This is a genomic window from Aquimarina callyspongiae (assembly GCF_034322225.1).
In the GTDB taxonomy this organism is placed as follows: Bacteria; Bacteroidota; Bacteroidia; order Flavobacteriales; family Flavobacteriaceae; genus Aquimarina.
In genome coordinates this window covers 57672-115342 of the sequence record NZ_JAXLPA010000006.1, presented here as the reverse complement: position 1 = coordinate 115342, position 57671 = coordinate 57672, and the positions used below count along the sequence as shown (strand labels likewise).

Genomic DNA, 57671 nt, shown 5'->3' with positions numbered 1-57671 from the left:
CCCATTGTCCAAGGTGGTACACCTTCTCCCAAAATTTGTCGATCCGGACTCTCAATCGGTAAACCATCAGCTCCATAAACAATCTGACCTGCTGCATTTCTCGTATAAGCAGTTCCATAGATTACTCCAAATGGTTCTCCAACGATTTGACTAACATTAGCATCAAATGTTCTTACATTACCAACGGTAAGAATATTATTATTATCATCTGTTGCTACAATTTCACTTTCATTAAATGTTAGATTGTAATTTACATTCCAACGGAAATTTTTAGTCTGTACCGGAGTACCTCTAAATAATAACTCTACTCCTCTATTTTCTAGGATTCCAATATTAGATAATACATTAGAAAATCCTGATGTATTGGAAATATCAACTGGAAGTATATCTTTTTCAGTTTTGTTATCATAGTATGCAAAATCTACTCCTAATCTTCCGTTTAAGAAACTTAAATCCAATCCTACCTCTATTTCTTCTTTGCTAAAAGGTGTTAAACTATTGTTTGGAAGTGTTCCCGTAGCTATTTCTCCTAAAGGCTCACCTTGATGACCTTGTCCAAAAATTCTGAAAGGTAAACTTAATTGGTATGGTGTTTCTGCCCCTCCAGCAACTTCAGAATATCCTAATCGAACTCTACCAAATGTAAGCCAATCTGGCATTTCAAAAGCATTTGAAAATACAAAACTACCACTGATTGAAGGATAAAAATCATTATTAGGCGCCGTCTTTCCGGCAGCAGACAATGTCGAAAACCAATCATTTCGCCCTGTAACTGTTAGATATGCAAAATCTTTATATCCTAATTCTACTGATCCATAAACACCCGCAAAAGCCAGTTCTGTTAAGGTTCTTTCATTACTTGTGTTTTCTACATTTCCTAAAATCTCAAGAAAAGGAACTACAAAGCGCTCTCCTCTTAATTTAAGAAAGTCCCTTCTTTGTGTATTCTTATTAACACCAAAGAAGCCTTTTACTACAAGATCATCTGTTATATTTTTATTAATCCCAAGGATTAAATCTGCATCTACTTGTGTAATCGTATTTTCTCTTTCTTCAATACTTCCTAATGGCGTAAAAGCAGTACCATATCCCTCGATTTGGGTAGTTCTCGTAGTAGCATGATCTATACCTGCTCTTGCCGTGATATCTAACCAATCAAGAATTTGATATTTTAATGTGGCAGAACTTAGTATTCTATTTCTTCTGTCAAATGTTCTAAAGCGCTCTGCAGCCCAATAAGGGTTCTGAACAAAAGGGTTAGAAGAAATTTGTAGTTCAACACCATCTTCATTAAAGCCAGGTGCCAAGTTCTCTATATTTACGTTTGCTGGTAAAAGACCTGCAGAAAAGTTTGCATTTCCTGGAGCATCTGATACTCTTGGTCTGTTTGTTACTTTCTCAATAATATATCTTGCACTCAAATCTAAGGAAAGTTTTTCTGCAGCTACGGATCCCAAATTAAGTGAAAAAGATTTTCTATCCAGTTCAGAATTAGGCAGTACATCTTTATTATCAAAATTGGTGGCTGCAAAACGATAATTAAAATTATCACTGTTTTTTGAAATCGCTATGGTATTAATTAATGTAGTACCTGTATCATAAAACTTATCGAGATTATTTCCAGTATCTACATAAGGTCTGGACACTCCATCAAATTGAACTGATGTTGGTATACTTCCTAGTCTTGGTCCCCAAGAAGAAAAAGCAGTCTGAAGCCCTTCTTGTGCGGTGGTAGGAGCTACTCCTTGAGAACCTTGACCATAAGTATTCTGAAAATCTCTTATGTTATTAAGGATTTTATCAAAAGTTATTTGACTACTGTATTCTACGCCAAATCCTTTTTGTTTTCCTCCATTTTTTGTAGTAATTAATATAACCCCGTTAGAAGCTCTTGATCCGTACAATGCTCCCGCTGCTCCACCTTTAAGAACACTTACGGATTCTACATCATCAGGGTTAATGCTTGAAATACCATCTCCAAAATCAGAACCTCCCCATTCGCTTGCAGCTCCTAATTGTGTATTATCTATGGTTACACCATCTACTACGTATAGTGGCTGATTACCTCCTGATAAACTTGATGCTCCCCGAATAATAACTCTACTAGAACCTGCTGCCCCTGTAGAAGGAGGAGTAATATTAACTCCTGCAACTTTACCTTGCAATGCATTAAGAGCACTGGATGTTTTCACTTCGGATATGGATTCTCCTTGTAATTGAGTAACTGCATATCCTAGTGCTTTTCTATCTCGTTCAATCCCTAATGCTGTTACAATAACCTCATCCAATTGTTGTGCGGATTCAGATAAAGATACATTAATAGTGGTTTGACCGTTCACTGCAATTTCTTTGGTTTCAAACCCTAAAGATGAGAAAACCAAAATAGCATCTTGAGTAGGTAATTTGATAGAATAGTTACCATCAAAATCTGATAATACTCCAACAGATGTACCTTTTACAACGACATTCACTCCAGGGAGAACATTGCCTCCCTTAGTATCGGTTACTGTTCCCGATACTGTTGAATCTTGCGCCTTAATTGATTGAAAACCAATAAAAAACACTAGAATTAGTAACTTCTTATACATATTTGATTGTTTAATTAACGTTAAGTTGATTTATATGATATATGTTTTCCCAGGTTTAATAAAAAACCTCAGCATAAATGTTATAATATCATTAACTTTTCGGAAAGTTTTTCGACCAATGACAATGCTGAAAAGTCGAAGGGAACGATTAATTGAGCGTTTGATCGCTGAAATTTAGAATCTTCTAAGATATATAATAACAAACAGAACCAGTTCGTATCTTAAATATGTAGCAATAATTATTTAGTATAGAAATTGATCTCACCAGAATTTAGAAGATCTTCATTAGTTATGAAGTAACTATTGTATGGTTGGGTTCCTAATTTGATTATTTCTATATATTTTTCTGGATCCAATTCATTTATGTTAATCACTAATGTATTCTTGTTATAGTAATCTGTATCTAAATGAATGGTTATCTTTTCAAATTTTGGTTTACAGAAAGTATAAACAGGGGCAGCTGGTGTAACTGGATATATACCTATCATCGAAAATATTGCCCAGGCAGACATGGTTCCAGTATCATCGTTACCCGGCAAACCATCTGGTGCATTTTTATAATATGTTTGCAGTAAATCATTTACTGTCTTTTGAGTTCTCCATTCTTCTCCTTCTACATAATTAAATAAAAAAGGGTATGCGATATCTGGCTCATTGGCCATATCATACTGTTTATTATCAAAAACTTTTTGTAATTGATCTAAAAATGGTTTATCTCCGCCCATAAGTTCTTTTAAACCTTCGATATCATGTGGAACCATAAAAGTATATTGCCAGGCATTACCTTCAATAAATCCTAAGTTTTTTACAAAATTGGCACCTGTATCAGGGTTGTATGGAGATAACCAACTACCATCATCATTTTTGGGTCGCAATAGATTAAATTCATTATCAAAAAGTTTTCTATAAGATATTGAACGTTCAGAAAAACGCTGATAATCTTCTTCTTTTTTGAGTTCTTTTGCTAATTGTGCGATTGCAAAATCTGTTATATTATATTCTTGAGTAGTAGAAACAGAACCACTGTTTGTTGTTTTTGTGGTTAGGTATCCTTTTTGGAGATAGTCTTTAATTCCTGGGCGTAAAGGATTTTCTTCTAGCTGATCTGCACTTTTAAGCATTGCTTGATATGCTTTGTCAACGTCAAAGTCTTTGATTCCTTTTAGGTATGAATCTGCAATAATAATCCCGGCAGGATCTCCAACCATAGTTGTGGTTTCGGTTGCATTTAATTCCCATTTAGGAAGCCAACCTGATTCATCATAAATCTGCAGCATACTTTTTATCATATCTGACTGCTGTTTTGGGTATACCAAACTCATTAATTGATGTAGGTTTCTGTAGGTATCCCAAAGAGAGAATACAGTATACCGAGTTCCTTCGGTTTTAAGTGTTTCTCTAGTTTTCATTTTGGGATATTCTCCATTCACATCATTCAGTGTATTCGGGTGGATAAGTGTATGATATAATGCTGTATAGAATTTTATCTTATCTTCTTTCTTACCTCCTTCTACTTCTATCTTGGATAAATGTTCATTCCATTGGGTTTTAGTTTCTTTCTTAACCTGATCAAATGTTTTATCTAAAGTTTCCTTTTCAAGATTCTCACGGGCATTCTCTATACTTACATAGGATACTCCTACTTTCATTTCGACTTGAGTAGGTTTATCAAAATGATACTTCATATAGCTACCTATACTATCACCAACTACTTCTTTGGTATATCCTTTCTTGATTCTTTGTTTTCCATTGTATCCCATCCATTGTGATTCTATACCTTGATGTTTTTTTGGCTTTTTCCAAACTCCATACTCATCCGCTGGTTTTGAAAATTTTGCAACAAAATAAACTGGATACGCTTCTTCTGATTTATAATAACAAAATGATCCTACAGAACGCATTCCTTCAATCTCAGTTGGAGATACTATCTTTATCATTCCTCCTTGTTCGTTGGTCAACCCTAAGCCTAAATTGAGTAATATATTGGATTCTCCTTTCGGAAATGAATACTTACTGACTCCTACTCTGGTCGTTGCGGTGGATTCTACTTTTATATTATACTTATCTAAAGTATTAGTATAATATCCCACTTCTGCTACTTCATTAGAATAGGTAGATCCATATATTTCGTGGTTTGTTTCTACTTTACCTGTTGTTGGCATAGCCAAAATAACTCCCAGTTCAGGGCATCCCACTCCACTTAAGTTTACGTGACTAAACCCCGTAAGGAATGTATTCTCGTTTACATAAGGTGTAGAGAACCAACGACTATCTTTTTCAAGTGGTAAATTTTGTTTTCCTGCTACATTAAACGGAGATACACTGACCATTCCTCGAACTGCTATAGGTCCTGGATTAGTAGTTCCAAAATTAGAGGTTCCAATAAATGGATTTACATATTGTGTAAAATCTTTGACTATTGTTTTTTCTAAAGGTTTTTTTGTTACTTGATCTTCACCCATTTGCTTTTGACAAGAAGAGAATAACACACAAATAATCAATGCTAATGTAAATGAGCAATTTTTGTTAAGAAAAACAGTAGTCATATTCATAGTAATTTTTCTTTAAGAATTTGAAGGATTCACTTAATAGAAGCTTTTATTCTTTACTCAATGAATATGGTACGGCTTCGTCGGTATTTGCCCAATATTTGTTAGGTGTATTTCTCATTACAAAATCAAGTTTCCCGCCTTCTTGAATGGTTTCAAAACTTAAATAGCTTTTATCATACGTCTTTCCGTTTAAAGATGCTGATTGAATATACACATTTTGATCAGAGTTGTTAGAGGCATTAATCTCAAAGGTATTACCATTTTCTAATGTAATCGTTGCTTTTTTAAACAGAGGGCTTCCTATTACATATTGATTCACTCCAGGAGTTACAGGATAGTATCCCAAGGCACTAAACACATACCAGGCAGAAGTTTGACCGTTATCTTCGTCTCCACAGTATCCATCTGGTGTTGCCGAATATAATTTTGTCAATACTTCTCTAATTTTTTGTTGTGTTTTATGTGTAGCATTGGCATAATTATAAAGATAAATCATATGCTGTATTGGTTGGTTGCCGTGCGCATAGTTACCCATATTTACAATTTGCATTTCTCTTATTTCATGAATGGTAAATCCATAGTATGAATTATCAAAATCTGGAGGCATTGTAAAAACATGATCTAATTGCTTTTCGAATTCTTCTTTCCCTCCCATTAGTTGGATCAAACCTTCGATATCGTGAAAAACAGACCAGGTATAATGCAAACTATTTCCTTCAGTAAAAGCATCTCCCCATTTTAATGGATTAAAAGGAGTTTGAAAACTTCCACTTTCATTTTTGCCTCGCATCAATTTAGTAGAAGGGTCAAATAAATTCTTATAATTTTGAGATCGCTTGTAGAATTTTTCGGCAATATCTTGCTTACCCATTTTTTCTGCCATTTTTGCAATCGTGAAATCTGCATAGGCATACTCAAGGGTTCTTGCAGCATTTTCATTAATCTTTACATCATAAGGCACATATCCCAATTCATTATAGTACTCTACTCCTTCTCTTCCTACAGAATGAATCACATTGCCGTTTGATAAAGGACGTCCTTGAGAAGTCGTGGCATTTTTCATTACTGCCTCGAATAGGATATCGGTATCTATTCCTTTAACTCCTTTAAGAAAAGCATCTGCAATAATTGGAGCAGAATTAGATCCTACCATACAATCTCTATGTCCTGGACTTGCCCACTCTGGTAACCATCCCGACTCTTTATAGGTATTTGCCAATCCCTCCATAATATGCCCATTCAATTCTGGATACATCATATTAAAGAATGGAAAGACTGCTCTAAATGTATCCCAGAAACCATTATCTGTAAACATATATCCTGGTAAAACTTCTCCATTATAAGGACTATAGTGTACTATCTCATTTTTTTCGTTAAACTCATAAAACTTTCTAGGAAATAGTAAAACTCTATATAAACAAGAGTAAAAGGTTTTAAGATGATCCAGATTTTCACCTTCTACTTTTATTCTCCCTAACTCCTTTTCCCAGGCATCTTTTGCCTTTTTAAACGTGTTATCAAAAGTGTCATCTCCAATTTCTCTATCTAAGTTTAACTGTGCTTGCTCTGGACTAATAAAAGAAGAAGCTACTTTAACATGCACCACTTCTCCTTTTTTGGTTTTAAAACCAATAATAGCTCCTACGTGTTCTCCTTCATTTTCTTTAGAATTTTCTATCAATGTCCAATTATCACCCCAAGTATGGTTTACCTCAAAATCCTTATCAAACTCGGCTACAAAGTAATTATGAAAATTGTCTGGTACACCACCACTATTATTTCTACAATAGCCAATGATCTTTCTTTCTTCAGGAATAATTTTCACCATAGATCCTTTAAAAAAAGCATCTAACATAATATAGGATTGTTCTGCTTCTGGAAAAGTAAATTTAAAATGTGCAGCTCGTTCTGTTGGAGATACTTCTGCCACTATATCATAATCTGCTAAATACGTTTTATAGTGATGTGGTTTTACAGTTTCTGCTTTATGAGAAAACCAAGAAGCTCTTTCATCTTCTTTATATTTAAGATCTCCAGTAATTGCCATTAAGGAGAATGCCGCATAATCATTAATCCAAGGGCTTGGTTGATGGGTTTGTTTGATACCTCTTATTTTATTTTCATCATATTTATAAGTCCATCCATCTCCCATTTTTGAAGTCATTGGTGTCCAAAAATTCATTGCCCAAGGAGTTGCAATTGCAGGATAAGTATTTCCGTTAGATAAATCAAAGGATGAATCTGTTCCCATCAAAGGGTTTACATAATCGGTTAAACTTACTGTTACTTTTGCCGCTATCTCTTTTGATTCTATCTTTTCTTTTGTATCACACCCAGCAAGAATTAAAAGTAATAGGGAGTAGGTATATATAGATTTACGTATCATTATTGATATATTTTGTTAGGTTTTGGTAATTCTGTCTTTTTATACAATGAGTCATTTGCAGTTTGACTCATTTCGAACTCTAGAATTCCACCATTCATTATTTCTCTATGTGTTATAAATATCCTTTTTAATGGTTTCCCGTTTAAGGTTATCTTATTTATGTATTTATTCTCTTCTGAAAAACCTTTTGCTATAATTTGAAATGTTTTTTCACTTGGTAGGTTTATCTCTACCTTTTCAAATAATGGTGATGAGATATGATAAATTCCTTGCGCAGGATTTACTGGATAAAATCCAAGTGAACTAAAGATATACCAAGAAGACATTTGACCACAATCTTCATTACCACAATGTCCATTTGGTTCATTCTTATACTGCCCTTTTAAAATTCTACGGGTTAACTCTTGTGTTTTTGAAGGTTGATCTACATAATTATATAAATATGCAACATGATGACTAGGTTCATTGCCGTGCGCATATTGACCTATCATTCCTGTACTAAATATAGGGAGCTTATCCTCTGGTTCCGGATCATAAGAAAACATAGAATCTAATTTTTGTGTAAAACGTTCTTTTCCTCCTGTTTCCTCTATTAATCCCTGAATATCCTGAGGTACAAACCAATAGTATTGCCAAGCATTACTTTCACAAAAATATGCTGTATATTCTTTAGGAATAAAAGGTTCTATAAACTGTCCTATAGAATCTTTAGGCTGTAACCATGATGTTTTTTTATTGTAAAGATTCTTCCAATTTTCAGATCGTTTCAAAAAATATTTATAATCTTCTTCTTTTCCTAAATCTTTTGCAAACATAGCTATACACCAATCGTCATACGCATATTCCATAGTTTTAGAAACCGACCAATTCTCGTGATGCTCGCCTGTTGGAATATATCCTAAATCTTTATAAATATCTATCTGCCGATCATCAACCATAGCACTTTTTTTACAGGCATTATAGGCTAATTCTGCATCAAAGGAAAATCCTTTAAAATAAGCATCCACAATTACTGGAACCGCATGGTATCCGATCATCATATTTGTTTCATTGCCTTGCATCGACCATACTGGTAATAATTCTGTTTCTTTATAATGCGCTAATATTGATTCAATCATATCTGGAACCTTTTCTGATTGAATGATTGTATATAATGGATGTGCAGCTCTAAATGTATCCCATAAAGAAAAGGTATCATATCGATTAAATCCTTCAGCATTTACTATAGTACCATTAGCACCTTTATAATCTCCTTTGGGATCACTTAACAATGTGGGAGCCAGCATTGATTGATACATCATTGTATAAAAGATACTTTTTTTATCCTCATCAGAAGAAGTGATATGTATTTTCTGCAATTCGTTTTCCCAGATTCTCTGTGCATTATTTTTGTATTTATCAAAATCAAAGTCAGAAGTTTCTGAAGTTAATGATGCTCGTGCTCCTTCTAAACTAGCTGTAGAAAGTCCGGTTTTAATGATAATCTGCTCGTTGTCTTCTGTATTATATTGCACGATAACTTTTGTATCTGTTCCTTGTACCGGAAGAGATGTCGTTTTGCTTCCTTTAAAGGCTTTATAAGATTTAAAAGGCTTTGAAAACTGCATTACAAAGTAAATACGCTGATCTTTTGCCCAACCTGTAGACATCCTATATCCTTGAATCGTAGAGTCATTTACTTTTTCTATAAATGTATCTGTAGCTTTATCCCAGTTTAGAGCATATCCTAAATCTATATGAATTTCAGTTGTTGTGTCCTTCGGAAATGTATATCTATGTATACCTACACGATTTGTAGTGGTAAGTTCGGCTTTAATACCATAATCTAATAAATCTACCGTATAATATCCTGGAGATGCAAATTCTCTATCGTGACTATATTTTGAGAATGGCTTATAATTGTTAGCTTCTATTTTTTTAGAAAACCTGCTATTAGTAGGCATCACCAAAATATCATATAAATCTCCAGCCCCAGTTCCTGTAAGATGTGTATGCGAAAAACCACTTATGATAGAGTCTTTATAATAATATCCAGCTATTCGATCCCAACCAGGAATTCCTATATCGGGACTTAATTGCACCATTCCAAATGGTACTGTCGCACCTGGATATGTGTTTCCCGGGCCATCAGTACCAATAAAGGTATTTACATAGGAAGTAAGATATCGTTCAGGAAGTTTTCTCTCAATTCCTTCTTGTTTACAGGAATATAAACTGATAATAACAATACCATATAAATAAAATGCTTTCATAAGACCTCTGATCCTCTTCAAAACTTAGTTCGATTGTATTCTTATTTTTTAGAAGCTTTTATAGCTTTAAATTGTTCTTCTGTAAGGGCATTTCCATCAAAAAAGGAAATCCCAGAAGCTCCATTCTCTTTTGCCAGACGTATTGCTTCAGATACATCCTCTGCACTCATAGGCGGTAAATACACTCCTGTGTGTAATTTGGTTTCTCTTCCTTCTAAATCCTTAACTCCTTGATCGGTAGCATACCCTATCCAGTCTACTTCTTCATTATAAAAATTGTGATATATCATTGGTAATACCTCATCAATATTCCATTTATCCCAACGTTGACGAACCATATGATCTGCCATTTCGGGGTATGGGAATACCGCTGCCGTTAACTTTTTATCATATTTATGTACTATCTCATAAGCCTCATCAACAACTCTTTTTATTTGATTTAATCTAAATTGTTTCCACTCCATATCGATTGCCGTATTTTTGACATCTTTAGGATTCTTATGGTGTTCTTTTTCAAAAGTTTGTAAACACACTTCGCAATAACAAAAATCAAACTCTGGTAATTCTTCGTCTTGTACCAAATTATATTTAGGTAATAATCCAATTGGTAAGAATATATCTGAATATCGGATATAATCTAAATGTACACTTGTAATACCTTCTACTTTTGCCAGGTTTTCTACTAATCCCAGTATATGATTCCTCGACTCTTTTCTAGTTGGACATAACCATTGATAATAATCAACATACGGACGTGTATCATAACAAGATTTTCCTTCTTTACTTACTGCATACCATTCTGGATGTTGTAATGCTACTTCATCTCCTGGGCGATTCATGGTAAACATCCAAGCATGTACTTCTAACCCTTCTTTTTTAGCAAGTGGAGTTAGTTTTTTCAACACTTCTGGATCGGTCAACGTATTAATCAATACAGCATCTATACCGTTTTCTTTATATTTTTTAAACTCTGTGGTATATTCTGATTCTGATTTTGCAGGGTCAGCTGTGATCCAGGTCCAATATTTAAATGAGGGTGCTTTTACTTCTGTTTTAACATCCTGTACCATTTCTTTTTCTTTTTTAGTTTCGGTCTTGCAACTTGCACAGATAAGAATGCTGCACAATAGCATAATTCTAGAAATCCTCATATTAATCTTCTTTTTGAATAATTTTGCCATCTTCTTTAATGACATATAAATGATTTGTAAATGGACTAACTACGGTTATATTCCATCCTGTTTGGTGATTTTCTATTGTATGAATCACCTTGTTTCCTTCAATCACAGGAGTATCTTGTATTAATTCCTGAAAAGTACTTGCCCACTCATTATTCTTTTTATAGTATTCTTTTTGTTTTCTATAAAAGTGATATAATAGTTTTTTTACTTTTTCATCTTTTGGTATTTTAAATTCGTCTTGTTCTCCTATTTTTTTAGATGAAAAATATACATATCCCCAGTCCTCTGGTTGATGCATATTAATTACTCCTATAGGCGACCATACCCAATTGTATTCGTGTTTAAATTTTCCTTTATCATCTTTCTTTCTAACATACTTATTATTTTGTAGATCAAAATCCCAATTAACTCTAGAAAAATTCACTCGCCAGAAAGTGTCTTTGGGTATATTTTTATGATAATATGAGGTCTTAAAAACAGAAAACGGAATAGCCATTTCTATTGACCATGCTTTATCAGTATCACTGGGATCATTCAAGGTTCCCTGAACTTTTACTGAAGATTGAAATCCATTTGCGTCCCAATCATTTAATACTGGTGTTCCTTCTCTATAAGGCTTTGTTATAAATAAATCCCATAAGGTATTTAAAGCATTAATTTCGAACTCATAATAATTATGAGTATCGTTATCTGGATCTATAAAAACCTCAAAATCATTATTATAAAAAATTATTGTGTCTTTTTGTTTTAGGTTCCCCCATACGTGAGGTTCTTCCATTTCTGCAAAAAGATAGAAGTTTTCATTATCCCATAACATTTTTACTGTTGTCTTATATTTAGGTATTTTAACACCTTCTATATCTACAAATAAATCAGTAGATTTTGCTTTATCCCAGGAAGTTTCAGAAGGTTCACCATCAATAATAATTGATTCATCAGTGTAATGAGCAATATAGGATTTTGGAGCTATATTTATATTTTCTTTTTGACCATACATTAATACTGCAAAAAGCATTAGTGCAATACAAAAAATACTATTCTTTCTAAGTTTAATATGTTTTAATCCAACCGTAATCACTCTATAATGTATTTTCTTTAGTAAACTTAATGATTTCGCTTATCCTTCCAAAAGCTAAAGCTACTACTGTATCTGCTGCTCCATAGTAAATAGCTACTTTATCTTGTTTGATATCTTGTAATGAAGCACAAGGAAATATAACATTAGGGACATCTCCTATTTGTTCATAAGGTACCGAAGGAGTTAGAAGATATGGTTTTGTTCTATATTTAACCTGCTCAGGATGATCCCTATCTAATATTGCAGATCCCATCGCATACCTAAATCCATTACATGTATTAATAACTCCGTGATAAAACATTAACCAACCTTCATTAGTTAGAAACGGAACAGATCCAGCACCGATCTTAGTACATTGCCAGGCACTCTCTTCAAATGGTGTTACCTGCATAACATTTCTATGCTCTCCCCAGTATTTCATATCAGGACTATAGCTTATAAAAATATCACCAAATGGTGTATGTCCATTATCACTGGGTCTACTCAACATTGCATATTTACCATTGATTTTTTCAGGAAATAATACTCCGTTTCTATTAAATGGCAGAAAAGCATTTTCACATTGAAAAAATTCTTTAAAATTAAATGTGTATGCTATACCAATCGTTGGTCCATAGTACCCATTACACCAAGTGATCCAATATCTATCATTAATAAAAGTAACACGGGGATCGTATTTATAATCAGAATCTATCATTTCTGTATTTCCCGCTTGCATTATAATGGGTTCTTCATTGATTTCCCAATCAATTCCATTAGAACTAAACCCTGCAAAAATATTCATCTGCACTGCTTTATTATCGCACCTGAACACTCCTGCAAAACCATCTTTAAAAGGTACAACAGCGCTATTAAAAACACTATTTGAGGATGGTATCGCATTTCTCTCTATTATTGGATTTTCTGAATACCTCCAGATAACATCTGTAGAACCTTTAGGTTTATCTTGCCAGGGGATCTCTTTATTCATTGTGTTTAACCTAATTTAATTAATTAAAAAACAAAACGTTATAATTTACTACGTTTATTTATATATCTAAATTGTGTTTTAATCTATTTACTGTCATCTAGAACGGAATCAAGTAGTATTGATTGATACTCATTAATAATTCCTATCATAAAAATAGGTTTCTCGACTCCGCTCTATTTGACAGGGGGTTTTTAAATAAAAACCACCATTCAAACAACCATATTTACCATTAATTTTTAATTAATTTATAAATAATCGTTTTCTTATTATTTTCTAATTTCAAAAGAAATATTCCTCGTTCAAAACTCTCCAATGCTTCTATCAATATTGTATTGGATTCTGAATTTATATTTTGTTGTCTTACTAGTTGTCCAGTAATACTGAATATCTGTAAGCTAGTAAATTCATGATCCTTCGGTAATCTTAATTGGATACGATTCGTAAATGGATTGGGGTATATCGCTAGATCATTAACTTCTAATGTCTTTAATGGTTCATCATCCAATTCATCAATAATTTCCTTATTTAAAACCAACGATGCTATTGATGCTCTACTATTTTCATAAATCCTTATGTTTTTAAAGGAACCGTTATTACCACTACCACCATCATTATCATTGACTAGGATTAAATTCATTGCATTTCCTGTATATGAGTTACCTACAGGAATTACATAGGTTTTATAATTACCACTAGAATCATAATTATCGTAAGTTCCTATCCCCCAATTTTGAGTTCCGTGTACTTTAAAGATTCTATTACTACTTAGTGAATTGTTTTCATCAAAACCAATACCGTGAATTTCTCCTTCGTTTGAACTTTTAAATTCAAATTCTAATACAGTATTGGGTGTAATTGTGTATCCATTTGATGAACGTTTCCAGGTATTATTTACTAATCTGGCAGTCTCACCGTTATCTTCTATAAAAAATGTACCGTCTGCATCTTGATTAGCATATGATGATAAACTGATGGTATTAAAATCGATACATCCTGTGCATCCTCCAGGTGGATTCGTTGTTCCTTCAGGACCTAATAGTTCGATCTCACAAATCTGAGTCATCGATATTGCTCCTCTGTTCTTAGTAGTATTTATACGATAATAGGTGTAATTAGTAGTATTTGTAAAAGTAAACTCTTTTCGCTGAAAACGATTTGACCATGTTTGTCCTGACCAACTACTTAAGGTAATCCAGTTGGTACCATCATTAGATCCTTGTATGTTAAAATCTTCTGGATCTCTATCTAAAAAATCATTTGCACTGGTTATTGCTAATTTATTTACAATAACTGCTGCAGGTAATTGAATTTGAATCCAACTTGGATTGGAAGCGTTAGGGGTTCCGCCATTATCCAGCCATTTACTCCAGTTACTATTTTGAGTGCCATTTGTGGCGAGGTTATCAAAGGCTTTATCTGCTCCTTCTGCAGTATTAATCTGGGCTCTGGCGGTTATAATTCCGGTTCCTACTGGATCGGTATGATCTACAATAGTAGAAGTAGTATTCGTTGTTGTAAAATCCCATATCTGTCCTGTAGTTGTTCCAATAGAATTTACCTCATCTATTCTCCAGTAATATGTGGTATTGGAATTTAAATTACCAGGATCAAATGTAGTTGTCGATTGATTTCCTTGAGAACTTCCCGTTCCTAAAGCAGGGTCTGTTCCAAAATACACATTATGAGAAGTAGCTTCTGATCCGGCAGACCAACTTAAAGAAATATTAGTACTCACATTTGTAGCTCCATTTGTTGGGTTAGGCGCTGTTGCGGTTCCTGGTGCATTACCAGGAGATAATGCATTATTAATAGCAGCTGCATACCCTGCTACATCAGAACTATTATCAAAATCATCATACAGCCACATAAATCCTCCTGTAATACCACAACTGTTCTGCCAGGAATTCATTCTGCTTTCTACAGTGGCAATACTAGATTGACCTGATCCTCCCCAAAGACCTGGATAAACCGGTATTCCAAAATCCCAGCTTGAAGAACAAGGATTATTACCACTACCACCTGCATAACATTGCAAATAGTTTCTATCAATATTACCTGGATAAGCAGCATTAACCTGACTCACCAAAGAACTCCAAAAACTACTTCTTGTATATGGTACAATAGCATTTTTATATCCTAATCCAGCTAACATCTTGGTAAAAGCCACTGCAGAAGGTACATGATATGTGCTTTCATCATCATTATTGAATGCATCTATACCCGGAATAGCATTTTTAAGCGCTTCAAAATTTTTATATAATGTAGTTCCTGGTCCAAACCCCTCTGAATCATAAAAATTACGCACTGCGGCAAAGGTTCCTGAGCCTGCTGCACTTAATCCAAATTCTACTCGATTAATCGATGTTGGAGCTGTTTTCAGCATAATTATATCATTTGGGAAATTAGGATATGACTGATCTCCTACATATACTCCGTTTTGTACTAATGGAAATTCTCCATTAAACCCTAAATCACCATTTGCTTCGATATGAATTGTCCATACAATCACTGTAGTATATCCAGAATTACGTAATTCATTAATTGAAACATTTCTATTATTATAAATTGGTCCTCCAGCATAAATTGCAGATTCTTGAGCGCTAATCTGATTACTTACTGTCATCAATAACAGCAGCATTACTAATTTAAAAATGAGTTTGTGTGTTTTCATAATATTGATTATTGGTTTTAAGAATATGAGTTTTCTATTTTTTTATTTTATCATACCAGGTTTTTTTTAAAGTTATAGTGGTTATAATCATTAGAATTACTACAATACTCAAATAGTAATATTCTTTGATTAATAGATATATTGGAATCAAAACAAATGTCATCTGCCATATTACCCCAATAACACAGTTTAATATGTCTCTCCAGAAATCAGTATTTGCAACAAATTCGGGATCTTCTTTTTTTAGTTCATTATAAACAGGTTTCCAAAACCCCCAGGGTTTGGTTGTTTTATAAAAGTTTTTCAAAACTTCCATATCATCTGGTTTACCAAAATAAACACCTAACAAACATCCGATAAAAGAAATAACCAATATGATAGGAAATAGATAAATAGCAGATGTTTCTGGAAAGAGTCCAGGCACAATTGTGGCTGCGATTAAACCTGCCAACATTCCTCCAAAGTATCCATATGAATTAAATCTCCACCAAATCCATTTAAGCATATTTGCCGCAGCATATCCACCATACAATGCAGAGGTTAGCCATACAGTAAGTGTATTAATTGAGGAAGCAAAAAAACCAAATATCAATCCAATAATTACAATAAGAATGGATGATAAATAACTGAACCTGATATACGTTTTATTAGAGGCATTGGGTTTTATATATTTTTTATATATATCGTTTACCAGATATGCCGGTGCTGAGTTTATGAAAGCTGCAAATGTTCCCATAAAAGCAGCTAATAATCCAGCTAGTAATAACCCTTTTAAACCTATTGGAACAAAACGTTGTATAGCGACAGGTAATATGGTTTCAAAATCTATTCCTGATCCAGCGGCTTGTAATTCGGGTCCTAGATATACTAATCCTAAAATAGCAAATCCGGTAATCATTAGATAACGCGGTATAGACAAAACAACAATCGTTAATCCACTCATTTTTGCAGCTTCACTTTCATTCTTTGTAGATAATATTCGTTGCATATCATAACTGGGAACCGGACCTGCCAGGCTGGCAAAAATTCCTTTAAAAATCATCATCATAAATAAAAATCCAAAGAGAGAGAAACCATCTTCTTCAATTTTGGTATTGACACTATCTATATAACCCGTCCAATCAATATCTAGTTCCATACTAAAAAACAGGTTACTCCAATTTTGAGGAGTTGCTGCCGTAATTTGCTCTGCTGTAACCGAAGTAAATGCTATATAACCTATAACTAAGCAGGAAATGGTCATTATTACAAACTGAATCACTTCGGTTCCCACCACACTATACATTCCTCCTTTTAGTGTATAAATTGTAGTAATAGCAATAATGATCAATGCATAAGATTGTTCTGAAGAAATTAATAACGAACCTAAAGCAAATGATAAATCCCAAGGAAAAAATATAGTAGCAAATTTTCCTATTCCTTCAAAGAAATAAGCGATAAACCCTAATGTGCTTATCACTGCAAATATGGTTACTATAATATGAGATAATCGCGCTCCTAAATTTTTACCAAATCGATATGTGATCCATTGAGCTCCTGTCATTACATTAGATCTTCTAAGCCAGGCTGCCAGGAACACCATAATGAATACCTGGTTCCATACTGGCCATAACCAAGGTAGCCAGGCACTTTTAAGTCCATATACAAACATGGCTGTTACTGCCCACATTGTTCCAGAAATATCAAACATTCCTGAAGCATTAGATAACCCCAGGTAGTACCACGGGATTTCATTTCCGCCAAGGAAATAAGACTTTATATCTTTTGATGCTTTTTTAGAAACATAAAACCCAAAAAGAAGTGTAATAACAATGTAACATAGAATTACTATAATATCGATGGTTGCTAAATTCATTCAATGTCTGTTATTTGTTTACACCCCAATTTTTGTTAGGAGACGCTCCCATTACAAAATGTAATGTTCCTCCTTGCATAATTTCTTGATGTGTGATATATGATCGATTAAGTGTTTTTCCATTTAAAGTAGCGGATTGTATGTAGATATTATTCTCTGAAACATTTTCAGCCTCTATAATGAAACGTATCTCATCAGAGAGTTTTAACGTTGCTTTTTCGAATATTGGAGTCCCGATTTGGTATTCTCCTGATGCCGGGTTCATAGGGTAAATGCCTAACGAACTAAAAATATACCAAGCAGACATTTGACCACAATCTTCATTACCACTTAACCCATTGGGGGTTGTATTGTATTGTGTTTTTAAAATTTGACTTACCCAATATTGCGTTTTCCAGGGTGCATTGGCTTTATTAAACATATATGCAATATGATGACTTGGTTCGTTACCATGTGCATATTGACCAATTAATCCAGAAATGTCTGCGGAAATGTTATCTCCTGTAATTTCTGAATCTTCTGTAAACAATTGCTCTAATTTTGTTATGAAATCAGTTTCTTCTCCATAAAGCCGTATCAAATTTTCGACATCATGAGGTACAAACCAACTATGTTGCCAAGCGTTTCCTTCGGTATAATCTGCATGGACTCGATGTGCTGAATATTTAGGATCAAATGGTTCATGCCATTCAGTTCCATTTTTAGATTTGCCTCTCATGAATCCTGTTTCAGGATCAAAAAGATGTGTATATGCTTTAGATCTTTTTAGAAAATAATCATAATCCTCATTTTTACCCAACGTCTTTGCCATTTGAGCCACACACCAATCATTATAAGCATATTCTAATGTTATAGTAACTGATTCATCCAAGAGATTATAAGGGATATATCCATATTCTTTATAAAAATCTAACCCTCTTTCATCCTGCATCATGGTAGTTTTCATTGCATCATATGCTTTCTCTATATCAAAACCTCTTATTCCTTTGAGATATGCTTCTGCAATTACAGAAACCGAATGATATCCAGTCATTGTATTAGTTTCATTAGCATATAACGTCCAGACTGGTAGTATTTTTTTATCCTCATAATATGCTAACATCGAATTAATCATATCAGAAACTCTGTCAGGTGTTAAGAATATCAATAAAGGATGCTCTGATCTAAAAGTGTCCCAAAGAGATAATGTAGAATACGCTGTATAATCTTTTGCATAAATTATACTATCATTCTCTTTTCTCAAGGCTCCATTTTTATCACTATAGGTTACCGGAGCAATTTGAGAGTGATATAATGCAGTATAAAAAATAGTTTTTAATGAGTCTCTTTTGGTTTCTATATCTATTTTGGATAAAGTTTTTTCCCAAGATATGCCGGCTTCCTCCTTGATTGTATCAAATTCAAACTTATCCTTATGGTCTGAAATATTATCCTTTGCATTTTCTATACTTACAGATGAAACTCCGACCTTTACTTTTAACTGAGTATTTGTTTTTTCATTAAAAAACAATTGTGCAAAAGTATTTTCTCCTGTAGCAGATTTTATATTTTCTGCTTTATTTTTATCTACATATAGGTCATACTCCAAAATTGACTTTGAAAATTTAATTACAAAAAATACTTTTTGATTTTTGGCCCAACCGCTACTATATCTATATCCTGATATGGTATATTTATCTTCGATATTTATTTGTGAACCAACTGTTTTATCCCAATTAATGGTAAATCCTAAGTCTAATATTACCGATTGTATGTCTTCATCCTGAAAGCTATACCTATGAAAAGCTGTTCTGGTATCAGCTGTAAGCTCTGCATTGATATTATGATCTTCAAGATATACGCTATAGTATCCTGGAGTGGCTTTTTCTTTTGAGTGAGAATATCTGGATGCATAGGGAATACTATCTTTTATTGTAGGCATTATAGATAAATCCACTTTTTTATTCACTGGCATGATTCGAATATCTGCAAGATCTCCAATTCCTGTTCCACTTAGATGTAAATGACTGAATCCTATTGTTAAAGAATCAGAATAATGGTATCCAGAACACCAATCCCATCCTGAAGTACCGTTGTCTGGACTAACCTGAACCATCCCAAAAGGAGCAGTTGCTCCGGGATATGTATGACCGTGTCCTCCTGTACCTATGAAAGGGTCTACAAATTCAATTACATTAGTTTCTCGTACATTTACCTCAATATTTTGTGTTTCTTTTTTATTACACGATAAAATTATTAAGGATATTACAACCAATAATTTACTATTGTAAAGTTTTTTCATCTATTTATTTTTTTAAGATTGTCATTCTGGAAAATAACAATAATATAAATATTTAGAAATCTAATCTTTAAAAGAATAATTTTAGACCAATAACAAAGCAACTCGGTTAAACGTCTAAAAAAAGAGTAAAAGTATGCTGCAAAGAATCAGACATCTCATAGATATTACACCAAGTAATAATTATACAGTAACACTAAAACACCATTTTATCTTTTGGTTTGTATATTTTTTGTTTACCACTTTTAGATGGGGTAGCTATTTTAATGACTACATATACTCTTTTAAAACTACTGTTTTAGGTTTTGCCATTCATATGACATTGAGTTATTTTAATATTTATTACTTGATGCCCAAGTTTATACATAAACGTAAGTATCTCTTATATACTCTGGCTGTAATCCTATCTCTTTTTATAATGCTTCTGGTCAAATTTTATTTAACCTATTTTATGGTAAGTCATAATGTATGGCCAGAAGGACCCGAAGTTACGACTGAACTCACCTTAAATTATGCTATAGAAATGATGTTGGGAGAACTATATGTAATGGCGTTTGTAGCTGCTATAAAAGTTACCTTGGATTGGTTACGTGAACATAAAAAATTAGTCGATGTAGAAAGGTTACAGTTAGAAACCGAACTGCGATTTTTACGTACCCAGATATCTCCACATTTCTTTTTTAATACCTTAAATAATATATATTCTCTTTCTGTAGAAAAGTCTGATAAAACTCCAAAAACTATATTAAAATTATCAGAGCTTATGAGGTATATATTACACGAAACTAATCAGAAAAGACAAAGTCTAACAAAAGAAATTATATGCCTTCAAAATTATCTGGATTTAGAGAGAATACGGTATGGAGATTCTTTGAAAATTAACACCAATATTTCTGGGGAAATTGAAGGTAAGGAAATTGCCCCAATGTTACTTTTATCCTTTATCGAAAATTCATTCAAGCATGGTGCAAATAAAAATGTAGGGGCTGTAGAAATTAATATTGATTTTAAAGTAATTGATGATTTTCTCTATTTTAGAATCACCAATCCCATACCATTGCAAAAAGATTATAATGAAGTGATGTCAAATACTGGAGGTATTGGAATCGAAAATGTCAAAAAAAGATTAGAATTAGGATATCAAAAGGAAGAATATCACCTGGATATTCATACCGATAATGATTTATATGTAGTTGATTTAAAAATAAAAGTATGATGAATTTAAATTGTGTTATAGTTGACGACGAACCTTTGGCAATCAAAGTAATAAAAAATTATATTGCTGAAACAAAAGGATTACAACTTATCAATTCTTTTAATAACGCAGTAGAAAGTGTTGATTATATAAGGAGTAACCAAATAGATTTACTCTTTTTGGATATCAACATGCCGCTTTTAGATGGTTTTAATCTTTTAAAAAGTTTACCAGAAAAACCTCTTACAATCATTACTACTGCTCACGAGGATTTTGCCGTACAAAGTTATGAATTAGAAGTTCTGGATTATCTTGTTAAACCGATCTCGTTTCATCGGTTTATTATGGCTACTAACAGAGCTTTTAAATTGAAAGGATATCAACAAAAGATGGATCTAGCTCCGTCAAATGAAAGAGCATATATCTTTATCAAAATAGATAAAAAGAAGATAAAAAAAGTATATCTGGATGAAGTATTATCCATTGAAAGCCTAAGAGATTATATTAGAATAAATACGGTTTCCAACAAATATATTATTCATCAAACATTAAGTAGTTTTACTGAAGAATTACCGTCAGAAAAATTTATACGAATCCATAGGTCTTATACCATATCCATTGACAAAGTTGAGACCATTGAAGGTAATAGCATAGAGATTGCCGGAATCCGATATCCCATTGGCCGAAGTTATATCAATGAGGTTAAGAGTACCATTTTTAAGGAAAATGACATCAATTTATAGCTATTATATCTAGAAAACATAATTGTTTGTAAAAAGAAAAACCTACAGATGTATAAATTACATCTGTAGGTTTTTTTACACTAAAGTTTAACTAATCTTTATTCAGTCATGAATTGAATTGATTCTGACCAACCATTTCCGGTAACAATCAACATATACGTTGTTTGTGGTTGGAAATTACAATGTTTTACCATATCTACTTCTATAGTATTACATCCTCTTTCTACATGATAAGTAACTGCAGGTCCAATTCTATTACCATCCATCTTATACGTTTCGTATACGATATCTTGTTCTGCATTAACAGCTACATCAATATTTAGAACACCACTAGCACTAACCGGTATCGGGAATGCAGTAACTACATATTCTTCACTAACACAAGGATCAACCTCAACATTTACAGTTACATTATCTACAGCTGCACAACCATTTTTAGTTGCCGTAACTGTATACGTAGTCGTTTCTGAAGGAGATACTGTAATTGATTTTGTTGTAGCTCCATTTGACCATTGATATGATTCTACTTCGGATGAAGTTGTTACTGATAAGGTTGCTGTTTGTCCAGAAGTAATGTCCTGATCTTCTCCAGCATCAATACTTAATGTACTAACTGTTACTGCTATTTCGTCTGTAGCTTCACATCCGTTTTGCGTAACTGTAACAGTGTATGTAGTATCTTCTGTAGGTGAAACTGTAATAGATTGTGTTGTTTCCCCATTTGACCAAAGGTATGAATCAGCTGCAGTTGCAACTAATTCTACCTCATCACCACTACAAATATTTTGATCTTCACCTAAATCAACAGATGCTTCATTAACATATACAGTAACTTCATCTGTAGCTACACAATCCTCACAATTAGAAATAGTAACAGAATATGTAGTAGTTTCACTTGGAGATACTGTAATACTTTCTGTAGTTTCTCCAGTTGACCATAAGTACTCTACTCCATTAGAAACTGTATCGACACATTCTCCGAAATTAATATTAAAATCTCCGATACCGCCACCAACAACATCAAACCAACCAGAAGCTCCATCTTTAGCAGTTTCTGTTTCATATACATTGGCACCATTTCCTACCTGAAAAGCTTCTCCTCTACGAGCAATAGTAAATACTTCTGTTCCTCCTACTTGAGTAATAGTTCCTGTTACGGCAGTATAATATTCCCATCCAGAAGTACTCTCATCATTACAGAAATGCTCTTTTGGACTACCTTCTGGAGATGTAGTTGTTCTTCCTGAATAAATTACATCTACTTCATAATTAGTTTTAGTATAATAGTAATCATACATAGTACCTTTAAGAGTAGCTGTACCATCACTATTTTCTCTCCAAACAAGATCTACATTTGAATACCATCTACGCTCACTTGCTGTATTTACCCAAGCTACAAAATTATGATCCCCTCTACAGTAATCAGTATCTTCTATAGTGTATTCTACACAATCTTCACATTTTCCTTCTCCGGTAACCTGAGTATTTATAGTAACTTGTTCCCCTACACAAATTGATTGGTCTGCACCAGCATCTACTGTGATAGATTCAACTTCTTCTATAGTAACAGTTCCTAAATCAACAGGACAATCATCATTACCCCATCGTACCCATAAATTATAATCACCTACTTCAACTTCTGTAAATGAAAACATTCCTGAGTCATCAGTAACTGTAGTATAGTTTTCTCCTCCATCTAAAGAGAATTCTATATGTGTACGTCCTTCTGTATCTTCAAAAGTAAATTTGATCTCTCCTGTAGGAGTTACACAATCGGCATTGGTAAGAATTACCTCTGCCTCAGGAGCTTCTTTTACATGAAGATCAACACTATTAGAATAGATAAATGGTCCGCACTCTTCTCTTTTAGCTCCTCTTCTATACCACAATGATCCTGATTCGATATATGGAGCGATATAATCTTTATCATTTGCTCCTTCAATATCTTCCCATTCAGCTCCTTTAATTCTTTTTATTTGCCATTGATATACAACATCACCAGCGTTTCCTCCATCTGCCTCAGTTCCGATAAATTCTTCCGGATCAAAAGGACCACAGTTTGCTTGTGTTTCTGCAATTGTTCCTGCATCAGTTAAAGGTGTTTTAAAAGTAACTTCTACAGTATCTGTAGCTTCACAATCCTCACAATTTGTAGCTGTAACTGTATAAGTTCCTGCTTTATTTACTTTTACACTACTTTCTGTGTTTGAACCTACGATTCCAGGTCCAGCCCACTCATAAGAAACCGTATTATTAGTTGTTCCTTCAATTTCATATCTAACATAGTCTACTAAGAAAGAACATCCTCCATTATCAATTACTCTAATAAAACGTGCTGGAGCATTTAAGGTATATGTATACTCATTATACTGTTGATTCGTAAATTTAAGACTTTGTACTAAATTAGTAAATGAGTTATTCCCGTTACGTGAAGCTTGAATTTTTGCATTACTATAATTCCCTCCGTTATTAGAACAATGTTCTAATCTCATTCTTGTATGAATCTTTGTTCCTGCAGGTACTTCTCTTCCAAAATCAATAGTAACGTATGATGTTCCCCATCCACTTTTGGTCCATAGCTTTGCTCCTTTACCACTCCCACAGTAAGCTGCATTCGAATGCGGATAATAGTTGTTATAATATCCTCCAGAAGCATATAAAGAATGGTTACAATCAGATTCTGGTTCTGTAACACAAGTTGTATCACCATTTACTACAGCTTGTAATGTAATTTCGTCCTCTTCACAAATAGAAACGTCTTCGCCAGCATTAACCGTAAAAGATTCACAAGTGTCAGCACAATAATCCGGAGCTAGACTTACAACTTGTTGTCTGCTTCTTTTTACTTTATACCAAACATCATATTGTAGATTGTTAAAATCTGTTGCATATGCATCTACAATATGAAACTTAGTCCCTTTTCTTACTTTGGTAGTCCATCTTTGACCTGCTTTTAATCTTTTAACCAGATCACATCTATATCTAGTAATGATATAAATATCCACATCACAATCTCCGTTATTTTTAAAAATAACCTCTTTCTTATTTCTCCCCCAACGGGTAAAGCTCTCTTCTATGCTAGTTTCAATGTTTTCATCAGTTCCGGCATAACCAGGTGATGAAGCTAGAAATAGCATTGTAAAAAACAAACTCAGAATTGTAAGTCCCCTTAATTCCTTGTTTTTAAAAAAAGTAGTTTTAATCATTTAATTGGTTTTTGGTTGATAATTTTTGTTAGTATTTAGCATATATAAATAACCATGCTCGTTACTTTACAAAAGACACGAACAAAGTATTTTACATTAAAAATTAAAATAGATTTTAAAACTTTAGGATCTTCCCCCGAAACAAAAATTGAAGATTTTGCTCCCTAAAGTTTTCCCTTTTCCTACACAAATATTAACATTTAATAAATGTTAAAAAAGAAAAAAAAATGAAAAACGTTAAAGAGCTAAAAATTATCTATGAAATGTTAAATTTTACTAACAAATGTTAATTTGTAGTAAAATTCTAAAGACAAAAATAAATTGTTATCCATTCAGCGATAAATAGTTAACAAACAACTTTGAATTTTTATATCATTATGTATTAAGATAATATTATTACTTGTTTTGGAAATAATTAGGTAAGAAAATAGAATAGTTTTTAGCTTCATAACTGATTTAAATTGAATTTTTGAAACTAAAAACTATTCTAACTTTAAATTGTAAAAGTATATTCTAATTAAAATAAATATAGGTACTGATTACAATCAGACATATAATTACTCCAACTATTTTTGTATACTTCCAAGGAGTGATATCAACCTCCTTCGTGTATTCTTGTTCATAAGCTTGTTCTCTTGGATATAATTTTCCTATAATCAACATAATTATTACATTAAGAACAAAAAGAATCGCCATTACATGTAAGAAATGAGGGTATGATGAATCTGCTATAGCATCTAGTTCTGCTACATCTGTTATACCACTCACTTTTGCTGATTCAATAGCGTTATTTTTAACAATTGGTTTTATAACAAATTGACTAATTATATACAATATTGATCCAGATATGATTCCTATTTTACCGGCGATCGCTGGAACTTTCTTGGTAAGGTATCCCACAACAATAATTGTTAATATAGGAATACTATAGATGCCGTTTACTTCTTGTAGATATTCAAACAGACTTCCTGCTTTTGCTATAAATGGAGCTACAATCATAGCTAATAATGCTAATAAGATTCCAAAACCCTTTCCGGCTTTTACGACTTGCTTCTCACTCGCTTCTTTATTTATATATTCTTTATAAATATCTAAACCAAAAAGTGTTACTGAGCTATTTAAAGCACTGTTAAACGAACTTAAAATTGCTCCAAATAAAACTGCTGCAAAAAAACCAACTAGCGAAGCTGGTAATACTTTACTCACCAATGTAGGGTATGCTTCATCCGCTACAGCTAACTCTCCTTTAAAAAGATAATATGCTATAATCCCTGGTAACACCACTATAATTGGTCCTAGTATTTTAAGAAAAGCACCTAATAAGAGCCCTTTTTGTCCTTCTTTAAGGTTCTTTGCTCCTAATGCTCTCTGGATTATAGCTTGGTTAGTACCCCAATAGAACAACTGAACTAGCATCATTCCCGTAAAGATAGTAGCAAAAGGTATTGAAGAATCGCTGGAACCTACCGCATTGAATTTTTCGGGATGGGTTGCCATTAACCTAGTTATACCTTCAGAAATGCTCCCGCTTCCTATTTCTAACAGTCCAAATACAGGAATCATGATACCTCCTATCAATAAACCTACTGCATTAATAGTATCAGAAACCGCAACCGCTTTTAAACCTCCAAAAATAGCATAAATCGAACCGGTTATTCCTATACCAATCACACAAATCCAGATCGAAGCTTCTTTAGAAACTCCTAATAATCCGGGAACATCGAACATAGTACTTATTGCTAATGAACCAGAGTATAAAACTATTGGTAAAAACACTACTACATACCCTGTTAAGAATAAGCCTGAAGTTATTGCTTTGGTAGTAACATCATATCGTCTTTCTAAGAATTGCGGAACAGTAGTGATTCCTCCTTTTAAATACCTGGGTAATAAAAATATTGCCGTAACCACCATTGCAATTGCAGCAAGAGTCTCCCAAGCCATTACCAGAATTCCTTCTGTAAAAGATTGACCATTTAAACCAACTATTTGTTCGGTTGACAGATTGGTCAATAATAATGATCCCGCTATTACTACTGCTGTCAAACTACGACCCCCTAAGAAATAACCATCAGAAGAATTTTCATCAGTCTTTCTAGTAGCAATATATGATATGATTGCAACTAAAAGTGTAAAGCCAATAAAAGATATAATACCCATATTAAGATTTTAATGATTCTGTTAAAAAATCATAAAAATATTAGATATAATCCTAATACAACTCTTGTATTTTTAAAAAAAAGAGCTTGTATAGTTTTTGTATAGTTATTTTTGGGTATTTCAGATCACTAAATGTGCGATCTTATTTATTTCTTATAATGAACTTTATACCTCCAATAAGAAATGGCTCCTAAAATTGCTAGAAAAACAACAGAATAATATACAGAATTAGGAGTAATTACTTTATCTCCGCTTGCATAAGAATGCAATCCTTTAAGGTAAAAATTCACTCCAAAATATGTCATTAAAATACTATAAACTGCAATTACCGACATTAAGTTATACCACCATCTACTACGTAATCCAGGTACTAAACGCATATGAATTACAAAGGCATATATCATAATACTCACTAGTGCCCAGGTCTCTTTTGGGTCCCAGCCCCAATATCTACCCCAACTTTCATTAGCCCACATTCCACCAAGAAAATTTCCTATGGTTAACATAACTAAACCAATAGTAAGAGCCATTTCATTAACAATGGTTATCTCTTTGATATTAAGATCCATTCTCTTCTTATTAGAAGAAGTAGTCATAATCATTAATAATAAGGCAAGAATTCCTAAAATTGCTCCGACAAAGAATGGACCATAACTACCTACAATAATAGATACATGAATCAATACCCAATAAGAGTCCAAAACAGGTTGTAGATTTGCTATTGCTGGATCTGTCCAGTTTTGATGAGCAAAGAATAATATTATGGCTGCCACAAAGGTTGTTGCTGCAATAGTAAGATTACTTCGCTTACCAAACGCAAGACCTATTGCCAATGTCATCCAGGCAACATAAATCATAGATTCATAAGCATCACTCCAAGGTGCATGACCCGAAACATACCAACGAATTATTAGACCAGCAGTATGAGCAATGAAGAGTAAAATTACCAAACCTATGGTTCCATTAATCAAAGCTCTTATTACTTTAGATTCTTTAAATATTCTAAATATCACGAAAATCATTAAAAACAATCCGATCATCATATAATATCTATACAATGTTCTAAAGATATCATACTTATTTAGAGCAATCTCTGCTTTTATTTTTTCTTCAGATGGTAATACTTCACTACCATATTTTTCCTGAAAGCTCTTTATACTCTCTACATATTGATCTGGTCTACTATAATCTCCTGTTTTTCTTGCTTCGGCTAATGACTGCCTATATATAGGAATAATCTGGCGAGTATATACAGAATCCATTCCGCTAAATTTTACTTCATTTAATTGCGGAACAGAAACCCATTTATTGCCTTCATCTTCTGGTACGGGAAAAACTCTAAGAATCCCTCCTCCTAAAGCTTGATTTAAAAGGTAAAATTTCTCGTGCGTTTTTAGGAAATCTTTTTCAAAACTACTTGGAGTATTTGTACTACTTGCTTTCTCCAGATATGGTGCTAGCTTATAGGACCCATCGTCCTCTACCAGGTCAATTAAAGATACTCTCCTTTCGGTTTTAGGAACGCCTAAAATTTTACGAATACTATCATTTTCTCTCTGAATTTCTATAATTGGTACACTGTACCAGATAAAAGGATTTTCTACCATAGAAACAAATACCTGATCAGCATTCAGACCTTCATATGTATCTTTTTTACTTAATTTACGAAGCAATTCTGACGAAAAAGTATTTACTGGTTTCATCCTTCCTCGTTCGTCCTGAATAACAATACTTCCAAACTTAGCAGCATGTTCTGCATCAACAACATTTGCCTTTATAATGGAATCAAGTTTTTCTTTACTTGGTAAAACATTTAAATGATCAGAATGATTTGGCTGTTGCTGTCCAAAAGAAAAGGTAGATACCAATATCGCAAGAAATACTGTCAATGCTTTCTTTTTAGATTTTACTTTGCTCAACATATCTTCTAAGTCTTTAAATCGTGATCCTCTTATAAAAAGAATTAACATTAACCCAAGATATAATAACATATATCCTGCATAGGTAATCCAGGTTCCCCAGCGATCATGATTAACGGATAAAACGGTACCTTTTTCATCTTGGTCAAAAGAAGCTTGAAAAAAACGATACCCTTTATGATCCAATACGTGGTTCATATAAATCTCATAAGGTCTGGACATATTATTATCTACAATATCTACTTTACTTTTAAAAGATTTATAAACGTTTTGTGTACCTGGATACTTTTCTGCAATAAAATCATTCAGTTTTAAAGCAAATGGTAATTCTAGTTCTTTAGAACCATATGCAAAATACATATCAAGACCTCCTAATTCTATTTTGGTCATGTTATTGTTATATCCTTTTCCTCCTAAGAGTTTTACTTCTTTTGATTCGTTTCCAGTGGAAACATTAAATATTAATGCATCTTGTTGACCTTTATCTTTAATTTCTATAGGAACAACATCATATTTACCGGTCGTTACAGGATCCGGAATTACAAATTGCATTCCGGCTGTTTGATAAAGAGAACGTAAGTTAAGAGGTTGAATACTATCTTTAAACAACAATCCTTGTTTTTGATCTGCCATTCTAAGGTATGATCCATCAAAAGGAGAATCAATCATATATTCATCATCCTTATAGATAATATTAATTGCTCCCTGAACTTGCTTATTGAAGCTTATTAAAACATTATGAATGTTAGATACTTCTCCTTCTTTTAAGAAATGATCGTGTCTATTACCATCTCCTGCTTCAACAATTTTTAAATAATTCTCGCCATCTTCTGTTTCTACTAACCCCATTTCGGCACCCTGAATATAATTCTTATATTGAATAGTAACAGGTTGCTTATTGTAATCAGTATTTATTGTAAAATTATTAGCTGTAGCTTCTGCCAATTCTAATGGTTCAGAAATAATACGTCTTCGAGCTTTTCCATCAATTTCTCCGTCTAAGAATATTGTTAAGTATGTTTTCTCAGAAAGAAATACGGATGTAGTTTCTCCTTCTCGAATAGGCATAACACCTTCATAACTAATATATCTTGTTACAAACGCTCCAACAATAATTAATATAAAAGATACGTGTAATAATAAAGTAGGCCATTTCTCTCTTTTATACAAACGATAACGAGCAATATTACCGCAGAAATTAATGGCAAAGAATACCATAATTGCTTCAAACCACCACGTATTATATATCCATATTCTTGCGGCTGTAGTACCGTGAGCATCTTCTAAGAAAGTACCTATTCCCATAGATGTTGCAAAAACAATAAATAAAATGGCCATTAATTTTGTGGAGAATATAATGCTTATAAGCTTTTCCTGCATAACAACTGTAATTTTAACTCGGCAAATTTAATCTTTTTGACAGGATAATATTGCATTATTTTCTTTCGTTTTAATGGTTTTAACAGAAGTATGTATTTATACCACTATATTCTATTGTTCTTATCCATTGAGAAAGAAGAATTCATACCATAAAATGCAATGATTTTATGATAAAAACAGCACTAAAAAGTAATTGATTTTTATATAATCAGAAGCTTTTTAAAAAATCATCTATTCTTTTTTATAATAGAAATAATTTAGAAAAACGTAAAAAGTATTATTGTGCATTTTAAGGTTTCTTCCTTATTTTAGCCGAATGATTAGAGTAGTAATTCTTGGTGCAGGAAATGTAGCTCAGCATTTATACGCTGGTTTAAAAAAAGAATCTTCTGTACAAATTATACAATGCTACAATAGAAAAGGAATTGTATGGGATTCTGATAAACAAAAAACAACTGTAGTTAAAGATTTAAACCTATTACAAGAAGCAGATGTTTATATTTTAGCTTTAAGTGATAATGCTATTGAAGAAGTTTCTACAAATCTATCTTTTCAAAATCGATTAGTAGTTCATACTTCTGGAAGTATACCTATGAAATCAATACACAATACTAATAGAAGAGGTGTATTTTATCCGCTACAAACATTTAGTAAAGAAAAAGAAGTTAATTTTCAGGAAATTCCTTTCTGTATAGAAGCTGAAAATAAAGATGATGAGACTACTTTAAAAAAACTGGCTTCTACCTTGTCTAATAAAATATACTCTATCTCATCAGAACAACGCAATGTTTTACATGTATCTGCAGTTTTTGTAAATAACTTTACGAATTACCTAATGTCTACAGGAAAAGATATCTGTGAGACACATCAAGTTCCTTTTGAAATTTTACATCCCTTGATTATAGAAACAGCTGGCAAAGCAACGAATATGAATCCGGACGAAGCACAAACAGGACCCGCTATTCGCAAAGACAGTAAAACAATTGACAGGCATTTAAAAATATTAGAAGATCCTACACAAATAAAAATATATAAAACCTTAACAGAGGCTATACAATCTAAATATGGAAAAAAGCTATAAAGAATATTTGAACCATATCACTACTTTCATTTTTGATGTAGATGGTGTACTGACAGATGGAACAGTTATCATCAATACAGACGGAGAGTTACTAAGAACCATGAATATCAAAGATGGATATGCTTTAAAGACAGCTATACAACAAGGCTATAATGTATGTATTATTTCTGGTGGCAAAAATGAAGGAGTAAGAAAACGTTTAAAAGGACTCGGTATCACTGATATTTATCTTGGAGCTCATCATAAAGTAGAGCAACTAGATGAGTATATGAGTAATTATAATATCAAAATCGAAAATGTACTTTATATGGGTGATGACATTCCTGATCTACCGGTTATGGAAATGGTAGGTTTACCAACTTGTCCTCAAGATGCTGTAGCAGAAATCAAAGAAGCATCAAAATATGTTTCATATAAAAAAGGAGGAAAAGGATGTGTAAGAGATGTAATTGAGCAAGTCCTGAAAGTACAAGGTAAATGGATTACTGATTTTGATGCCGAAGCATAATAACAAAGACTTATAAAAGATCTAGAAATGAAACTAGTATTTGCTACTAATAATTTAAATAAATTAAAAGAGGTTCAGGCATTGGTTCCTTCACATATAAAATTATTAAGTCTTTCTGAAATTGGATGTACTGAAGATATCCCAGAGACTTCAGCTACTATAGAAGGTAATGCCATACAAAAAGCTGAGTATATCAAACAAAATTATGGCTATGATTGCTTTGCCGATGATACCGGGCTTGAAGTTGAATCTCTTGACGGTGCTCCTGGCGTATATTCTGCCAGATATGCAGGAAGTCAAAAAGATGCGGACGCAAATATGAACAAACTTCTCACAGAATTAAAGGAAAAGAAAAATCGTAATGCTCGATTTAAAACTGTCATTGCTCTGGCGGTTGGAGACACTCTGGAAAAATTCACAGGCATTTGTGATGGTTTAATTACAGAAAAAAAACAAGGAAATAAAGGTTTTGGATATGACCCCATATTTATGCCTTCTGGATATTCTCAAACATTTGCAGAACTGCCTTTATCCGAAAAAAATAGCATAGGTCATAGAGGAAAAGCAGTTCAACAATTAATAATTTATTTAAATTCTTAAGCTATTATTCTGCTCCTGGAAAAGCTAGCATCTCTCCCATTCCAACTGTAAATAACCAATTTCCATATATAGCATGTTCTATAGAAACCAAGGTTGTTGATTTGGTTTTTTGATATGTAAAAGCAAATAATAATCCTCCTATAAAAGTTAGTAATTGTACCAAAAAGCTTTTTAAAAAAATATGAGCAAGAGAAAACAATAAGGCATTAATAAAAATAAGTAACCATTTATTAGATACTAATCTTTCATATCTATCATAAAAAAAAGTTCTGTAAATTATTTCCTGAGGCCAAACTGAAAGAAACGTATACACAAAAAGAATAATTATCCATAATTCTGGTTTTTTAACCAATACAGAAAATAATTTATCAGGTGCTATCCAAGTAACATATAAAGTTGTAACAACTATTACCACCAATAATTTGATAACGGTTGCTTTCCAAAAAGGTTTCCAATATTCTTTGCCAGGAAATCTAAATTTTAAAAGCCCCGATCTCTTTAAGAGAATTAATATATATACAAACCCAATTAAGGTAAACCCTATCTTAATCTGTATGGGATAATTTAATAAGAAACTCACAGGAAGCAAAACAAACAAAAGAAACAACTCCAACCCCCTAATATACGTAGATGACATCATTCTAGTTTTTGACTAATTTCTGTATAAAAAATGAAACTCGTTACTTTTTAACAAATAAAAAAGCCTCTTGGGGTATGAGGCTCATCAATTGGGGCGAAAAAGTTTCAGGGCAAAACAGCTAATCAAATTTTATTATCCATACTAATATTGTTATATAGTATTTTTAATACTTCAAAAATAAATCATTTTCGAAATTATCTTACAAAGACAAACTTCGAATTCATTAAAATATCCGATTAAAAGCATTTTTAATCGCTTAAAAACATTTTCATCAAATTATCTCATTATAAAAGAATTATTTAAATAAAATTAAAGAAAGTACTGATTATTATTAAAAAAAGAAGCCTCATTGGGGTATGAGGCTTATTAGCTTGGGGATATTAATTCTGTAGGATATCTTCCAAATTTGGGGCATTAACTTAAACAAACAATTATAAACTTTCCTTTACTTCTTATCTCTGGTACAAAGATATTATAGGATCACGTTTTTTAATTAAAATCAAAGGCAAACACTTTACAAAAAACCGATTAAACACCTAAAACATCGATTAAATACAATTTTATCTTATTATGTACACATAAAGTATTGTTTGTATTCTCTAATTTATTAAGATTAAACTTATGTAGACGTTGCATAAATTTTATTAATATCGTAACATTACATCCTTAAAATTATGAATTCGGTATATGGAAAGTCAAAACATCACTCCTTCTAAACCCCAAAATGAAGAAATTATTGAAAACAAAGAACTAAACATTTGGGAAGCATTGATTCCTATTATAGCTTTAGTAGGAATGTTATTTTACAATGTAACATATGCATTTGGAGATGATGCTCTGAGCGGAAGTAATCAATTTATCTTACTTCTGGGAGCAGCTGTAGCTGCCATTGTAGGTTTCTTTAATAAGGTCTCTTATAAGCAAATGATGGAGGAGATTGCTAAAAATGTAAAATCCACTACAGGAGCTTTATTAATATTACTGATGGTGGGATCTCTTGCCGGAACTTGGCTAATTAGTGGTATTATACCAACTATGATCTATTATGGTTTACAGATTCTTAATCCCACAATATTTCTACCTGCATGTGTAATCATATGTGCTATTATTTCTATTGCCACAGGTAGTTCCTGGACAACTTCTGCCACAGTAGGTATTGCATTGATAGGAATTGGTGATACTTTAGGAATCTCTCTTGGTATGACAGCAGGAGCTGTAATTTCTGGAGCGTATTTTGGAGATAAAATGTCTCCCTTATCTGATACTACAAACTTGGCTCCAGCTATGGCTGGTGGAGAATTATTTTCGCATATCAAATATATGACATATACAACAGTACCAACTATTGTAGTCACGTTAATCGTTTTTATCATTATTGGCTTTACTCTTAATACTTCTGGAACACCAGAGATTGGTGGACAGTTAGCAGCCATTAAAAGTGCTTTTAATATTTCTCCGTGGTTATTTCTTGTACCAGTGCTTGTTATTGGTTTGATTATCAAAAAAACCCCTCCTTTAATTGCTCTATTAGCTGGGACATTACTGGGCGGAATTGCAGCAATTATTGCTCAACCAGAAATCGTAATGAGTATTGCGGATAGTAAAGATTTTACATTTAACGCAGCTTATATTGGTGTTATGAAAGCTATGACTGTTGATGTAAGTATCGAAACATCTAGTGCTGAACTTAACGATTTATTTACCTCTGGCGGAATGAACGGTATGTTAGGTACTATATGGTTAATTATATGTGCAATGGTATTTGGAGGCGTTATGGATGCTATTGGCGCTCTGGCCAGAATAAGTAAGGCGCTTCTTAATCTGTTTGATTCTGTTTTTGGACTTTTTGCAAGTACCGTTGCGAGTTGTTTAGCATTAAATGTTACAGCTTCTGATCAATATCTAGCTATTGTAGTTCCTGGTAGAATGTATGCCAAAGCATTTAAAGATAAAGGACTAGCTCCAGAAAACTTAAGTCGTACTCTTGAAGATTCAGGAACGGTGACATCAGTTTTAGTTCCCTGGAATACCTGTGGTGCATATCAAAGTGGAGTATTAGGAGTACCTGTTGTTGATTATTTCTTTTTTGCAATTTTCAATTGGTTAAGTCCTTTTATGACATTAATCTTTGCAGCTTTCAGAATTAAGATCAAACAATTATCAGAAAAATAGATTTTAATACTTTAAAATATATAACAAAAAAGCACATTAAAATCAATGTGCTTTTTTGTTATACGCACATTATCTACCTTCGATTATAGGTATCGGCTTTTTATTATTATCCACAGCTACAAATTTAAAATGACCAGAAACAGCTATTTCTCGGTCATAACTATACATATCTTCTTTATATATATCCACTTTTACATTACAACTAGTTCTGCCCACTTCTGATACTTTTGCTACTAGTTCAATAATTGTACCTTCAGGAATGGGTTTTTCAAAATCAATTTTATCAGTTGAAATGGTGACAACTTTTTTTCTACTAAAACGCGTTGCGCAAATAAAAGACACTTCATCCATTAATTGTAAAGCAGTACCTCCAAATAAAGTTTCATAATGATTTGTAGTATTAGGAAACACAGCTTTAAAAATTCGTGTTTCTGATTTTTCAATCAATTCTTCTATAGAGTTCATATAATCGGGATATAATTTTTTCTTATGGTTATACATACCAAAGGTAAATGTTATCCTAGTATCTTTGCAGTATATTAAAAAAACTTCGAATGAATATTATAGAAAGTTTACGCTGGCGCTATGCTACCAAAAAATTTGACTCCACTAAAATTCTTCCAAAAGAAAAAATAGATATACTTTCAGAAGCTTTTAATCTAACAGCAACCTCTTATGGGTTGCAACCTCTTAGATTACTCGTCATAAAAGACAAGGAGCTTCAAAAACAGCTAACAGAGCATTCCTGGAATCAACAACAGGTTGCAGAAGCTTCTCACCTGTTGGTTTTTTGTATCGAAAATACGGTAAGTGAAAACTATATTCAAAAGCATTTTGATAATGTAAAAAACACACGCAATACCCCTGAAGAAGTTTTAAAACCTTTCCGTGATCAACTGGTAGATTCCTTTAAAAGCAAACCCGTTGAAGAAATTTCGAACTGGGCTGCTAAACAAGCTTATTTAGCGCTTGGAAATATATTAACTGTTTGTGCCCTGGAAAAAATAGATGCTTGTCCTATGGAAGGCTTTATCCCCGAAAAATATGATGAGATTTTAGACCTTAAAAAACTTGAGCTTACTTCTGTACTTGTTTTACCAATAGGTTACCGAGCAGAAGATGATATGTTTGCTGATTTTAAAAAGGTAAGACGACCGATTGAAGATACAGTTATTTTGTTTTAGTATCTATTTGATTCTAAATCTATAAAGCGCTAGGTTTAAGAAAAACACCTAACCTATTCAAGAAAGTTGGTTTTTCTCTATTAGAATACTGACTCTTTTCGGTATTTTTGCCGAAAAGCATTTTTAAATATAATCACACAGCTATGCCAGGATTTGAATTATTTGGAGACGAAGAAAGAAAAGAAGTTCAGGATGTCTTAGATAATGGAGTTTTAATGCGTTATGGATTTGACGGTAATCGAAACGGTCATTATAAAGCATTAGAATTAGAAAAAGATCTGGCAACTAAAATGCAAACCAAGTACGCTCAAGTAGTTTCTAGCGGAACTTCTGCATTAACGGTAGCCCTGGCTTCTGCAGGAATCGGTGCTGGTGATGAAGTAATTATGCCCACTTTTACTTTTGTAGCTAGTTTTGAAGCTATCCTATCCGTTGGGGCTGTTCCTGTTCTTTGTGATATTGATGACACACTAACCCTAGATCCAAAAGCTGTTGAAGCAGCAATCACTCCAAAAACCAAAGTCGTTATGCCAGTCCATATGTGTGGATCAATGGCAGATCTTAAAAGTTTGAAAGCAATCTGTGACAAACATAATTTAATTTTATTAGAAGATGCTTGTCAAGCTATTGGCGGTTCATATAACGGTAAGCCATTAGGAAGTTATGGAGATTTAGGTTGTTTTTCTTTTGACTATGTAAAAACAGTTACCTGTGGTGAAGGAGGAGGATTAATAACTAATTCGCAACAATATGCAGACAATGCTCATAAATATCAGGATCACGGACACGATCATGTAGGTAATGATCGAGGAGCAGAAACACATCCTTTTCTTGGGTATAACTATAGAATATCAGAACTCAACGCTGCCGTCGGAATTGCGCAATTACGTAAGTTAGATCATACGATTGCTCTGCAGAAAAAGAATTATACAATATTAAGAAATGCTCTCTCTTCTATACCCGAAGTTAGTTTTAGACGTGTTCCTGATACCGGTGAAGAAAGTTATGCTTTCTTAAGTATCTTTTTACCTGATGAAGAACTTGCTCAAAAAGCTCACAAAGCATTAGGACAATACGGAGTTGACGCCTGTTTCTACTGGTACAATAACAATTGGCATTATTATAAAAAATGGGAACATCTGTTAGATCAGAAATCTCTAACTAAGTTTTCTCAAGAAATACAAGAAGGACTACAAAAAAACAAAAGATCATTTGATGCTAGTGATGCCTGGATGAGTCGAACTATATCTTGTTTGATCAAAATTAGTTGGTCTGAAGCAGAAGTTCAGGAAAGAGCTTCAAAAATGATTGAAGCTTTCAAAAGTATTTTACAAGAAGCTTAAAAAGAGTAGATTAATACTCTACGTATTCTACAATTTCAAGACCATATCCTATCATTCCAACACGTTTTTGTTGTACTGAATTAGAGACTAATCTTAATTTATGAATATTAAGGTCGTGTAATATTTGTGCTCCGATTCCAAAATCTTTAGAATCCATTGCAATTTTAGGAGCTTTTATTACATCTTCTCCATTTTGAATTTCTTTTAATTCACTTAATCGATTAAGTAGATTAAGTGATTGGCTCTCTTGATTAATAAATAATATTGCCCCTTTACCCTCTGAATTAACACGTTGAAACATTGCGTCCAAACGCTTATCAGCGTTATTGGTAAGGGTTCCTAAAATATCATTATTAAACAATGTGGAATTGATCCTGGTTAAAACCGGTTCATTCTCAGCCCAATTACCTAATGTAAGAGCAATATGGATTTGATTATTGGTAGTTTGTTTATAGGCTCTTAATCTATATTTACCAAAACGAGTAACAATATCAAAATCTTCTTTCTTTTCTATCAAAGAATCATGTTGCATACGATACGCAACCAAATCCTCTATAGATATTAGTTTAAGATCAAATTTTTTGGCTACCTCAACCAACTGAGGTAATCTTGCCATTGTACCGTTCTCATTTAATATTTCTACTAAAATCCCTGCTGGTTCTAAACCGGCAAGTCTTGCCAAATCTACCGCAGCTTCAGTATGTCCGGTACGTCTTAAAACGCCTCCGTTCTTAGCTCTTAATGGAAAAATATGACCTGGCCTACCTAAATGATGTGGTTTGGTATTATCATCAACAAGCGCTTTAATAGTTTTTGACCTATCGTGAACTGAAATCCCTGTAGTACATCCATTTCCGATTAAATCTACAGATACTGTAAATTGAGTTTCGTGTAATACGGTATTATTTTGAACCATCATATTGAGATCCAATTCTTCACAACGATCTTGAGTTAAAGGAGCGCATATCAAACCCCTTCCATGAGTAGCCATAAAATTGATCATTTCTGGCGTTACTTTCTCTGCCGCTGCAATAAAATCTCCTTCATTCTCTCTATCTTCATCATCAACTACTATAACTACCTTACCCTGACGGATATCATCTATAGCTTCTTGAATCGAATTTAATTGTATTTTATTTTTAGTCTTAGCAACCTGCGACATAATTGTAATATTGTAAATTAAAGGACAAAGGTAATTTATATAATTCTTTTGAAGAACTCCCAAGTGAATTATCTGATGGATTAAATATCCATCAATTTATAATCATCTTGATCCTTTTGTAATTGATTAAAATAATTGTTGGATTGACATTAATTATAAGCCTTTTTTCTTTTCCTTTTTAGACTTTCTTTTTTCAAAGAAATCTCTAATTGGTTGTATAAAGTTATCAAAACTAAAAAAACCTTGATCTGTTGTAGCTCGGTATGTTAAGAATATACTCAGCGGGAAAATAATAAATGTAGAAAGCCAAGATCCTAAAAATGGTGGTATCCCTCCTTCTTCTGCACTATTTTTTGCAAAAATACCTATAAAATGATACGTTAAAAACAGTACAACTCCTATTACTATTGGCAAACCTAAACCTCCTTTACGAATAATTGCTCCCAAAGGCGCCCCAACAAAAAACAATAATATGCAAGCAATTCCTAAAGCATATTTATTATGCAATGACATCTCATATTTATTTAATGCTCGCCTTTTTATTTCTTGATTCTTCTCTGTAGTATTTAGTTTACGCAGACTACCATCGGTACTTGAAAAAGCAAGATTATAAATCTGCATTTTTTCTTTTGTAGTAAAATGATCTTTAAAATCTAATGTATCCACCTCTTTTTTCTTTAAAGTATCTACTTTTAAATTTTTATTTAACTCATTAAAACCATTTCTTTTATTAATATCATCCCTGGTTGACCTAAGTTCTTCATTAACTTTTAGAGACAACGTGTCTATCTCATAACGTAATCCTGTTACGTTAAGCATATTATACCCTTTTTTATACTGTTGTTCATCCATATCTACATTATCTAGAGAAGACAGATCCATATTGAGTACATATTGTTCGAAATGTGTTTTTGCAAAAGGTAGCTTTTTTCTTCTTTTAGGAGATTTTTGTTGAATCTCATCATAATAATTACCATCATTAAGAATCAAGGTAATCAGATCAGAATCTATACTCCCTTTTAATTCTCCATCTACTGCTTTAATTACAGTAAAATTACCAGGTCGTGCTGCTTTTTTATGTATAATTATATCTTTGAGAAATTCATCGTTCTCTCCATATTTTTCTCCAACCTTAATATTGATATCCCCTAAATCATTAAATTGATTCGGGGTGATTACCATAGCTGGTTTTACTTTTACAATGTTTTTCCTGAGATTTACAAACCTTTTTTCTGAAGAAGGAATAACTGTATTAGAAAAAAGAAAAGCTCCAATACCCACAAAAAATATAAAAACAGATAGCGTTCTCATAGCTCTCTGAAGTGATATTCCTGAGGACTTCATTGCCGCGAACTCATAATTTTCTGCAAAATTACCAAAAATCATTATCGAAGTTAACAGAATAGTAAGTGGCAAAACCATTGGAATAAGTCGTGGTGTTGCAAACGTCAGAAATTTAATAATTACTGAAACATCTAAATCTTTACCTGCCAATTCTGATATAAATAACCAAATAGTTTGCAGTAAAAGAATAAACATAATAATTATAAAGAGCGGAAAAAATGTCTTTAAAAAAGTGGTTAATATATATCTATCAAGTATTTTCACACGTTCAATTCTTTACCTATAAATAAGTCCCGAAACGATTCGGGACAAAGGTTTTGTTATATTATCAAATTTATTCAAAGATATATTTAATCTAGACGATTGATGTAATAATTTTCATATTTTGATTCGTCAAACATGAATAATTTCTCAGATAATGGCTGATTTGTTTTAAAACTATTTACTGTTATAGTAACATTAGTACCATTGTTCTGTATTTGAATCATTTTATAAATATGCTTGGTTTCCTTATCTATTCCTAGCAGTATTTCTTTTAAATCACTCTTAGAGTCGATCGGTATAAGTTTTACAAATTGGATTTTTCTACCACTTACATTTTGTACAATATCCATTTTATAAGTGTATCCTTCTTCATAAAATGTCAACATCTTTGAGGGAGTTACGCTGTTATCCTCTTCTTCGTTTTGAGATGAAATATTAATCTCTTCATCTTCGGGAATAATAACGTATAATTTTTTTCCATCATATAACTGAGCAGTTCCCATTAAATTAAGCAAATACTTATTTCCTCGAAGTGTAACATCTCCTCTTGTTTCTTGGGATACATTTTCAGCAGGATTATTAAGAGCATATTTAAACCCTATAACAATATTATCATAACTTCGAACTTTTTGAGAAACCTCATCCAAAAGTTCTTTAGCACTTTGTGCTTGTGTTGTAGTAATACAAAATGCAAATAATAGAAGTATTATATTTTTCATCATTTATTCGTTTCTTCTTTTAATTTAATTATTTATTCTATTTAGCCCTAAGCTATTTTTCTTCATCTAACAATTGCTGAAGAGCTATTAAATCAGTAACTAATACTTGTCTCGCTTTACTTCCTTCAAAAGGGCCAACTATTCCTGCAGCTTCTAATTGATCTATCAATCTACCTGCACGGTTATACCCTAGTTTTAACTTTCGTTGTAATAAAGACGCCGATCCTTGTTGTGCTGTGACAATTACTTCTGCTGCTTCTTTAAAAAGTTTATCGCGATCTTTTACATCTATATCAAGACTTGTGCCACTTTCTTCCCCTACATATTCCGGCAATAAATGTGCATCAGGATAAGCTTTTTGACTACCTATATACTCAGTAATCCTCTCTACTTCTGGGGTATCTACAAAAGCACACTGTATCCTTACCAGGTCATTTCCTTGAGTATATAACATATCTCCTCGTCCTATCAATTGATCGGCTCCTCCTGTGTCTAATATTGTACGAGAATCGATCTTAGAAGTTACTCTAAATGCAATTCTCGCAGGGAAATTGGCTTTAATCATACCTGTTATCACATTTACAGATGGTCGCTGAGTAGCTATAATAAGATGTATTCCAATAGCTCTTGCCAATTGAGCAAGTCTAGCGATAGGTGTTTCTACTTCTTTTCCTGCAGTCATAATCAAGTCTGCAAATTCATCGACTACCAGAACTATATAAGGTAAAAATCTATGTCCATTTTCAGGATTGAGTTTTCTTGCTTTAAACTTAGTATTATACTCTTTAATATTTCTTACCATCGCTTGTTTAAGCAGATCATAACGAGCATCCATTTCGATACACAATGAATTAAGTGTATTAATAACCTTGGTGTTATCTGTTATAATTGCCTCTTCTGTATCTGGTAGTTTTGCCAAGTAATGACGCTCTATTTTATTAAATAGTGTAAGTTCTACTTTCTTAGGATCTACCAAAACAAATTTTACTTCGGCAGGATGTTTTTTATAAAGCAAAGATGTCAGAATAGCATTAAGCCCAACAGATTTACCTTGCCCTGTTGCTCCTGCCATTAATAAGTGTGGCATTTTTGCTAAATCAGCTACAAATGTTTCGTTTGAGATCGTTTTTCCTAAAGATAATGGTAATTCCATCTCTGCATTTTGAAACTTTGAGGCAGCGATTGCTGATCTCATGGATACAATCGTTGAATTTTTATTTGGTACCTCGATACCAATAGTTCCTTTACCAGGTATTGGAGCAATAATACGTATCCCCAAAGCGGCCAGAGAAAGTGCTATATCATCTTCCAGGTTTTTAATTTTCGAAATTCTTATTCCTGCTTCCGGCACAATTTCATAAAGTGTAACCGTTGGTCCAACTGTAGCTTTAATTTGAGCAATTTCAATCTTATAGTTTTTAAGCGTTTCAACTATACGATTTTTATTTTCTTCAAGTTCTCCCTGATCAATTGTAATTCCTCCTGTTTGTCCAGAATAATCTTTTAATAATTCTATAGTAGGGAACTTATAATTACCCAATTCAAGTTTTGGATCAAATTCTCCAAAATCTTTTACCAATTTATCACTTAAGTTTTCTACTACCTCTTCTTCGACCACTGTTTCAACCTCCATGGCAATATCCTCGGGATTGTCTTCGGATTTGATAATTAGTTTCTCCGGGATATCATTTGATCTATTATCAGGGTCCTTATAGAACTCATTAATAGTAGGTTGTACATTTAAATCCTGAACATTAGAAGTGTTCTCTTTTGTTTTAAGAGTTTCAGAAACCTTAACAGTAGGAGTTTCTTTCACCTCTAGTTCTTCAATCACTTCTTTATCAACATCTTTTGATACTACTTTTTCACTTTTATTTCCATTAATTTTGGCAGCAGATTCAAAATCGTTATTAATTGTTTTCTGAGTGTTTTTTATGGAAGCTGTAATTTTTTCGGGAGTATATTTAAGTCTAACTACTATGTATATTATAGCAAAAAAGGCCAGAACCAATACTGTTCCTATAAAACCTATATAATCTCTTAAGAAATCATTCGACTCATAACCAATAATCCCTGCTAGTAGTCCTCCTTCTTTTTTCACAAATCCTAAAACCACTGATATCCATAACATTACCAAAACACCCCAAAACCAAAATCCTGCAAGGCGTTTTCTGCTTAAGTCAAAAAATAAATAAACTCCTGTTAAAGATGTTAATACCGGGATAATTAAAGAAGCTACTCCAAAACCTCTATAAATAAAGAAGTGACTTACTGAAGCGCCAAATTTACTCAGCCAGTTTTTAACAGAAGTAGATCTGTTATAAAATTGAGAAACTTCGCTTTGATCTATTTTCCAGTTATAGAAAAATGATATAAAAGCAAAGAACAGACCTATCCCTAAAAAGAATAAAAAACTACCTAAAACAACTTTCTGTTGTCTTGACATAGTTAATCTTTCTTTTAAAGGAGTTTTAGTTTTTGCTTTTTTAGTGGTTTTCCTTCTTGTTGTTGCCTTTTTTTTAGCCATTAATTTGAATGTCTTCTCGCAAAAATACGAATATCTATATTGGAACGTAAAAATGCCTGAAAAATTTTCTAAATGAAATAAGGCACATAAATAAATAATCCAATAATTACAGCCGTTATTGCAGCAATAAAGACAGCTCCAGCAGCGACATCTTTTATAAAACCAATTTTATTATGAAAATCTGGATGTATAAAATCTGCAATAGCTTCTATAGTAGTATTGAGGCCTTCTATACTCATAACTAACCCTATTGCAAAAGTTTGTAAAATCCATTCTGTTGAAGTAATATCCAGGTAAAAGCCAAGTCCTGTAATGATCACAGCAATTCCAGCTTGTACCTGAATACTAGGTTCTGTTTTAAGTAATAACAAGGCTCCTTTAAAGGCATATCCACAACCGCGCAGTCTACCAAGGATAAATTTAGAAGCTTTACTCATAGGTTTTTTAAGACAATGTTTCTATTGCAGCCTTATAATTAGGTTCTTGAACAATTTCTGGTACTTGTTCTGTGTATAAAACGGTTCCTTGTTCATCGAGAACCACAACAGCTCTAGAATGTAGTCCTTTCATAGGCCCGTCTATTATTTCTACTCCATAATCCTTTCCAAATTTTCCATTTACAAAATCTGAGTGGTTTACAACATTTTCAAGTCCTTCAGTTCCACAAAATCTCGCTTGAGCAAAAGGAAGATCTCTGGAGATGCATAAAACTTTAGTGTTAGATAAATTACTCGCTTCTTTATTAAATTCTCTTACTGAAGCTGCACATATACCTGTATCCAGAGATGGAAATATATTAAGAACCAATCGCGATCCATTATAATCAGATAATTTTGCAGTAGATAAATCAGTGTTTACTAATTCAAAATCAGGGGATTTCTGTCCTACTTCTGGCAAATTGCCATTTGTATTTATTGCATTACCCTTTAATGTTATTGTTGCCATTTTTTTGTGTGTTTTTGTGTAAAATTAAGTTTATTTTTATAGTTCAAGTTTACACATAACGAAATAAATAAAAAAATATTTAGGGTTTTTATGATCTCAAATGTTATAATTACATAGACAATACATTTTTAAACATAACAAAAACAACAGAAATCATTATGAGTAAAAATTATATGATGACCGTTATTGCAATGGTTATATTTTCTTTTGCTTACGCACAAAAAACGCCAGATCAAATTGGTCGTGACTGGATAGAAAAAAACCGAACGAATCTTAAAATTGCCAATGATGACAATTTTATACTACGAGCTTCTAGAAGTAGTTTATCAGGACATACTCTTAGATATCAGCAAACTATTAATGGTGTGCCTGTATATGATACTGAAATAACTATTCACATATCTAAAAAAAATAAAATTACTAACGTCGCTAATAACTTTGATGATAGGGTTTCAAAAATAAACACAGCTCCAGCAGTGTTTAAAACTTCGGCTCTGGATATTGCCAAATCACACATTAATGCACAAGGAAACTTTTCTAGAGAAGAATCTAAGTTATATGTGTACAATAAAATGGATGCTACCCGATTAGTATATGTTAACAGAATTAGTGCTACAACCCCTGTTGGATACTGGGAAGTTATTATTGATGCACAAACAGGAGAAGTATTGAAGGCAGAAGAAATATCGATCAAACGTAATCCACATGCTAAAATTAAAAAATCAACAGGAAATGGTTCTTCCAGCACTCCCGTAAAACATGCTGAAAAAACTTCGGAATCAAAAAAAAGTGCCGCTGTTTCCTTTTTGGTAGACGGAACGGGAATGATATTTGATCCAGATCCTCTATCGGCAAGTGGTCAAACTTATGGTGGAAATTACTCTGATAATAATGACGCAGCAAATACACAATTAAATGCTGCAAGATCTTCGGTTACTTTGAAAGATATAGATTTTTCTGGTGGTGTTTACACTCTTAAAGGTCCTTACACAGAAATTAAAGATCTTGAAGCTCCGAGCAAAGGATTATTTACGCAAGCGAACTCTAACTTTAACTTTGATAGAGGAAATGATGGTTTTGAAGCGGTTAATTGCTATTATCATCTGGATAAAAGTTTACGATATATTAATGAGACTTTAGGGATTACTTTAGTTTCTTTATTTAATAATGGTGTGTTAGAGTTTGATCCTAGTGCATGGAATGGACAAGATAACTCCTCTTATGGAGGAGGTCAATTAAGGTTTGGTGAAGGTGGTGTTGATGATGGTGAAGACGCAGATGTAATTCTTCACGAATTAGGACATGGGCTTCATGACTGGATAACCAACGGATCTTTATCACAGGTTAACGGTTTAAGTGAAGGTTGTGGAGATTACTGGGCTCAATCATACAAAAGAAGTCTTGGACAATGGCAATCTACTGATGCTTCATATCATTTTGTTTTTGGATGGGATGGGCATAACGAATTTTGGCCAGGAAGATCTACTAACCACTCTGCAAGTTATCCTGGAGGACTTACTGGATCAATCCACACAGATGGGCAAATTTGGGCAACTTCTCTTATGAGAATATTTGATATCATAGGAAGAGAAAAAACTGACAAAGCATTTTTAGAAGGATTAGGGATGACCAATAGCTCGACCAATCAAGAAAATGCTGCTATTGCCGTAAGACAAGCAGCAATTGACATGGGATATAGTTGTGCCGATGTAGATGTTTTTACTACGCAGTTCACGAATACTGGTTATAATATGCCAGCAATTAATCTTGTAATTAATTGCCCAGGTAACCAAACAGCACTTTCTGATCCTTCAAATACTATGTATACAATACCAGATTATACAGGAATGGCTAATGCTATTAACACAGGTTGTACAGCAACTGTTACTCAAAGTCCTGCCGCAGGTACATCAGTAGCAGAAGGAACACATACAATTACTTTAACTGCTACTGCAGGTTCATCTGTTAATTGTACTTTCCAATTAACAGTAGATAGTTCATTAAGTATTGATGACTTTATTCTAAAGACTGGATTAATTTTATATCCTGTTCCTGCTAATGATAACATTATTGTTGAAGGAAGATTTGACAACAAGGAAACTCTTGAAGTTTATGATATACTAGGTCAAAAACTAATGGAAGTTAGTATTGATCAAAATATCACAAACATCGATATCTCAAAACTATCAAAAGGAGTGTATTTTGCGACTTTTAAAGGTCAAAAAGGATCACTCAAATTTGTTAAGAACTAATTCTGGAATGTTTGTTTGACCCAATATTAGTAAATTACCCTTAACTAAGCTTAATAAAAAAGGCCGTTCTGGAATAGAACGGCCTTTTTAAATCATACTTTAGACAGTAATTAAATACTATTCTATTAATTATCTATGGACCCTAAAACTCTTTGCATAAAACTATTGAGTGCTTCTTTTTTAGGAGTTCCCTCTTTCACCATCTTATCTACTTCCAAAGCTCCATACATATTGGAGATTAATTCTCCAATAACATCCAGTTCTTCATCTTTTAAAGAAGGTACTTCTGTAAGAGCTTCTAAGGTTTCTATCGTTTCAATAAGAAAATCTTGATCATTCTCTTCAATAAAACTAGTAAGGTGCTTAATTACTGGTAACTTCATCAACTAATTCTTTAAGAACTTCAAATTTATTGGTCTGAACCTGCTTAACAAAAGCTCCATTCTTGAATGTTGCAAAAGTAGGAAGGTTATCAACAGTAGCCATTTTTCTAGATTCAGGATATTTCTCAGCATCGACTATAATAAAAGAAATATTATCATTTTCAGAAGCTAGTTTCTTAAATTTCGGTTTCATAATACGACAATTACCACACCAGGTAGCAGAATATTGTACTACAACTGTTTCTGCATTATCTATAACTTGAGGAAGATTATCTTCTGTTAATTCTTGAACCATAAAATTATAATTAGAAATTAAATTAAAAATCTCCCCAGAATGATTCTCCTGGAGAGATTTTAAATAAATATATATTATTATATTAATTAGAAGCTAAATAAGAAGCTACACCTTCTCTATTTGCATTCATAGCCTCTTTACCTTCTTCCCAGTTAGCAGGACACACTTCTCCATTCTTTTGAACGTGAGAATACGCATCGATCAATCTTAAAAATTCTGCAACATTTCTTCCTACTGGCATATGGTTTATACCTTCATGAAAAACTGTTCCTTCTTCATCAATTAGATATGTAGCTCTATAGGTAACATTATCACCATCTACAGTAACAATTCCTGTTTCTTCGTTATATGTTTCATTTGTAATATCAAGAATACCTAAAGTACTTGATAGGTTACGATTTGAATCAGCAAGAATTGGATAGGTAACTCCTTCTATCCCACCGTTATCTTTAGAAGTATTTAACCAAGCAAAGTGTACTTCTGGAGTATCACAAGAAGCACCTACGACAATAGTGTTTCTTTTTTCGAACTCACTTAAAGCTTCTTGAAACGCGTGAAGTTCTGTAGGACAAACAAATGTAAAGTCCTTTGGATACCAAAAAAGTAATACTTTTTTATTTTTATTTTTAGCTTCTTCTAAAATATTAAGCTTGAATGTATCCCCCATATCATTCATTGCATCAACATCAAGATTTGGAAATTTTTTACCTACGAATGCCATTTTGTAATTTTTAAAAATTTATATTTTGTTTTTTGACACCGCAAATATACATTTCCGAAACTGTTCCATTATATAAGACAATTTTAATTCTCTATATAAGGATAGTTTTTTCTAATATCACAAAATTCCTTCATTTTGCATAAAATTCCTACAAAAAACAAAAATACCTTACAATAATTACGGATAAATTACACTTTTTACACGATGATTAGCACGATGTTTAATCTATTTTTGTATTTTCGCTTACGTAGTTAAACCAAACTTAAAGCAATCTGAAAAACAATATTAAACATATAATTGTTTTATTATTAATATGTTATTTACAAAATACTCAGTCCCAAACTTCCTTAGTTTCGGATAGTATTCCGCAGTATATTAAAAAGGCAGAAAAGCTTCAAGAAGAATATCGATACGAAGAATCCTTAGAGCTTGCAGAAGCTGCCTGGAATGCTGCTAAGTATAACAATGATGATAAAAACCTGGGGTACATTCATAACATAATTGCCAAAAATTATGAAATGAATGATGACCACAGTAAAGCGCTTACTAATTATATCAAAGCAAAATCATATTCTCAAATATCTAAAAATCAAACATTAGAAGCAGACATTCTCAATAATATGGCGAATGTTTATAGCAAAAATGACTCTACCAGAAAAAGTGCTCTGGATTATTATGACGATTCATACCAACTGGCATATAGATTAAAGGATACGTCTAGAATGATTAATCCATTACTTAATCTGGCAGAATATTATATTTCAAAAGAAAATTATACTAAATCTTATAATCATTTATCACCGGCACGAAAGTTAATTACAGAAAAATCTTCAAGTCTTGACAAAACAAGGTTAAATAGATTATTAGGTAAGTATTTTATGAGTCAAGAAAGGTATGTTAAGACAGAAGTACACTTAGAAAAATCTATAACATTTGCGATTAAAGAAATTAAAAATGATAACAATACAGATGAATTAACTTCTATTTTTTATGATGAACTAGCTCTCTCCTATAGCACAAAGTCAAAACTTAGTGCTAATCAAATGGATTTTGAACGCGCCTACAACTATCATCAGGAACACGTGAAAAACCTTTTGAAATCTCAAGAAATTAGAAAAGTAATAGATCTACAACGCGCTAATATCAAATATGACGTTGGCCAATATGAAAAAACGATAAAACAAAACGAATCCGATATTGCCAAACGTGATTCTGAAGAAATTATATGGAGGATTAGTATTATACTAGGTATTGTGCTTATTCTAATTTCTTTGGCTTTTTTAATTAGTTCTTACAGAAATAATTTACAAAAAAGAAAGCTTAATAATGATCTTATAAATAAGAATAAAGAGCTTGTAAGTGCTAAAGAAACAGCAGAGCAAGTCTCTACTTTAAAATCACAATTTATATCTACAGTAAGTCACGAACTTAGAACTCCTCTTTATGGAGTTATTGGTTTAACATCTTTGTTAATGGAGAACCCTGAAGAAAAGAAAAAAAGTGAATACTTAGAATCTTTAAAGTTTTCTGGAGATTACCTATTAGCTTTGATTAATGATGTTTTACAATTAAGTAAAATAGAGACTAATGAAGTAAGGTTGGAAAAAGTATCTTTTGACATAAGATCTCTTATTGAAGGAATAGTTAATTCTCTCCATACAAAGCAAAAAAACAATAACAATACGGTACACATCGATATTGATAATAAAATAAAAACTACTCTTTTAGGAGATTCTGTCAGGTTATCGCAAATCCTAATTAACTTAATTGGTAATGCACTTAAGTTTACTAATGATGGTAACATATGGATAAAAGTGCAATGTCAGGAGTACCAAGATGATATCTATAAATTGCGATTTATTATAAAAGATGATGGAATCGGAATACCAAAAAGCAAACAAAATACCATATTTGATAATTTTGCACAGGTTAAAAATCAAAATCAGGAATATGAAGGAACAGGACTTGGTTTAGCTATTGTAAAAAAACTTATTCACCTACACGATAGCGAAATATTCATTAAAAGTAAAGAAGGTATCGGTTCTGAGTTTCATTTTGATCTTCTCTATGAAAAAGCAATTAAAGCGCAAGAAATTTCATTAAAATCTGGAGAAAATCTAAGTATAGGAACTAGTAACTTTAACATCCTGATTGTTGATGATAATAGAATTAATCAGATTGTTACTCAAAATATATTAAAAAAGAAAGGATACACCTGTGATGTAGCTAGCAATGGTTCTGATGCTATAGATATGCTTAAAGAAAAAGAGTTTGATCTAGTTCTTATGGATATTAACATGCCAGAAATGAATGGATTAGATGCTACCAAAGTTATTCGCACATTTAATCCACAAATACCTGTTATTGCATTAACAGCTGTAGAAGAAGGAGAAGTAAGAGAACAGGCATTATCTGTTGGAATGAACGATGTCATCATAAAACCTTATGATACTCAACAATTTTTCCAGACGATTATTCGTAACATTTCCAAAGTCAAGTTAATGTAAAAGCTGTTAATTTTCGTCATTAGATAATCAGCTTTGCCCACTCCTCTTGTAGATTTATTAAATCCTAATAATTAATAGTTTATATATCAGATTAAGTTTTTTCTAAAATTTATAAAACTACGCTATTGATTTTATATGTTAAACCTTATCTTCTTTATTCTTAATATCTTAATTTAGAGCTTTAATTCTTTATTATTGCACTGGTTATGGATTCAAAAAAAATTGGTTTTAACACCATCTGCACACATCTTGGAGAAGTTAAAGATGAGCAGTTTCAAGGAGCTATCTCTCCAATCTATTTATCAACATCATACGCATTTGAGGATGTAGCTGTAAAACGCTATCCCAGGTATTTTAATACACCCAATCAAGAAGCGCTTTGTAAAAAGATTGCTCGTTTAGAAAAAGGAGAAGCTTCATTGATTTTTGGAAGCGGGATGGCCGCCATTAGCACTACACTATTTGCTTTTTTACAAAAAGGAGATCACGTTGTTCTTCAGCGAACCTTATATGGTGGCACAGCTAATCTGGTAAACGAAGAATTTGAAAAACACGGTATTGAATACACATATATAGATACTCAAACAGCCTCAGGCTTTGAACAAAAAATAAAACCGAATACCAAAGTTATTTATATAGAAACACCCTCTAACCCCTTATTGACTATTATAGACATCAATGAAGTAGCAGAATTAGCAAAAAGCAAAGGAATCGTAACAATGATTGATAATACTTTTGCTTCTCCTGTAAATCAAAATCCAATTGAGTTAGGTATTGACATTGTTATTCATTCTGCCACAAAATATCTTGGGGGTCATAGTGATATTCTGGCCGGAGCTGTTGTTTCTACAGAAAAAAATATAGACCGTATCTTTCAGGTTGCCAAAAATTTTGGTGGAAGTTTGAGTGATTTTACCGTATGGATGCTAGAACGTAGCATCAAAACTTTAGGATTAAGAGTAAAACGGCAAAATAGAAATGCTATGAAAATAGCCAAGTGGCTTAATAAACATCAAGACATCTCTTCTGTACATTATCCAGGCCTTAAATCACATCCAGGGCATGATATTGCAAAAAAACAAATGAAAGGCTATGGAGGAATGTTATCTTTTGAATTAAAAGAAGGTTTAGATGCAAGTAAATTTCAAAAAGAACTACGACTAATAAAAAGCTCTATGAGCCTTGCTGGAGTAGAAAGTACTATGCTCTCCCCTGTTCTTACCTCTCATGCTTTACTTACAGAAGAAGAAAGGAATATACAAGGTATCCATGATGGATTACTTAGGTTTAGTGTAGGTATTGAAGAAAAAGAAGATCTAATGCAAGATATTGAACAAGCTCTGGAAAAAATTAAAGTCCCTGAATTAGAACATTAAATAAATTATGAAATTAGACATTCTTGCTATTGGAGCACATCCAGATGATGTAGAACTATCCTGTTCAGGAACCATAGCAAAAGCTATTAGCGATGGTAAAAAGGTAGGTATATTGGATCTCACCAGAGGCGAATTAGGCACAAGAGGAACTCCTGAAATACGGGATCAAGAAGCCAAAAAAGCAGCAGAAATATTAGGCGTTTCTGTCCGAAAGAACCTTGGGTTTAGAGATGGATTTTTCATTAATGATGAAAAGCATCAATTAGAGATCATTAAAGTTTTGAGACAATACAAGCCTGACATTGTACTTTGTAATGCGATTAGAGATCGTCACATAGATCATGGTAAAGGAAGTAAACTTACTAGTGATGCTTGTTTTTTATCTGGGTTACAAAAAATAGAAACCGAACTAGAAGGAATATCTCAGGAAGCCTGGAGACCTAAAAAAGTATATCATTATATCCAATGGCATCATATTGAACCCGATTTTGTGGTAGACATCAGTGGTCATATCGATATTAAGATACAAAGTGTAAAAGCGTATGCTTCTCAGTTTTACGATGCTAATAGTAAAGAACCTTCTACTCCTATATCCAGTAAAAACTTTTTAGAAAGTATAAAATACAGAGCAGCAGATTTAGGAAGAATTGTAGGGGTTCCCTATGCAGAAGGTTTTACTGTAGAACGCTATGTAGCAGTAAATTCCATTTTTGATTTAATTTAATGCAAAAAATGTTTGTATAAATAGAGAAATACTTTATTTTTGCACCCTGAATTTGAATGACGAACGATACGCATCCTAGTTTTTGAAGGAAAGTAAGTTATCAAAGGATAAAAATAAACATATCCATTAAAATATAAATGGTGGTTGTAGCTCAGTTGGTTAGAGCGCCTGATTGTGGTTCAGGAGGTCGTCGGTTCGAGACCGATCTTCCACCCTTAATTAAAAAAGCCTTGTTTATCAAGGCTTTTTTTATGCTCTCTATTGATCAAAATAAGACCAACATAACAAAATATCAACTTATTAGAAACCGTTTACAAAAAAATGCCTTATGAAATTCATAAGGCATTTTAAGCTATATTATTTTATTTAATACTTTTCTTTACTGACCTTCTTTACCAACTCCATCAACAATCAACCTATTTTCTCTGTTAGCAACGTCCCAGGCTGTATAAAAAACCAATTGGGCCCTTTTTGTCAGCAGATCATATTCTATTTTATCTGGAGTATCCGTTGGCATATGATAATCCTCATGAACACCATTAAAATAAAAAATAATAGGAATATTATGTTTAGCAAAGTTATAGTGATCACTTCTAAAATAAAATCGATTAGGATCATTCTTTGCATTATAGGTATAATCCAAATCCAATTTGACATATTTATTATTCATAGCCTCACTAATATTGTGAAGTTCTGTACTCAATCGATCACTACCAATTAAATAAATATAATTACTCTTTTCACCTTGATGATTAGAATCAATCCTACCTATCATATCAATATTAAGATTCGTTACCGTATTCTCCAACGGAAATACTGGATTCTCTGTATAATATCGTGATCCATAAAGCCCTTTCTCTTCTCCGGTAACATGTAGGAATAAAATAGATCTTTTAGGCCCTTTACCGTCTTTCTTAGCCTTATTAAAAGCTTCTGCAATTTCGAATAGGCTTACTGTACCAGAACCATCATCATCTGCTCCATTAAATACATTACCATTTTTATCTTTACCCACATGATCCAAATGTGCTGATATCACAACTATTTCTTCCGGCTTCTCAGTTCCTTCTATATAAGCCAGAACATTCTCAGAATCTTTAATTCCTCCTCTAAAATAACTTTGAGGTATTTCTTGATAATAATCATCTCCGCCTAAAGGAGAAGGAATTCCCATTTTTTTATATTGTTTTTTAATATACTCTGAAGCCTTCTTTTGACCAGGTTCTCCAGTATCCCTACCTTCAAATTCATCTCCTGCAAAAGTATATAGGTAACTTTTTAATTCTTTTGCTGTTATTGTTTTTGCATATTTTTCAACATCTTCATTATTTATGGACTCTACAGAAGTAGATTTATTTTCATTATCAGATTTTTTATTAGAAGGTGTGTGTGAACTGCCACAAGAATAAACAACTAAAAAGCTGATGGCAATTAAAAAATTTTTCATGAACTATTCTTTTTTTTAAAAGCACAAGATACTCATTTACACCAACATGTTTTAGAGTTTTTTTCATTTATAGAAATATTGATAAATTATTTTTAAAATAATGCTTTATAGATCCAAAAAAGATTTTATATTTGCACCCGCATTCAGGGAATATCTGATGAGACTAATATCTGGAGAAATGGCAGAGTGGTCGAATGCACCGGTCTTGAAAACCGGCGAGGGTCACACCTCCGGGGGTTCGAATCCCTCTTTCTCCGCAAAACCCCGTTATCTTAATGATGACGGGGTTTTATTTTTTTAGTTAAAAAAATTATTAACTACATAGTGTAGAAAAACAATTGATGATAAAATCTTATAAAGCTATATCCTTTTTACCAAAAATCAATATCTTTTCCTAAATTCAAATGGAGTAATCCCTGTATTTTCTTTAAATACTTTTGAGAAATACGAATAGTCTTCAAACCCTAAAATTTCTGCAATAGATGATAAAGTGTTATTAGAATGTACTAATAGACGTTTTGCTTCTAATAAAACCCGTTCTTTAATTACTGTAGAACAAGTTTTATCTATGGTACTTTTTGTTATTCTGTTTAAATGTTTAGTAGTAACATTAAGTTTATCAGCATAGAACTTTGGAGATTTCTCTGTTTTAAAGAATTCCTCTAAAATTGTCTGAAGTTTTTCTAAAGTTTTTAGGTAGGTTTTTGATGAAATTATTTTGTCAGAATCCTGATTGGTATAATGCCTGGATAAATCAATATAAATTAAATTAATTAAGCTATTTAACCTTTGGTATTTATAGATATCATTGCCTTTATACTCTGCATTCACCGCATTAAATAATAACTGAATGTTTTTTGTCTGTTCATTATTCAATCTAAGATATGGAGGATTCTCGTGAGTAAAATAAAACGGAAATTGTGAAAGGTTACTATGCAAACACAATTCATAAAAATCTTTTGTATGAAAAAAGATATATCCTTTGGGAGTTTCTTTAAACTCCCAACAATGTGTTTGTCCTGGTTTTAGAAAAAACACACTTCCGGGTGTAATATCATACGTATTAAAATCTATTTCGTGGATTCCTGAGCCACTGGTAAAAAGTACGCAAAGATAAAAATCATGACTATGAGGCTTATAGATCATGTCTCCATTTCTAATTAAATGTTTTTCAAAATCATTACTATAAAAATTGTCATTCGAGATTGTTGTTTCAAATTGACCAATATTTAAAATAGGGATTACTTTTTTCAAACTCATAATGTCTCAAAATTACAAATTAATGAGTTATTAGTGTTACACTTAACGATAGATAAAACCATAAATTTGTCTTGTTTTAACAATTGAACTAAACACTTGTTAAACAAACAAGTAGCAATGTTAAAAAATATACCTTTAATTAAAAACAGTAGTATATGAATTTTTTAAAAGGAACAAAAATATATAGCATCTTTACTGGTAATTGTCCTGTTTGTCAAAAAGAAAGTATGTATCAAGAAACTAATCCTTATATCCTTTCTAAAACACTAAAAATGCAGGAACGCTGTAAAAACTGTAATACCAAATACAAAATAGAGCCTTCTTTCTTTTACGGAGCTATGTATGTAAGCTATCCAGTTGGGATAATTTTTGCAGGGATCGCATTCCTTATTTCATATTTTGTTTTTGATTTAAACCTGATTCCTACTTATCTGATTATTGTTTTAGTAATGTTTATTTCTTTACCCATCATTTTAAGATTATCCAGAAATATTTGGATTAGTTTTTTTATGAGTCTTAGAAAAGAAAAAGTCAATTAAAAGAAATGAAATTTACCGGCCGAGCGCAGGAATACATATATCTGAATACTATTGATCATACAAGCTGTTCTGTACTTTCTGATACAATCGAAAACACCTTAACAGTATTGTGGTTTGAATCTAATGAGAATATCCTTAACATAGATGGCAAGGACATTGCTTTTCAAAAAAATGAAATAGTTTTTTTGACAGAGTTTCATCAATTAAAACCAATACGAATCGGAAATATTCGTCTATTACGTTTTAATCGGCCATTTTATTGTGTTCTAGATCACGATAGTGAAGTTGGATGCAAAGGAATATTATTTTTTGGAGCTGCTCAATTACCTGTAGTTACCATTCCACCAGAAGAATTACTCAAATTTAATACACTGTGGGAAATGTTTATTATAGAAATTCATTCTAATGATAAATTACAAATAGATATGCTTCAGATTATGCTGAAACGGTATCTAATCATGTGTGCAAGATTATTTAAAGAAGAGAAAAAATATCCAGATGATAAAAATGAAGTTGATATTATTAGGGAGTATAATTTTTTAGTAGAAAAACACTTTAAGCAAAAACACACTGTTAAAGAGTATGCAGATTTATTACACAAATCTCCTAAAACATTATCAAACATTTTCTCAAAAGCGGGATCCAAATCTCCTTTATTATATATTAAAGAACGTATCTTATTAGAAGCACGTCGATTACTTCTATATACAGAAAAACCAATAAAACAGATTGCTTATGAGCTAGGTTATGACGACATACAATCTTTTAGTCGATTTTTTAAAAAACTTCAAGGAGTTTCTCCTTCAGAATACAAGAAAAACCCTATCGTTTAAGTAAGCTTTTATTCAATTACACACATAATGAAATCCAGCAAGAAAAATTGCTAACTAATCGGGCATACTTGCCTACCCATTGCCTGTCTTTACGCTTGATCTTTGCATTGTAAATAAGTTTAACAATTAAAAGTATATAAACAATGTCACGATTTAAAAAATTAGAAACTATAAAAAAGATAGCAGTATTAATCGTATTAATTTTAAGCACAATAAACACTTATGCGCAACTACCCGATCCTGGATTTGAAGTAGATGCTAGAACTGCAATTGTAATTACAGATCCACAAAATGATTTCCTGAGTCCTAATGGTGTAACTTGGGGTGTGGTAGGAGAAAGCGTTAAAGCCAACAATACTGTAGAAAATCTTGAAAAACTATTTAAAGTAGCAAAACAAAAAGGAATTACTGTTTTTGTATCTCCTCACTAT

At 32.5% G+C, this 57671-nt stretch carries 41 protein-coding genes and 2 tRNA genes (2 of these 43 cut by a window edge); 17 read left to right on the top strand and 26 right to left on the bottom strand.

What is annotated here, in order from left to right; all coding sequences use genetic code 11:
* The 10 genes from U0D62_RS22420 to U0D62_RS22375 form a co-directional block, all read right to left on the bottom strand.
* Positions 1 to 2588, bottom strand: the 5' portion of a protein-coding gene (locus tag U0D62_RS22420; RefSeq protein WP_322289597.1) for a SusC/RagA family TonB-linked outer membrane protein. 505 nt of this gene lie to the left of the window's left edge; 2588 of the gene's 3093 nt are visible here — the first part of the coding sequence; it begins with the start codon at positions 2586 to 2588; its stop codon lies beyond the left edge, outside the window.
* A 239-nt stretch (positions 2589 to 2827) separates the two neighbouring features.
* A complete protein-coding gene (locus tag U0D62_RS22415) occupies positions 2828 to 5140 on the bottom strand; it encodes a GH92 family glycosyl hydrolase (RefSeq protein ID WP_322289596.1) in 2313 nt (770 codons plus the stop codon).
* A 46-nt stretch (positions 5141 to 5186) separates the two neighbouring features.
* Positions 5187 to 7526, bottom strand: a complete 2340-nt coding sequence (locus tag U0D62_RS22410; RefSeq protein ID WP_322289595.1) for a GH92 family glycosyl hydrolase — start codon at positions 7524 to 7526, stop codon at positions 5187 to 5189.
* Positions 7526 to 9778 (bottom strand): GH92 family glycosyl hydrolase, encoded by a 2253-nt coding sequence (locus U0D62_RS22405; protein WP_322289698.1) that lies wholly within the window; start codon positions 9776 to 9778, stop codon positions 7526 to 7528. Before U0D62_RS22405 ends, U0D62_RS22410 begins: the two co-directional genes overlap by 1 nt.
* A 41-nt stretch (positions 9779 to 9819) precedes the next feature.
* Positions 9820 to 10974: a glycoside hydrolase family 10 protein gene (locus U0D62_RS22400; protein ID WP_463428672.1), complete on the bottom strand. Its 1155-nt coding sequence runs from the start codon at positions 10972 to 10974 to the stop codon at positions 9820 to 9822.
* Positions 10931 to 12037 (bottom strand): carbohydrate-binding family 9-like protein, encoded by a 1107-nt coding sequence (locus tag U0D62_RS22395; RefSeq protein ID WP_322289594.1) that lies wholly within the window; start codon positions 12035 to 12037, stop codon positions 10931 to 10933. The genes U0D62_RS22400 and U0D62_RS22395 overlap by 44 nt, the downstream gene beginning before the upstream one ends.
* 1 nt (position 12038) lies before the next feature.
* Complete coding sequence (locus tag U0D62_RS22390; protein WP_322289593.1) at positions 12039 to 13007, bottom strand: glycoside hydrolase family 130 protein; 969 nt, start codon at positions 13005 to 13007, stop codon at positions 12039 to 12041.
* A 229-nt stretch (positions 13008 to 13236) separates the two neighbouring features.
* The gene (locus U0D62_RS22385; protein ID WP_322289592.1) at positions 13237 to 15678 is read right to left on the bottom strand and encodes a T9SS type A sorting domain-containing protein; all 2442 of its coding nucleotides are present in this window, start codon (positions 15676 to 15678) and stop codon (positions 13237 to 13239) included.
* A gap of 34 nt (positions 15679 to 15712) precedes the next feature.
* Positions 15713 to 17533 carry a sodium:solute symporter family protein gene (locus tag U0D62_RS22380; protein ID WP_322289591.1) on the bottom strand — a complete coding sequence of 607 codons (1821 nt, stop codon included), beginning with the start codon at positions 17531 to 17533 and terminating at the stop codon, positions 15713 to 15715.
* A 10-nt stretch (positions 17534 to 17543) separates the two neighbouring features.
* Positions 17544 to 19814, bottom strand: a complete 2271-nt coding sequence (locus tag U0D62_RS22375; RefSeq protein ID WP_322289590.1) for a GH92 family glycosyl hydrolase — start codon at positions 19812 to 19814, stop codon at positions 17544 to 17546.
* Between the two features lie 133 nt (positions 19815 to 19947).
* Between U0D62_RS22375 and U0D62_RS22370 the strand changes: the two genes are divergently transcribed.
* Together U0D62_RS22370 and U0D62_RS22365 are read left to right on the top strand one after the other, a co-directional pair.
* Positions 19948 to 21027 carry a sensor histidine kinase gene (locus tag U0D62_RS22370; RefSeq protein WP_322289589.1) on the top strand — a complete coding sequence of 360 codons (1080 nt, stop codon included), beginning with the start codon at positions 19948 to 19950 and terminating at the stop codon, positions 21025 to 21027.
* Positions 21024 to 21749: a LytR/AlgR family response regulator transcription factor gene (locus U0D62_RS22365; RefSeq protein ID WP_322289588.1), complete on the top strand. Its 726-nt coding sequence runs from the start codon at positions 21024 to 21026 to the stop codon at positions 21747 to 21749. Before U0D62_RS22370 ends, U0D62_RS22365 begins: the two co-directional genes overlap by 4 nt.
* Before the next feature lie 98 nt (positions 21750 to 21847).
* Here U0D62_RS22365 and U0D62_RS22360 read toward each other — a convergent pair whose 3' ends face one another.
* The 3 genes from U0D62_RS22360 to U0D62_RS22350 form a co-directional block, all read right to left on the bottom strand.
* Positions 21848 to 24955: a hypothetical protein gene (locus U0D62_RS22360; protein WP_322289587.1), complete on the bottom strand. Its 3108-nt coding sequence runs from the start codon at positions 24953 to 24955 to the stop codon at positions 21848 to 21850.
* A gap of 513 nt (positions 24956 to 25468) precedes the next feature.
* The gene (locus U0D62_RS22355) at positions 25469 to 27115 is read right to left on the bottom strand and encodes a solute:sodium symporter family transporter (RefSeq protein WP_322289586.1); all 1647 of its coding nucleotides are present in this window, start codon (positions 27113 to 27115) and stop codon (positions 25469 to 25471) included.
* A gap of 146 nt (positions 27116 to 27261) precedes the next feature.
* Positions 27262 to 30414, bottom strand: a complete 3153-nt coding sequence (locus U0D62_RS22350) for a cytochrome c biogenesis protein CcsA (RefSeq protein ID WP_322289585.1) — start codon at positions 30412 to 30414, stop codon at positions 27262 to 27264.
* 316 nt (positions 30415 to 30730) lie between these two features.
* Between U0D62_RS22350 and U0D62_RS22345 the strand changes: the two genes are divergently transcribed.
* The 3 genes from U0D62_RS22345 to U0D62_RS22335 are packed head-to-tail and all read left to right on the top strand — an operon-like array spanning position 30731 to position 32603.
* The gene (locus U0D62_RS22345) at positions 30731 to 31495 is read left to right on the top strand and encodes a Rossmann-like and DUF2520 domain-containing protein (RefSeq protein WP_322289584.1); all 765 of its coding nucleotides are present in this window, start codon (positions 30731 to 30733) and stop codon (positions 31493 to 31495) included.
* Positions 31479 to 32003: a KdsC family phosphatase gene (locus tag U0D62_RS22340; protein WP_322289583.1), complete on the top strand. Its 525-nt coding sequence runs from the start codon at positions 31479 to 31481 to the stop codon at positions 32001 to 32003. Before U0D62_RS22345 ends, U0D62_RS22340 begins: the two co-directional genes overlap by 17 nt.
* A gap of 27 nt (positions 32004 to 32030) precedes the next feature.
* A complete protein-coding gene (locus tag U0D62_RS22335; RefSeq protein ID WP_322289582.1) occupies positions 32031 to 32603 on the top strand; it encodes a non-canonical purine NTP diphosphatase in 573 nt (190 codons plus the stop codon).
* A 4-nt stretch (positions 32604 to 32607) separates the two neighbouring features.
* On the opposite strand, the gene U0D62_RS22330 is transcribed toward U0D62_RS22335, so the two are convergent.
* Positions 32608 to 33240, bottom strand: coding sequence for a CPBP family intramembrane glutamic endopeptidase (locus U0D62_RS22330; protein WP_322289581.1), 633 nt, complete (start codon positions 33238 to 33240; stop codon positions 32608 to 32610).
* Positions 33241 to 33930: 690 nt separating this feature from the next.
* Between U0D62_RS22330 and nhaC the strand changes: the two genes are divergently transcribed.
* Complete coding sequence (nhaC, locus tag U0D62_RS22325; protein WP_322289580.1) at positions 33931 to 35415, top strand: Na+/H+ antiporter NhaC; 1485 nt, start codon at positions 33931 to 33933, stop codon at positions 35413 to 35415.
* A gap of 69 nt (positions 35416 to 35484) precedes the next feature.
* Here the strand turns inward: nhaC and U0D62_RS22320 are convergent, their stop codons facing one another.
* The gene (locus tag U0D62_RS22320) at positions 35485 to 35880 is read right to left on the bottom strand and encodes an acyl-CoA thioesterase (RefSeq protein WP_322289579.1); all 396 of its coding nucleotides are present in this window, start codon (positions 35878 to 35880) and stop codon (positions 35485 to 35487) included.
* 89 nt (positions 35881 to 35969) lie between these two features.
* Between U0D62_RS22320 and U0D62_RS22315 the strand changes: the two genes are divergently transcribed.
* Both U0D62_RS22315 and U0D62_RS22310 read left to right on the top strand, forming a co-directional pair.
* On the top strand, positions 35970 to 36599 hold the full coding sequence (locus U0D62_RS22315; protein WP_322289578.1) for an NAD(P)H-dependent oxidoreductase: 630 nt from the start codon (positions 35970 to 35972) through the stop codon (positions 36597 to 36599).
* A gap of 143 nt (positions 36600 to 36742) precedes the next feature.
* Complete coding sequence (locus U0D62_RS22310; protein WP_322289577.1) at positions 36743 to 37942, top strand: DegT/DnrJ/EryC1/StrS family aminotransferase; 1200 nt, start codon at positions 36743 to 36745, stop codon at positions 37940 to 37942.
* Between the two features lie 10 nt (positions 37943 to 37952).
* Here the strand turns inward: U0D62_RS22310 and ribB are convergent, their stop codons facing one another.
* The 6 genes from ribB to tpx all read right to left on the bottom strand — a co-directional run bounded on the left by ribB (position 37953) and on the right by tpx (position 44903).
* Positions 37953 to 39104, bottom strand: coding sequence for a 3,4-dihydroxy-2-butanone-4-phosphate synthase (gene ribB / locus U0D62_RS22305; protein ID WP_322289576.1), 1152 nt, complete (start codon positions 39102 to 39104; stop codon positions 37953 to 37955).
* A 153-nt stretch (positions 39105 to 39257) separates the two neighbouring features.
* Positions 39258 to 40712, bottom strand: coding sequence for an LptF/LptG family permease (locus tag U0D62_RS22300; protein ID WP_322289575.1), 1455 nt, complete (start codon positions 40710 to 40712; stop codon positions 39258 to 39260).
* A gap of 86 nt (positions 40713 to 40798) precedes the next feature.
* The gene (gene lolA1, locus U0D62_RS22295) at positions 40799 to 41431 is read right to left on the bottom strand and encodes an outer membrane lipoprotein periplasmic chaperone LolA1 (RefSeq protein WP_322289574.1); all 633 of its coding nucleotides are present in this window, start codon (positions 41429 to 41431) and stop codon (positions 40799 to 40801) included.
* 52 nt (positions 41432 to 41483) lie between these two features.
* A complete protein-coding gene (locus U0D62_RS22290; protein ID WP_322289573.1) occupies positions 41484 to 43958 on the bottom strand; it encodes a DNA translocase FtsK in 2475 nt (824 codons plus the stop codon).
* A 68-nt stretch (positions 43959 to 44026) separates the two neighbouring features.
* Positions 44027 to 44395 (bottom strand): diacylglycerol kinase, encoded by a 369-nt coding sequence (locus tag U0D62_RS22285; RefSeq protein WP_322289572.1) that lies wholly within the window; start codon positions 44393 to 44395, stop codon positions 44027 to 44029.
* A gap of 7 nt (positions 44396 to 44402) precedes the next feature.
* Positions 44403 to 44903 (bottom strand): thiol peroxidase, encoded by a 501-nt coding sequence (gene tpx / locus U0D62_RS22280; protein WP_322289571.1) that lies wholly within the window; start codon positions 44901 to 44903, stop codon positions 44403 to 44405.
* Between the two features lie 158 nt (positions 44904 to 45061).
* On the opposite strand from tpx, the gene U0D62_RS22275 reads away from it, so the two are divergent.
* Positions 45062 to 47155, top strand: coding sequence for a T9SS type A sorting domain-containing protein (locus tag U0D62_RS22275; RefSeq protein ID WP_322289570.1), 2094 nt, complete (start codon positions 45062 to 45064; stop codon positions 47153 to 47155).
* Between the two features lie 125 nt (positions 47156 to 47280).
* Here U0D62_RS22275 and U0D62_RS22270 read toward each other — a convergent pair whose 3' ends face one another.
* The 3 genes from U0D62_RS22270 to U0D62_RS22260 form a co-directional block, all read right to left on the bottom strand.
* Positions 47281 to 47538 (bottom strand): DUF6952 family protein, encoded by a 258-nt coding sequence (locus U0D62_RS22270; protein ID WP_322289569.1) that lies wholly within the window; start codon positions 47536 to 47538, stop codon positions 47281 to 47283.
* Positions 47519 to 47833: a thioredoxin family protein gene (locus tag U0D62_RS22265; protein WP_322289568.1), complete on the bottom strand. Its 315-nt coding sequence runs from the start codon at positions 47831 to 47833 to the stop codon at positions 47519 to 47521. Before U0D62_RS22265 ends, U0D62_RS22270 begins: the two co-directional genes overlap by 20 nt.
* A gap of 82 nt (positions 47834 to 47915) precedes the next feature.
* Positions 47916 to 48554 (bottom strand): peroxiredoxin, encoded by a 639-nt coding sequence (locus tag U0D62_RS22260; protein ID WP_322289567.1) that lies wholly within the window; start codon positions 48552 to 48554, stop codon positions 47916 to 47918.
* Between the two features lie 518 nt (positions 48555 to 49072).
* Between U0D62_RS22260 and U0D62_RS22255 the strand changes: the two genes are divergently transcribed.
* The 4 genes from U0D62_RS22255 (at position 49073) to U0D62_RS22240 (ending at position 53376) form a co-directional block, all read left to right on the top strand.
* Positions 49073 to 51061 (top strand): response regulator, encoded by a 1989-nt coding sequence (locus U0D62_RS22255; protein ID WP_322289566.1) that lies wholly within the window; start codon positions 49073 to 49075, stop codon positions 51059 to 51061.
* Positions 51062 to 51267: 206 nt separating this feature from the next.
* A complete protein-coding gene (locus tag U0D62_RS22250; RefSeq protein WP_322289565.1) occupies positions 51268 to 52437 on the top strand; it encodes a trans-sulfuration enzyme family protein in 1170 nt (389 codons plus the stop codon).
* Positions 52438 to 52444: 7 nt separating this feature from the next.
* Positions 52445 to 53161 (top strand): bacillithiol biosynthesis deacetylase BshB1, encoded by a 717-nt coding sequence (gene bshB1, locus U0D62_RS22245; RefSeq protein ID WP_322289564.1) that lies wholly within the window; start codon positions 52445 to 52447, stop codon positions 53159 to 53161.
* Between the two features lie 139 nt (positions 53162 to 53300).
* A tRNA-His gene (locus U0D62_RS22240) sits at positions 53301 to 53376 on the top strand.
* Between the two features lie 164 nt (positions 53377 to 53540).
* Here the strand turns inward: U0D62_RS22240 and U0D62_RS22235 are convergent.
* The gene (locus tag U0D62_RS22235; protein ID WP_322289563.1) at positions 53541 to 54608 is read right to left on the bottom strand and encodes a M28 family metallopeptidase; all 1068 of its coding nucleotides are present in this window, start codon (positions 54606 to 54608) and stop codon (positions 53541 to 53543) included.
* A 172-nt stretch (positions 54609 to 54780) separates the two neighbouring features.
* Here U0D62_RS22235 and U0D62_RS22230 point away from each other — a divergent pair.
* Positions 54781 to 54865: transfer RNA gene (locus U0D62_RS22230), tRNA-Ser, on the top strand.
* Between the two features lie 124 nt (positions 54866 to 54989).
* Here U0D62_RS22230 and U0D62_RS22225 read toward each other — a convergent pair.
* Positions 54990 to 55868 carry a helix-turn-helix domain-containing protein gene (locus U0D62_RS22225; protein ID WP_322289562.1) on the bottom strand — a complete coding sequence of 293 codons (879 nt, stop codon included), beginning with the start codon at positions 55866 to 55868 and terminating at the stop codon, positions 54990 to 54992.
* Between the two features lie 155 nt (positions 55869 to 56023).
* Here U0D62_RS22225 and U0D62_RS22220 point away from each other — a divergent pair, with 155 nt between their 5' ends.
* From U0D62_RS22220 to U0D62_RS22210, 3 genes are all read left to right on the top strand, one after another.
* A complete protein-coding gene (locus tag U0D62_RS22220) occupies positions 56024 to 56407 on the top strand; it encodes a DUF983 domain-containing protein (protein ID WP_322289561.1) in 384 nt (127 codons plus the stop codon).
* Positions 56408 to 56412: 5 nt separating this feature from the next.
* Positions 56413 to 57240, top strand: a complete 828-nt coding sequence (locus tag U0D62_RS22215; RefSeq protein WP_322289560.1) for a helix-turn-helix domain-containing protein — start codon at positions 56413 to 56415, stop codon at positions 57238 to 57240.
* A gap of 143 nt (positions 57241 to 57383) precedes the next feature.
* Positions 57384 to 57671: the start of a cysteine hydrolase family protein gene (locus tag U0D62_RS22210; protein WP_322289559.1), read on the top strand. Its footprint extends 468 nt past the window's final position; 288 of the gene's 756 nt are visible here — the first part of the coding sequence; the start codon lies at positions 57384 to 57386; its stop codon lies beyond the right edge, outside the window.

Excerpts from the sequence above, each read along its gene's own strand:
- U0D62_RS22415 (WP_322289596.1), bottom strand. The coding sequence starts at position 5,140 with ATGAATATGACTACTGTTTTTCTTAACAAAAATTGCTCATTTACATTA.
- U0D62_RS22410 (WP_322289595.1), bottom strand. The coding sequence starts at position 7,526 with ATGATACGTAAATCTATATATACCTACTCCCTATTACTTTTAATTCTT.
- U0D62_RS22405 (WP_322289698.1), bottom strand. The coding sequence starts at position 9,778 with ATGAAAGCATTTTATTTATATGGTATTGTTATTATCAGTTTATATTCC.
- U0D62_RS22400 (WP_463428672.1), bottom strand. The coding sequence starts at position 10,974 with ATGTCATTAAAGAAGATGGCAAAATTATTCAAAAAGAAGATTAATATG.
- U0D62_RS22390 (WP_322289593.1), bottom strand. The coding sequence starts at position 13,007 with ATGAATAAAGAGATCCCCTGGCAAGATAAACCTAAAGGTTCTACAGAT.
- U0D62_RS22385 (WP_322289592.1), bottom strand. The coding sequence starts at position 15,678 with ATGAAAACACACAAACTCATTTTTAAATTAGTAATGCTGCTGTTATTG.
- U0D62_RS22380 (WP_322289591.1), bottom strand. The coding sequence starts at position 17,533 with ATGAATTTAGCAACCATCGATATTATAGTAATTCTATGTTACATTGTT.
- U0D62_RS22375 (WP_322289590.1), bottom strand. The coding sequence starts at position 19,814 with ATGAAAAAACTTTACAATAGTAAATTATTGGTTGTAATATCCTTAATA.
- U0D62_RS22370 (WP_322289589.1), top strand. The coding sequence starts at position 19,948 with ATGCTGCAAAGAATCAGACATCTCATAGATATTACACCAAGTAATAAT.
- U0D62_RS22365 (WP_322289588.1), top strand. The coding sequence starts at position 21,024 with ATGATGAATTTAAATTGTGTTATAGTTGACGACGAACCTTTGGCAATC.
- U0D62_RS22360 (WP_322289587.1), bottom strand. The coding sequence starts at position 24,955 with ATGATTAAAACTACTTTTTTTAAAAACAAGGAATTAAGGGGACTTACA.
- U0D62_RS22355 (WP_322289586.1), bottom strand. The coding sequence starts at position 27,115 with ATGGGTATTATATCTTTTATTGGCTTTACACTTTTAGTTGCAATCATA.
- U0D62_RS22350 (WP_322289585.1), bottom strand. The coding sequence starts at position 30,414 with ATGCAGGAAAAGCTTATAAGCATTATATTCTCCACAAAATTAATGGCC.
- U0D62_RS22345 (WP_322289584.1), top strand. The coding sequence starts at position 30,731 with ATGATTAGAGTAGTAATTCTTGGTGCAGGAAATGTAGCTCAGCATTTA.
- U0D62_RS22340 (WP_322289583.1), top strand. The coding sequence starts at position 31,479 with ATGGAAAAAAGCTATAAAGAATATTTGAACCATATCACTACTTTCATT.
- U0D62_RS22335 (WP_322289582.1), top strand. The coding sequence starts at position 32,031 with ATGAAACTAGTATTTGCTACTAATAATTTAAATAAATTAAAAGAGGTT.
- U0D62_RS22330 (WP_322289581.1), bottom strand. The coding sequence starts at position 33,240 with ATGTCATCTACGTATATTAGGGGGTTGGAGTTGTTTCTTTTGTTTGTT.
- nhaC (WP_322289580.1), top strand. The coding sequence starts at position 33,931 with ATGGAAAGTCAAAACATCACTCCTTCTAAACCCCAAAATGAAGAAATT.
- U0D62_RS22320 (WP_322289579.1), bottom strand. The coding sequence starts at position 35,880 with ATGAACTCTATAGAAGAATTGATTGAAAAATCAGAAACACGAATTTTT.
- U0D62_RS22315 (WP_322289578.1), top strand. The coding sequence starts at position 35,970 with ATGAATATTATAGAAAGTTTACGCTGGCGCTATGCTACCAAAAAATTT.
- U0D62_RS22310 (WP_322289577.1), top strand. The coding sequence starts at position 36,743 with ATGCCAGGATTTGAATTATTTGGAGACGAAGAAAGAAAAGAAGTTCAG.
- ribB (WP_322289576.1), bottom strand. The coding sequence starts at position 39,104 with ATGTCGCAGGTTGCTAAGACTAAAAATAAAATACAATTAAATTCGATT.
- lolA1 (WP_322289574.1), bottom strand. The coding sequence starts at position 41,431 with ATGAAAAATATAATACTTCTATTATTTGCATTTTGTATTACTACAACA.
- U0D62_RS22290 (WP_322289573.1), bottom strand. The coding sequence starts at position 43,958 with ATGGCTAAAAAAAAGGCAACAACAAGAAGGAAAACCACTAAAAAAGCA.
- U0D62_RS22285 (WP_322289572.1), bottom strand. The coding sequence starts at position 44,395 with ATGAGTAAAGCTTCTAAATTTATCCTTGGTAGACTGCGCGGTTGTGGA.
- tpx (WP_322289571.1), bottom strand. The coding sequence starts at position 44,903 with ATGGCAACAATAACATTAAAGGGTAATGCAATAAATACAAATGGCAAT.
- U0D62_RS22275 (WP_322289570.1), top strand. The coding sequence starts at position 45,062 with ATGAGTAAAAATTATATGATGACCGTTATTGCAATGGTTATATTTTCT.
- U0D62_RS22270 (WP_322289569.1), bottom strand. The coding sequence starts at position 47,538 with ATGAAGTTACCAGTAATTAAGCACCTTACTAGTTTTATTGAAGAGAAT.
- U0D62_RS22265 (WP_322289568.1), bottom strand. The coding sequence starts at position 47,833 with ATGGTTCAAGAATTAACAGAAGATAATCTTCCTCAAGTTATAGATAAT.
- U0D62_RS22260 (WP_322289567.1), bottom strand. The coding sequence starts at position 48,554 with ATGGCATTCGTAGGTAAAAAATTTCCAAATCTTGATGTTGATGCAATG.
- U0D62_RS22255 (WP_322289566.1), top strand. The coding sequence starts at position 49,073 with ATGAATGATGACCACAGTAAAGCGCTTACTAATTATATCAAAGCAAAA.
- U0D62_RS22250 (WP_322289565.1), top strand. The coding sequence starts at position 51,268 with ATGGATTCAAAAAAAATTGGTTTTAACACCATCTGCACACATCTTGGA.
- bshB1 (WP_322289564.1), top strand. The coding sequence starts at position 52,445 with ATGAAATTAGACATTCTTGCTATTGGAGCACATCCAGATGATGTAGAA.
- U0D62_RS22235 (WP_322289563.1), bottom strand. The coding sequence starts at position 54,608 with ATGAAAAATTTTTTAATTGCCATCAGCTTTTTAGTTGTTTATTCTTGT.
- U0D62_RS22225 (WP_322289562.1), bottom strand. The coding sequence starts at position 55,868 with ATGAGTTTGAAAAAAGTAATCCCTATTTTAAATATTGGTCAATTTGAA.
- U0D62_RS22220 (WP_322289561.1), top strand. The coding sequence starts at position 56,024 with ATGAATTTTTTAAAAGGAACAAAAATATATAGCATCTTTACTGGTAAT.
- U0D62_RS22215 (WP_322289560.1), top strand. The coding sequence starts at position 56,413 with ATGAAATTTACCGGCCGAGCGCAGGAATACATATATCTGAATACTATT.